The organism is Aggregatibacter valvarum (genome assembly GCF_980468985.1).
Window position 1 is genome coordinate 1,902,041 of record NZ_OZ413141.1, and the last position, 45,460, is coordinate 1,947,500.

The window sequence follows — 45,460 nt, forward strand, 5'->3', positions numbered from 1 at the left end:
GGGTGTGAATGTGACACCGACGATTATTCTTTTGCATCAAGGTAAAATGGACTTAGCCACAACAGGCTGGACAAGCTACTGGGGATTAAAAGTGCGGTTATTTTTAACCACGTTTTTATAGGATAGGCTTAGCTGACTCACGACGTCATTTTACTTAAGCGACTCTGCTGCAAAATTCGCTGGTAATTGCGTCTGCATACTTGCCCAAATCGCTCCGCTGTCCTTGCCATACTGCAATACGCAAGGTGCCACCTCATCGATGGCTTGACGTTGGCAAATGTCCATCAAATTTGCATAAAAACGCTTTGCCAAAAGGCGTGCTTCTGCATTTTGGAAGTAAAACATGCCAATATGGGAATACAAATTCTTGAAACTATTTAAAATTAAACCATACACCGGATTATCAGAAGCAAACGCAAGGTTACGGAAGACGTCATAGTCAAATTTTGTGTAATCTTCCGCAGTATCTTGTAATGTATCTAACGGTTGTAAAATGCGTAAAGATTGTTCCGGTGCCCGTCTAAAGGCTTTGGGAATGTAAATCATAGAAATATCGGTACGTGCCGAACGCATATTTGCAATAAGCGAAGGCTGACGAGTGCCATCCAATTGAATCATGGTTTCTAGAATATTTAAACCGGAGGTTTCCCAAATATCATTAACTTTTGTCGGCTTACCGTGTTGAATATTTAACCAGCCATCTCGCGCTAAGCGTTGTAACACTTCACGTAATGTGGTGCGCGTCACACCAATTTTATCTGCTAATTCCCGCTCTGCCGGTAAATCTGATCCCGGTGGAAAATGATGACTCCAAATACTCTTCACAATATATTCTTCAGCTAAGGCAGCGGGACTTTGTGCCTTCAGGAGAGGAGGGGTATTATTCATAAGATTCTTGTTCAATAAGTAATAACAGCGTCCTTATTATCGTTGAAACTGCTAGACATTACAATGAGATAATTATTTGGTAAATTCATTGACATCATTTAGGATTTTTGACACAGTTAAAATTTAATTTAACTAGAATAGCGTCGTTTAGCGTTATTTGATATTCGATGTAGGGGACATCATTTATGGATGATCGTAGTTATACACAAGCATTTCTTAAAAACTTTTTGGGAACCAGTCCGGATTGGTACAAAATCACCATCATTACCTTTCTTATCCTCAACCCGATTTTATTTTTCATCACGCCCTTTTGGGCCGGTTGGTTATTAGTTGTTGAATTTATTTTTACCTTGGGTATGGCATTAAAATGCTACCCGTTACAACCTGGTGGTTTGCTTGCCATTGAAGCAATCATTATCGGTATGACAAAACCGGAACACATAAAAGCAGAAGTCTTGGCTAATTTTGAAGTAATTTTGTTATTAATGTTTATGGTAGCAGGCATTTACTTCATGAAGCAATTATTGCTCTTTGTCTTCACCAAGTTATTGCTCAATATTCGCTCAAAACTGGTCTTATCATTGGCATTTTGCTTTAGTGCGGCGTTTTTATCTGCCTTTTTAGATGCATTAACCGTCGTTGCGGTAATTATCAGTGTCGCCATGGGATTTTACGGTGTATATCACAAAGTTGCTTCCGGTGGGACATTTTACGATTCTACAGATATCACTAATGACGAAAAAATCGGTAACCATCATGAAACCTTAGAACAATTCCGCGCCTTTTTACGCAGCTTAATGATGCATGCCGGCGTTGGTACAGCATTAGGCGGAGTAATGACCATGGTGGGTGAGCCTCAAAATTTGATTATTGCCGATCAAGCAGGTTGGAACTTTGTTGAATTCTTCTTCCGTATGGCACCGGTGACTGTGCCCGTATTTATTTGCGGTATCTTAACCTGTGTCTTGTTAGAAAAATTTCACTTGTTTGGCTACGGAGCAAAATTACCACAAAAAGTCTGGGAAGTTCTGGCTGATTTTGATCGTGCCAATATGAAAAAACTAACCAAACAAGAACGTTTGAAACTCATTATCCAAGCAATAATTGGGGTTTGGTTAATTGTTGGATTGGCTTTTCACTTGGCTTCAGTGGGTTTAATCGGACTAAGTATTATCATTCTATGCACCTCGTTCTGTGGCATTACCAGCGAACACGCATTGGGTAAAGCATTCCAAGAATCCTTACCGTTTACCGCACTTTTAGTTGTATTCTTCACGATTGTTGCTGTTATTATCGACCAAAAACTTTTCGCACCAATTATTCATTATGTTCTATCGGCAGAAGAAAGTACTCAACTCACCTTATTTTATGCTTTCAATGGTTTACTTTCTGCTATTTCCGATAACGTATTTGTAGCAACGGTGTACATTAACGAAGCGAAAAACGCATTATCTGCGAATATTATCCCACCACATCAATTTGAGTTGTTAGCTGTTGCGATTAATACCGGAACTAACTTGCCTTCAGTTGCAACACCTAACGGACAAGCGGCGTTCTTGTTTCTGTTGACATCATCGCTTGCGCCCCTAATTAACCTATCTTATGGTAGAATGGTTTACATGGCATTGCCTTATACTATTGTGCTGTCTTTAGTAGGTTTATTTGCCGTAGAATATATTTTGCCATCAATGACTATTTGGCTAGCCAATTTAGGTTTAATTATGCCAATTTAATAAATTTGAAGGTTAATTAAAATAGAGAGGAAAAAACGCAATGCTACATTTTTTCAAAACACTTTCCGTCCAACGTTCCGGTTGGTTATTGTTATTGATTTCAGCATTAGCGTTAGAAGGCACCGCACTTTATTTCCAGTATGGCATGGGCTTACAGCCCTGCGTAATGTGTATTTATGAACGTGTGGCATTATTTGGTATCGCCTTTGCCGGCATAATCGGCCTAATTGCCCCACGTTTTTTAATCATGCGCGTATTGGCATTAATCGTTGCTTTTTTAAGTGCGGTAAAAGGATTATTTATTTCGATCAAACACGTCGACTACCAACTTCACCCAGCACCTTGGAATCAATGTTCTTACTTACCTGAATTTCCACAAACCTTACCATTGGATCAATGGTTCCCGGTCTTATTTCATCCCACAGGTTCTTGCAGTGACGAAGTATGGTCTTGGCTAGGGCTTTCTATGGCACAATGGATTGTGGTGATATTTGCAGTGTATTTACTGATATTCCTCTTCATTTTAATCAGTCAATTCAAACGCGTTGAAATCCATCAAAGCAGACGCTTATTTAAATAATCAGTTATAAATAACCTAAATCTCAAGATTTGGGTTATTTTTATATTGGTTAACCTTTATTTGAATTCTTCATAATACGATCTTTCGCAACGCGCCACTCGCGTTCTTTGATATCATCACGCTTATCATGTTGCTTCTTCCCTTTCGCTAAACCAATTTTGATTTTAGCCCAGGCACCTTTCCAATATAAAGAAAGCGCAATCAACGTAAATCCATCTCGGTTTGTTTTCCCAAATAAAGAATCTAACTCACGTTGTTTTAAGAGCAACTTACGTGTACGACTCGGATCACAAACAATATGTGTAGAAGCTACGCTGAGAGGTTGTATCATTGAGCCAAACAAAAAGGCTTCACCATTTTTGAAAATAACATAGCTATCACTAATATTTACCTTACCTGCTCGCATAGACTTTACTTCCCAACCTTGTAGCTCAAGTCCTGCTTCGATTTCATCTTCAATAAAGTAATCATGTCTAGCGCGTTTATTTAAGGCAATTGTATTACTACCAAGTTTTACTTTTTTCTTTGTCATTTTTTGAAATCCAAATTAATTAGTAAAAAAAAGACTGAAGACTATACAGCCTTCAGTCTTTAGTTTTAGTAGAATGAACTTTTATTCCGCCGCTACTTCTTCAGAAGAAACTTCAGGACGATCAACTAATTCAATGTAAGCCATTGGTGCATTATCGCCTGCACGGAAACCACATTTAAGAATGCGGGTGTAACCACCTGCACGTTGTGCAAAACGTGGTCCTAATTCATTAAATAATTTAGCAACAGTTTCAGTGTTGCGTGTACGAGCAAAAGCGAGGCGACGATTTGCCACACTATCTACTTTTGCTAAAGTAATTAACGGTTCAACTACTCGACGTAATTCTTTTGCTTTTGGCAAAGTTGTTTTGATAATCTCATGACCAATCAAAGAACTTGCCATATTACGAAACATCGCTTGGCGATGACTGCTATTACGGTTGAGTTGACGACCACTCTTACGATGGCGCATAACCTTATCCTTCTCAGAAAAATCTTAAACCTACGACCAAACTAGTCTTCAGCAATACTTGCTGGTGGCCAATTTTCAAGGCGCATACCTAGTGATAAGCCTCTTGAAGCGAGCACATCCTTAATTTCAGTAAGTGATTTCTTACCAAGATTAGGTGTTTTTAATAACTCAACTTCTGTACGTTGTACTAAATCACCGATATAGTGAATTGTTTCTGCTTTCAAACAGTTAGCAGAACGAACTGTCAACTCTAAATCATCAACAGGACGAAGCAGAATCGGATCGAATTCTGGTTTTTCTTCCTTAATTTCAGGTTGACGAACATCTCGCAAATCAACGAATGCATCAAGTTGTTCTGCTAAAATTGTTGCTGCACGACGAATCGCATCTTCAGGATCAATAGTTCCGTTTGTTTCTAGCACAATAACCAACTTATCTAAATCGGTACGCTGTTCAACACGTGCAGCTTCAACATTATAAGCAATACGGTCAACCGGGCTATAACAAGCATCTACTAATAAACGACCAATTGGGCGATCTTCATCCTGATTTTGAACACGAGCTGATGCAGGCACATATCCTCTACCACGTTGCACACGAATACGCATATTAATTGATGCATTCTCGTCAGTTAAGTGGCAAATAACATGCTCAGGATTTACAATTTCAACATCACCATCATGGGTAATATCTGCAGCAACAACAGGGCCAATTCCAGATTTAGTAAGGGTTAGAAGAACATCATCTTTATTTTGTACTTTTACAGCTAAACCTTTTAAGTTTAAAAGCACTTCAAGAATATCTTCCTGTACGCCTTCTTTGCTACTATATTCATGCAAAACACCATCAATTTCTACCTCAGTTACAGCACAACCTGGCATTGAAGATAGAAGAATACGGCGTAATGCATTTCCTAGAGTATGACCGAAACCACGCTCTAATGGCTCTAAGATAATCTTCGCCTGTGTTGAACTAACTTGTTCAATATCAACTAGGCGTGGTTTTAAAAATTCTGTAACAGAACCCTGCATTTTATCCTCTCTTTGCTTCTAAGCACTACTACAATTATTTGGAGTAGAGCTCAACGATCAGATGTTCATTAATGTCTGCTGATAAATCAGAACGCTCAGGAACACGTTTAAATACACCTTCCATTTTAGCAGCATCAACATCCAACCAAGTTGGTTTTTCTTTTTGTTCTGCTAACTCTAACGATGCTTTAATGCGTGCTTGTTTTTTAGATTTTTCACGAACAGCAATTACATCATCAACTGAAACTTGGAAAGATGGAATGTTCACAACACGGCCATTCACAACAATTGCCTTATGACTCACTAACTGACGAGCTTCAGCACGAGTTGCGGCAAATCCCATACGATAAACAACATTATCCAAGCGACCTTCTAACAATACCAATAAGTTCTCACCAGTATTGCCTTTTAGACGATTCGCTTCTTTGTAATAGTTACGGAACTGACGTTCTAAGATACCGTACATACGGCGAACTTTTTGTTTCTCACGTAACTGACTACCATAGTCAGACAAACGTGGTTTACGAGCACCATGTTGACCAGGTGCTGTATCAATTTTACATTTCGAATCAATCGCACGAACGCCTGATTTAAGAAATAAATCAGTACCTTCACGACGGCTGAGCTTGAGTTTAGGACCCAAATATCTTGCCATTTTCTTTCTCCAACTATCCTATTACGTCATTAAACACGACGTTTTTTCGGTGGACGACAACCGTTATGAGGAATCGGAGTCACATCAGTAATATTCGTGATACGGAAACCCGCTGCATTCAATGCACGGATTGTTGATTCACGACCCGGACCCGGACCTTTAACCATAACTTCCAAGTTCTTTAAGCCGAACTCTTTAACGATTTCAGCACAACGTTCTGCAGCAACTTGTGCAGCGAACGGGGTAGATTTACGAGAACCACGGAAACCTGAACCACCTGCGGTTGCCCATGCTAGAGCATTTCCTTGACGGTCAGTAATAGTAACGATTGTATTATTGAAAGATGCGTGAATATGTGCAACGCCATCCACAATTTGTTTTTTTACACGTTTACGTGCACGAATTGGTGTTTTAGCCATTCTTTATTTACCCCGACTATTTTTTGATCGGCTTACGTGGACCCTTACGGGTACGCGCATTAGTTTTAGTACGTTGACCACGTACAGGTAAACTACGACGATGACGTAAACCACGATAACAACCCAAGTCTAAAAGACGCTTGATGTTTAGTGTTACTTCACGGCGTAAATCACCTTCAACGGTAAATTTACCAACTTCGTCACGCAGTTTGTCAATCTGCTCTTCAGACAATTCGCTGATCTTAACATCTTCAGCAATACCCGCTGCAGCACAAATGCTTTTTGAACGAGTCTTACCGATACCATAAATTGCAGTTAAAGCGATTACAGTGTGTTTATGATCAGGAATGTTAATGCCTGCAATACGGGCCACTATGCACTCCTATATTAATTAATTTGACACCCTGATCTTGAAAAGCCCGTTTTCAGGATACTCAAACAGAGTGTCAAGGAAATAAATGAGCTGAGTAGTATAATTACTCAACCGGTTCTTTGCAAGAAAAATATCAATTAACCTTGGCGTTGTTTATGTTTGGGATCGTTACAAAGTACACGAACAACTCCCTCACGTTTAACAATTTTACAGTTACGACATAATTTCTTAACGGAAGCACGAACTTTCATTGCTTATCCCTTTTATAACTGGACTATTGTCCAAAACCTTTAAGGTTTGCTTTTTTCAACGCAGACTCATATTTTGTAGACATTAAATGACTTTGAATCTGTACGATGAAATCCATAATAACCACCACAACAATCAGCAAAGATGTACCACCAAAATAGAATTGAACATTCCAAGCAGATGTCATGATATAAGGAACCAAACAAACGAATGTGACATATAATCCCCCAATAAGGGTCAATCTAGTCATGATCTTATCAATATATCGAGATGTTTGTTCCCCTGGTCTAATTCCAGGTATAAATGCACCTGACTTTTTCAAGTTATCTGCTGTATCCCGAGGATTATATTGCATTGCAGTATAGAAAAAGCTAAAGAAAATAATTGCCACGGCATATATAACTAAGTATAACGGCTGTCCAGGATGTAATAACATTGATAAATCAGTTAACCATTCTAAACTTGAGCCTTGTCCAACCCATTGAGTTAATGTTGCTGGAAAGAGTATTATACTTGATGCAAAAATTGCGGGAATCACGCCTGCCATATTCACTTTTAACGGAAGATGTGAAGTGTGTCCACCCAAAATTTGTCTGCCTTGCTGACGCTTAGCATATTCCACTTTGATTCGTCTCTGCCCTCTTTCGACAAAAACGACAAAATAAGTAACTGCAAAAACAATAACAGCTATCAATAAAAGAACAAGAAAATGCATTTGACCAAGGCGAGCTTGCTCAATCGTTTGACCTACAGCAGCAGGTAAACCAGCAACAATACCCGCAAAAATAATCAAAGAAATACCATTACCAATACCACGCTCTGTAATTTGCTCACCTAACCACATTAAAAACATAGTCCCGGTGACCAAACTAATTACCGCGGTAAAATAGAAGCTAAATCCTAAATTAGGAACTAACCCCGGTAACATATTAGGTAAACCTGTTGAGATACCTACCGCTTGTAAAGTAGCAAGAACAACTGTTGAATAACGTGTATACTTACTAATTTTACGGCGACCAGACTCACCTTCTTTTCTTAGTTCTGCCAGTGCTGGATGAACTGAGGCTAATAGTTGGATAATAATTGATGCCGAAATATAAGGCATAATACCCAAAGCAAAAATAGAAGCTCGACTCAGCGCACCACCAGAGAACATGTTAAACATATCAATGATGGTGCCTTTTTGTTGTTCAATTAACTGAGCCAATACGGCAGCATCTATACCAGGAACCGGAATGAACGAACCAATACGGAAAACTATCAGTGCGCCTAAAACAAATAACAATCTATTCTTAAGCTCACTTTTTCCGCCTTGCGTACTTCTTGCTTGATAGCCTGGTTGCTTAGCCATTAATTATTCCTCGATTGAACCGCCTGCAGCTTCAATTGCTGCCTTGGCACCTTTAGTAACACCTAATCCGCGAACTACTACTTTAGACTTAACTTCACCTGCCAAAATTACTTTAGCAAATTGAATATCCTTAGTTAAAACATTAGCTGCTTTTAATGTTTCTAGAGTTACGATGCCACCTTCAATTTTATTTAGGTCATCTAAACGAACTTCTGCTGTTACTGCAGATTTCATTGAGGTAAAACCAAATTTAGGTAAACGACGGTATAAAGGCATTTGTCCACCTTCAAATCCGCGACGAACACCACCGCCGGTACGGGATTTTTGACCTTTATGACCACGTCCACCGGTTTTACCTAAACCAGAACCGATACCACGACCAAGACGTTTAGCACTATGCTTAGCACCTTCAGCCGGAGATAGAGTATTTAAACGCATCTATTACTCCTCCACTTTAACCATATATGAAATTTGGTTAATCATTCCTCGTACTGCCGGAGTATCAATTAACTCAACAGTATGATGCATATGGCGAAGACCAAGACCACGTAGTGTAGCTTTATGCTTCGGTAAACGAGCAATAGAACTACGAACCTGTGTTACTTTAATAGTTTTAGCCATTATCAATTACCCCAAAATTTCATCAACTGATTTACCACGTTTAGCAGCAACCATTTCTGGTGATTTCATATTTGCTAAAGCATCAATAGTTGCGCGAACAACATTGATTGGGTTAGTTGAACCATATGCTTTTGACAATACGTTACGGACTCCAGCAACCTCTAACACGGCACGCATCGCACCGCCGGCAATAATACCGGTACCCTCACTCGCCGGCTGCATAAAAACGCGCGAACCAGTATGAGTACCCTTAATAGGATGTTGTAACGTACCTTCTGTTAAAGCCACATTAACCATGTTACGACGTGCTTTTTCCATTGCTTTTTGAATCGCTGCAGGAACTTCACGTGCTTTACCATATCCAAAACCTACTCGGCCATTACCATCACCTACCACAGTCAATGCGGTAAAGCTCATGATACGACCACCCTTTACAGTTTTAGATACGCGGTTTACCGCAATTAGCTTCTCTTGCAGTTCACCAGCTTGTTTTTCGATGTTTGACATCTCAAATTACCTCAATTAGAACTGTAGACCAGCTTCACGGGCTGCATCCGCTAAAGATTGGATACGGCCATGATATTTAAAACCAGAACGATCAAAAGCTACGCCTTTAATGCCTTTTGCTAATGCTCTTTCTGCAACGGCCTTACCTACAACTGCAGCAGCATCTTTATTTCCGGTATATTTCACTTGCTCTTTAATTGCTTTCTCAACAGTAGAAGCAGCCGCAAGCACTTCCGAACCGTTTGGTGCGATGACTTGGGCGTAAATATGGCGTGGAGTACGGTGAACAACTAAACGAGTTACACCCTGCTCTCTCATCATATGACGCGCACGAGCCGCACGACGGATACGAGCTGATTTCTTATCCATAGTGTTACCTTAATTATTTCTTCTTAGCTTCTTTAATACGCACCACTTCATCAGCGTAGCGTACCCCTTTACCTTTATACGGCTCAGGGCGACGATAAGCACGAATATCTGCAGCAACTTGACCAATTAACTGTTTATCTGAACCTTTCAAAACAATTTCAGTTTGAGAAGGACATTCAGCAGTAATTCCTGCAGGTAAAACATGCTCAACAGGATGAGAAAATCCAAGACTTAAAGCAACAGCGTTTCCTTTAATTTGTGCTCTATAACCTACACCAACTAATTGTAGTTTTCTTGTAAATCCTTCAGTAACGCCAATAACCATAGAATTAACTAGCGCTCTCGCAGTACCAGACTGCGCATTACCGCCCTCAACACCCTCACGTGGTGAAAATGTCAATTCGTTATTTTCATGTTTAACTTCTACTGAATGATGAATAGAGCGAGATAACTCACCATTTTTACCTTTAATTGTTAGCAACTGTCCGTTAAGTTTTACCTCAACGCCGGCAGGAATACTAACAGGTGCTTTTGCAACACGAGACATTTTCCTACCTCTCCATTAAGCTACATAACAAATGATCTCACCGCCTAAACCCGCTTGACGAGCTGCACGGTCAGTCATTACACCTTTAGATGTAGATACAACAACAATACCTAGACCACCCATTACTTTCGGTAATTCGTCTTTACGTTTGTAAATACGAAGACCAGGGCGACTAATACGCTGAATACTCTCTACAACCGGTTTTCCTTGGAAATATTTTAACGTAATTTCCAATTCAGGTTTTACACCTTCAACTACTTTAACGCTTTCGATATAACCTTCGCTAGCTAATACATTGGCAATTGCCACTTTTAGCTTGGATGAAGGCATACTGATCGCAACTTTATTCGCAGCTTGACCGTTACGAATACGAGTCAACATATCTGCGATAGGATCTTGCATACTCATTGTGCTTTTACTCCGATTCCAAATTAAAGTGGTAAATTACCAACTTGCTTTCTTAAGACCCGGGATTTCGCCGCGCATAGCAGCTTCACGAACCTTAATACGACTTAAACCAAACTTACGAAGAACGCCGTGAGGACGTCCAGTTTGACGGCAACGGTTACGTTGACGACTAGGGCTAGAATCACGTGGTAAAGTTTGTAACTTTAACACAGCGTTCCAACGATCTTCGTCAGAGGCATTAACGTCAGAAATAATCTTTTTTAACTCTACACGTTTAGCATAGAATTTTTCAGCCAATTTCACGCGTTTTACATCGCGAGCTTTCATTGATTGTTTAGCCATTTGTAACCTGCCTTACTTACGGAATGGGAAATTAAAGGCAGCCAATAGTGCTCGACCTTCTTCATCACTCTTAGCTGTGGTTGTAATAGTAATATCTAAACCACGTACACGATCTACTTTATCGTAGTCGATTTCAGGGAAGATGATTTGCTCACGCACACCCATACTGTAATTTCCACGACCATCAAAAGATTTCGCGCTCAAACCGCGGAAGTCACGAATACGTGGAACAGCAATTGTAATTAAACGTTCTAAGAACTCCCACATACGTTCACCACGTAGTGTTACTTTACAACCGATTGGATATCCCTGACGGATTTTAAAGCCAGCAACAGATTTACGAGCTTTAGTAACCAAAGGTTTTTGACCGCTAATTGCTGCTAAATCTGCTACTGCATTATCTAGCAATTTTTTATCGGTCAATGCTTCACCCACACCCATATTCAGGGTTATCTTTTCGATTCGTGGGACTTGCATGACAGACGAGTAGTTGAATTTCGTTTTCAATTCATTTACTACTTGCTCTCTGTAGTAATCATGCAGTTTCGCCATCGCATTACTCCAGTTTATTATTAAATAATTTCATTGTTAGATTTGAAGAAACGTACTTTTTTGCCGTCTTCAAATCTAAAACCTACTCGGTCAGCTTTATTTGTTTTCGGGTTAAAAATTGCAACATTTGATACATCAATTGCAGCTTCTTTCTTCACTAAACCACCCTCTTTGCCTAATGCAGGTACTGGTTTTTCATGTTTAGTGATGATATTTACACCTTCAACAATCACTTTACCGTTAGATAACACTTTTGTTACCTTACCGCGCTTACCTTTGCTTTTGCCGGTAAGCACAATTACTTCATCATTTTGACGGATTTTTGCAGCCATTACATTCTCCTTACAGTACTTCTGGAGCTAAAGAAATGATCTTCATGAATTTCTCAGAACGAAGTTCACGAGTCACCGGTCCAAAAATACGAGTACCGATTGGTTGCTCAGTGTTATTATTTAAAATGACACAAGCATTACCATCGAAACGAATAACTGATCCATCTGGGCGACGAACACCCTTCTTGGTGCGCACAACAACCGCTTTTAACACATCACCTTTTTTTACTTTACCGCGCGGAATTGCTTCTTTTACAGTAACTTTGATAATGTCGCCAATAGCAGCATAACGACGGTGCGATCCACCTAGAACCTTGATACACATTACGCTGCGAGCGCCTGAATTGTCAGCAACATCCAGCATAGTCTGTTCTTGGATCATATTAGTGCTCCGTTAAATTAAAAAACCACCCTTGCGGGACGAACCTGTCCGCACAGTCAAAAGAGAACGGCGGGCAGGTTGCGGATTCTATCAAAAGAAAAAGAGAAAGGCAACGATAATTTGCCTTCCTCTTCTTAAGCCGTTTGTTAAAAGTGCGGTTGAAATTTACCGCAGTTTTTAGAATTATAAAAATATCTCCATACATTCAAAATTCATCGAATGAAAAAATAAGGGTTAGAAAAAATGAAGCGAATTATTACATTAGAGAAACTTATCAGTTTTTATATCTTGGGAAAATTTCCTTGCCTAACAACCAGAGATAGCGATCAATCTCTTTTAAGTTAAATCTCTCTAATTTATAATATTTTTGGAAATCCAACAAAATTCCTTTAAATTTTCTGTAATCTTTTAGATCTATTCTTTTAAATGATGAAAATTTATCTATTTTATTAAAATATAAGAGAATTTTCTCCACGTAGCTATCATAAATAGGAAAATCAATTGGATTATGATGGCTACAATATTTAGTTGCAAAAGAATAAAAAGATCTCTTTTTGCCACTAATTTCCACCTTTCCTAATTCATTAACTAAAGAGATATCTCCAGACTTTAAACGTTCATCTAGATCTTTAATATTTAAAATATGTTTTGCCACAGGATAAATAGCAAATATATTTGTACTATAAAAATCATTTAAACATGATGCTTTCAATAAAATATCACTAATTTCACTATTACTTGGCAATAATTTTAAAAATAGTTTTTTTAACGCCTTTTCTTGTAAAGTATAGCCTTCAAGATTTTCCCATCTATTGAGATATTTATTAACTTCTAAGGCACTAGGTTTGGGTGGTAAAGGCTTTTCCATCTTTTCTCCAATACATGAAATTTATCTGAATTTAGTACACAAGAATAAATGAATAATATTTCTTTTCATATACTTTTCACACTGAAATCAAAATAGTAAATACCGTATGTGTTAGTAACGGTATAATCTTCAGCAGATTCAATAATTAAATCTTTATAAATTGCACAACTTCTAATTTGTTTAGACATAACTAGCTCCAGATTACCAAAATTTTAAAACAACTTGACCAAATGCAACTAAGATAGCGTTACCATTTAGTTCATAAGTAGTATCATAGTTAGCTGAAATTTTTGGCTTAATCTTATTCCCTTCTGTCACCCAAATATCACTTTGCTTTGCTCCAACTTTAGGTTTTAACTCACGTCCATCATATACCCAAATATCACTTTGTTTTGCTCCAACTTTAGGTCTTAACTCACGTCCATCATATATCCAAATATCACTTTGATTTGCTCCAACTTTAGGTTTTAGCTCACGCCCATCACAAGACCATTTACTCGATAATGAAATTTTTGGCATAATTTTCTCCAATATCCTTCTTAAAAATATTTTTATCAGTGTTTATTTAGGTGTTATGTCAATAACACCTAAAAGAAGTATACTTCTTTGCGAAATTGACTTACTGAAAGAAAAAGTGCGGTTAAAATCCCTTGAATTTTAACCGCACTTTAAAAACAAAAAAGCCAACAGCTTTACACTATTGGCTTTTATTTTATTACTTTCTGTCGTTAATTAAGCAATCACTGCTTTCTCAACAACACGAACTAAAGTCCATGATTTAGTTTTAGAAATCGGACGACATTCGCGAACTTCTACTAAATCACCTAATTTAGCTTCGTTATTTTCATCGTGCACATGTAGTTTAGTTGTGCGACGGATAAACTTACCATAAAGTGGGTGTTTAACCTTGCGTTCAATAGCAACAACGAAAGATTTCTCCATCTTGTCACTTACTACACGACCTTGCACGCTACGAATTTTATCAGTCATTACTCACCCGCCTTTTCGGTTAGAACAGTTTTAATTTGTGCAATACTACGACGCACTTGTTTTAACTGATGGGTTTGTTGAAGCTGACCGGTGGCTGCTTGCATACGCAACTTGAATTGCTCACCTAACAAGTTAACCAATTCAGCATTCAGCTCTTCAACACTTTTTGTACGTAGTTCTTGAGCTTTCATTACATCACCGTCTTAGTTACGAAAGTGGTCTTAATTGGCAATTTAGCAGCTGCTAATGCAAATGCTTCTCTTGCGATCTCTTCAGACACACCATCCATTTCATAGAGAACTTTACCCGGCTGGATTAAGGCTACCCAGTACTCAACGTTACCTTTACCTTTACCCATACGGACTTCTAGTGGTTTTTCAGTAATTGGTTTATCCGGGAATACACGAATCCAGATTTTACCTTGACGTTTTACTGCACGTGTCATAGCACGACGAGCGGCTTCAATTTGACGTGCAGTTAAACGACCACGACCAACTGCTTTTAAACCGAAAGTACCGAAGCTAACTTCTGTACCGCCCGCGATACCACGGTTACGGCCTTTGTGAACTTTACGGAATTTTGTACGTTTTGGTTGCAACATTTAGCGATTCTCCTTACTTACGACCTTTACCGCGCGGAGCCTTTTTAGGCTTGTCGGCAGGTTGTTGTTCCGGTTGCGCTAGCGCAGCCATTCCACCAAGAATCTCACCTTTGAAGATCCATACTTTAACGCCGATTACGCCGTATGTAGTATGTGCTTCTGCAGTGTTATAGTCGATGTCCGCACGCAATGTATGTAGAGGCACGCGACCTTCACGATACCATTCGGAACGAGCAATTTCAGCACCGCCCAAACGACCGCTAACTTCAACTTTGATACCTTTAGCGCCTAAACGCATTGCATTTTGTACCGCTTTCTTCATAGCACGACGGAACATAACACGACGTTCTAATTGTGAAGCGATGCTGTCTGCAACTAATTTTGCATCTAATTCAGGTTTTTTCACTTCAGCAATGTTGATTTGAGCAGGAACGCCGGCAATTTTTGCCACTGCATTACGCAATTTTTCAACATCTTCGCCTTTTTTACCAATGACGATACCTGGGCGAGCTGTGTGAATAGTAACACGAATACTTTTCGCAGGACGTTCAATAGTGATACGTGAAACGGAAGCATTCGCTAATTCTTTGTTTAAGAATTGACGTACTTTGAAATCGCCTTCAAGATTGTCAGCGAAGTCTTGTGTATTCGCAAACCAAGTAGAGCTCCAAGGTTTTACAATACCTAGGCGAATACCATGTGGATGTACTTTTTGACCCATTGTTATTCCTCTACGATTAACGATCTGACACAACCACAGTAATGTGGCTTGTACGTTTTAAAATACGATCTGCACGACCTTTAGCACGTGGCATAACACGTTTCATGCTTGGACCTTCATCTACGAAAATCTTCGCAACTTTAAGATCATCGATATCTGCACCGTCATTGTGCTCGGCATTAGCAATCGCTGACTCAAGAACTTTCTTCACTAAAGCTGATGCTTTTTTATTTGTGTAAGTAAGAATTTCTAATGCTTGAGCCACTTTCTTGCCACGGATTAAATCCGCAACTAAGCGAGCTTTTTGCGCTGAAGTGCGAGCGTAACGATGTTTTGCAATAGTTTCCATCTTTTACCCCTTACTTCTTAGCTTTCTTGTCCGCAGCGTGACCGCGGTAAGTACGAGTCGGTGCAAATTCGCCTAATTTATGACCGATCATTTCATCAGAAACATAAACAGGAACATGCTGACGACCATTATGGACTGCGATGGTCAATCCAATCATTGATGGAATGATCATTGAACGACGGGACCAAGTTTTAATTGGTTTTTTATCCCCGCTTTCCACCGCCTTCTCTACCTTCTTCAACAAGTGTAGGTCAAGGAAAGGACCTTTCTTGAGAGAACGTGGCATGGCTTATCCTCTTATTTAATTAAAATTATTTACCACGACGACGTACGATATATTTATCAGTACGTTTGTTATGGCGAGTTTTCTTACCTTTAGTTTGAACGCCCCAAGGTGTTACTGGGTGTTTACCAAAGTTACGACCTTCACCACCACCGTGTGGGTGATCTACTGGGTTCATTGCAGTACCACGAACTGTAGGGCGTACACCTCTCCAGCGGTTAGCACCGGCTTTACCCAATACGCGAAGCATATGCTCTGAGTTGCCTACTTCACCAATGGTGGCAGAACATTCAGCTAACACTTTACGCATCTCGCCAGAACGGAGACGTAAAGTCACATAATTACCTTCGCGGGCAATGATCTGTACATAAGCACCAGCAGAACGAGCAATTTGACCGCCTTTACCTGGTTTTAATTCAACATTATGTACGGTAGAACCAACCGGGATATTACGCATTGGTAATGAGTTACCAACTTTAATTGGCGCATGTGCACCCGCTTGGATTTGATCACCTGCAGCCAAACCTTTTGGTGCTAAGATATAACGACGTTCACCATCTTTATAAAGCACTAAAGCAATATTTGCAGAACGATTCGGATCGTATTCTAAACGTTCAACAACACCTGGAATGTCTAATTTATTACGTTTAAAATCAATTAAACGATAGTGTTGTTTATGACCGCCACCGATGTGACGAGTAGTAATACGACCATAGTTGTTACGACCACCGGTTTTAGATTTAGTATCTAAAAGTGCTGCAAAAGGTTTACCTTTATGCAACTCAGGGTTAACAACTTTAACAACATGACGACGACCAGCGGAGGTCGGCTTACATTTAACGATAGCCATTATCTTCTACTCCTCCGTAATTACTCTGCTGCGCCTTCAACGAAGTCCAAAGATTGTCCTTCTTGAAGTGTAACATAAGCTTTTTTCCAGTCACTGCGACGTCCCATCTTAGCACCACGGCGTTTAGTTTTACCTTTCACCACAACGGTACGAACAGAATCCACTTTCACTTCAAAAAGTTGCTCTACTGCATTAGCAATTTCTACTTTATTCGCATCTAAAGCGACCTTGAAAACGATTGTGTTTGACTTCTCAGCGTTATTTGTTGCTTTCTCAGAGACATGTGGTGCTTTAAGCACTTTTAGCAAACGTTCTTGACTCATGCTAACATCTCCTCAATTTGCTTCACAGCATCCACAGTTACAACTACTTTGTCGAAAGCAATTAAACTTACCGGATCAATACCTTGAGCATCACGAACATCTACTTTGTATAAGTTACGTGCTGCCAAGAATAGGTTTTCATCTAAACTTGCTGTGATGATTAACACATCTTCAAGTGCTAATTCTTTTAATTTTTGTACTAATACTTTGGTTTTTGGCGCATCAATTTCAAATTTATCAACAACCACTAAACGATCTTGACGAACAAGCTCGGAAAGAATGCTCTTGATTGCACCACGGTACATTTTCTTGTTCACTTTTTGGCTGTGATCTTGTGGTTTCGCTGCGAAAGTGATACCACCTGAACGCCAGATTGGCGATTTAATATCACCGGAACGAGCGCGACCCGTACCTTTTTGACGCCAAGGTTTTTTACCTGAACCGGACACTTCAGCACGAGTTTTTTGTGCACGAGAACCTTGACGAGCACCTGCTGCGTAAGCAACAACAACTTGGTGAATCAATGCTTCGTTAAACTCACGGCCGAAGGTAGTTTCAGAAACAGTGAGTGCGTTCGCACCAACAACTTGTAATTCCATCTCTATCTCCTAGACCTATGCTTTAACTGCCGGCTTAACGATAACATCACTACCAGTAGCCCCCGGAACGGCGCCTTTAACTAATAGCAATTTACGCTCAGCATCTACACGAACGACTTCAAGGGATTGAACGGTTACACGCTCAGCACCTAAGTGTCCTGCCATTTTTTTACCTTTAAACACACGACCCGGAGTTTGGTTTTGACCAATAGAACCGAGAACACGATGTGATAAAGAGTTACCGTGTGTAGCATCTTGAGTACGGAAGTTCCAACGTTTAACACCACCTTGGAAACCTTTACCTTTAGAAGTACCGGTAACATCAACTTTTTTAACATCTGCAAAGATGTCAACGTTAATTTCTTGACCTAAAGTGAATTCTTCACCTTCAGTACGAAATTCCCATAAACCGCGACCAGCTTCAACGCCAGCTTTCACGAAATGACCAGCTTCAGGCTTCGTTACACGACTTGCTTTTTTAGAACCAGTGGTAACTTGAACTGCAGTATAGCCATCGTTTTCAAGAGTCTTAACTTGAGTTACGCGGTTGGCTTCGATTTCGATAACGGTAACCGGTACAGACACGCCATCTTCATTGAAGATACGGGTCATACCGACTTTACGACCGACTAAACCAATCATTGTAATAACCTCTTAATTAACCTAGGCTGATCTGCACGTCAACGCCGGCAGCCAAGTCTAAACGCATTAAAGCATCAACAGTTTTTTCTGTTGGCTCAACAATATCAACTAAACGTTTGTGAGTACGGATTTCATATTGATCACGCGCATCTTTATTTACGTGTGGAGAAATCAATACTGTGAAACGCTCTTTACGAGTTGGTAAAGGAATCGGACCACGTACTTGCGCACCGGTACGTTTAGCTGTTTCAACGATCTCCGCTGTAGATTGATCGATCAAACGATGATCAAACGCTTTAAGGCGGATACGGATTCTTTGGTTCTGCATGAGACCAGAGCTCCAATAAATTTAGCTAATAAAAAAACTAACACCATCACAATTCTTACATCAAAACAACAAGAAAAGGAGGTGCAAGCTACCTGTTATATAGTCTCCAAATCGGAAACATTGTCAGTATTACCTATTGTAATACTCGTTTAATAAATGATTACATTAAACGGCTTCTATAATTAAAGCCCGTGAATTCTACTAAAAGATAAGACTTTCCGCAAGTATTATCTTCTAAAACACCTCTGATAAATACTGTTTTAGCATCGGTATCGCCATTTTTGCATCCGCCACGCCTAAATCATACATTGCCTGCACTTTGGCGATGTCCTTTTCAATACGGCGAATAGGCAGAGTGACAGAAGGGCGAATGACAAAGATTTCGCCTTGTTCGTTAAGACGAATGACGTCTTCCACTGCACGGTTATAGTCGGCATAGCGATTGGTCAGGCGTTCGACCAGTTTTGGGTAACAGCGATAAAAAACCTTAAAAATCAGCGGATTGGTCGGCGTTTTGCGGTAATCCAATGGGCGGGTGAGAATGACGATGATTTTGTCATAGCCCAACTGTTGACAGAAATGCAACGGAATACTGTCCGCAATGCCGCCGTCTAAATATTTTTTGCCGTTGATTTCCACCATTTTTGACACGAAAGGCATAGCGGAGGTGGCACGCAGGGTTTCCATTTGCTCAAAGGCATCGTGGATTTTCACATATTCCGCTTCACCGCTTTCCACGTTGGTTAACACCGTGTAGAAGTCGATGCCGGAACGGGCGAATGCTGCTTGATCGAACACGTCCAATTCAAAAGGCAATTGATAGAAGGCGAAGTCTTTGTTGACGATATTGCCCGTGGTGAACAGGCTGTGCCATCCCATGTAGCGCTTGTCGTTGAGGTATTTTTTGTTGTAGCGCAGTACACGGCCTTTTTGTTTCGAAGGAAAATTTACACCGAACAATGCCCCGGCGGACACGCTGACAATGCCGTCAATGTGAATTTGTTCATCCAAGAAAACATCTAACACGCCGGCGGTGAACATCCCGCGCATGGCTCCGCCTTCCAATACCAATCCGACTTTCATTAGCTTAACTCATAAGGCAAGGGTTGCATGTCGAGCAAGGTTTGGCAGTTCGGCAAGCGGAATGCCTGACCTTCTTCCAACGGCGTATTAAGCACTGCCTGCAACCATAAAACGCCGTGAAAATTGACCGCACTTGTGATGGTGCCGGTGGCTCGCCAATTATCACCAAGTGCCATTTCCAATGCCGAACCGATGTCCGGTAGACTTTCTGTTTGCGCGGCAAAAATAAAGAGAGCGCGTTTATTGGCGCCACGATATTTCGCGCGCGCCACGGATTCCTGCCCGATGTAACAACCTTTGTGGAAGGAAATCGCCTGTTCGACACTTTGTAGGTTTAACGCTTGCGGAATAAATTCTAGTTGAGTCGCTGCCGCTAAACCAGGCACGCCATCTTGAATATCCAATAAATCCCAAGCCTCTGCTTCAACAGTAGGTTCGAGGGCTAAGCGGGTCGGGTTGAGTAAAATCACGCGCGGTTGTTGTCCATTTACATCAACGCGAATTTGCGCAGAAAATTGACCGCACTTTTCGATGCTTTTTGTGCCGGCTGCACCGAGAAGTTGCCAATCTAACGACGTAAACGTGACTTTGGAAAATACCGCGTATTTTTTCAGTTGATCCAGCGCCGACGGCAATAACGCACTTTTTAACAGCATATAAAAGGTCTGTTCATCTTGACGAATTAAACGGAACAGCGCGCTCATTTTGCCTTTCGGATCGCAATGGGCGGTAAGAGTGGATTCACCGGCTGCCAATTTGGTGACATCGCAAGTGAGTTGTCCTTGCAAATATTTTTCCGCCTCCGTGCCTTTAATTTGAATCAGCGAGTAGTGTGTTAACGGGCAAATAATGTCGTCCTGTTGTGCCGTTAAAAGGGAATAGACCATTGTACTTTCCTTAAAAAATATCAATCAATTACTCAAGATTTTGAATTTGTTCGCGCATTTGCTCAATTAACACTTTCAGCTCAATGGCGGAATTGGTCACATCAACATTGATAGATTTGGATGCCAAGGTGTTGGATTCTCGGTTGAGCTCTTGCATCATGAAATCCAACTTGCGTCCCACTGCGCCGCCTTTGCGCAGAATGTTTTGCGTTTCTTTGACGTGTAATTGCAAACGGTCTAATTCTTCTGCCACATCAATGCGTTGCGCCAACATAATCAGCTCTTGCTCTAAACGTTGTGGATCCGGTTGCAGTTGCACTTCTTCAAAGCGTTGCAATAGGCGCTCGCGTTGCCATTGTAAAATCTCCGGCATTTTGGACCGCACTTTTTGCTGTTCTTCATTGATGGCGTCAAGGCGTTGTGTCAGTAACGTGTGGATTTTTTCCCCTTCGCGTTGACGCATAGCGATAAACTCACTCACGACCTGCTCAAACGCCGCCAATAAATCTTGGCTGATTAAATCTACATCTTGTTCCGGCACTTCCACCACGCCCGGATAACGCAACACGTCGGTTAAATTGAGCTCACCTTCGCCTGCTTGCTGTTTTAGCCATTGCAAAGATTGCAATACTTGCGTGGCGAGTTCTTGATTAATGTGTAATTCGGCGGCAGTTTGTTTTTTATTATCAATACGCAGGGTACATTCGATTTTGCCACGAGTGAGTTTTTGACGCAGGGTTTCGCGTAAGGTGTTTTCTAAACTGCGGAATTGTTCCGGCAGGCGGAAAAAGGTTTCTAAATAACGTTGATTGACCGAACGGATTTCCCAAACTGCGTTTCCCCAGTCTTTTTTGATTTCTAAACTGGCGAATGCCGTCATGCTATAAATCATAATAATTCCTTCATTTTTAGGCGCTAAAATTTGCGTTCTATTGTACTGCCAAATTTCGTTTCTGTCAGTTTGCGTGCTAAAATGGCGCGATTTTTTATTGCTTAACGAGGAATTTTTCATGCGTCCGAATCAACGTGCCAACAACCAACCCCGCCCGATTAAAATCACCCGTCATTACACCAAACATGCGGAAGGTTCCGTGTTGGTGGAGTTTGGCGATACCAAAGTGTTGTGTACTGCCACCGTGGAAGATGGCGTGCCGCGTTTTTTAAAAGGACAGGGACAAGGGTGGGTCACGGCGGAATACGGCATGTTGCCACGTTCTACCCACAGCCGTATGCAACGTGAAGCGGCAAAAGGTAAACAAGGCGGCCGCACCTTAGAAATTCAACGTTTAATCGCCCGTTCTTTGCGCGCTATGGTGGATTTAGAAGTCCTTGGCGAGCGTTGCGTAACATTGGATTGCGATGTAATCCAAGCAGATGGCGGCACTCGCACCGCCTCCATTACCGGCGCTTGTGTGGCGTTATGTGATGCATTAAATGGCTTGGTGGCAAACGGCACATTGAGCAAAAACCCGCTGAAAGGATTGGTGGCGGCGATTTCTGTCGGCATCGTAAACGGCGAAGCGGTATGTGATTTGGAATACGTAGAAGATTCCGCTGCGGAAACGGATATGAACGTGGTCATGATGGAAGACGGCCGCATGATTGAAGTGCAAGGCACTGCGGAAGGCGAACCGTTTAGCCATGAGGAATTATTAACCTTATTAGATCTCGCCAAACAAGGCTGTGAGGTCATTTTCCAAACCCAACGTGCGGCATTGGCAGAATAAGGATAGGAAGATGGAAAACTATAAACAACAGTTTATTGAATTCGCCCTTGCCCGTCAGGTTTTGAAATTTGGTGAGTTCACCTTGAAATCCGGCCGTGTGAGCCCTTATTTCTTTAACGCCGGTTTGTTTAACCAAGGTGCCGATCTTGCCCGTTTAGGAGAATTTTATGCGGCAGCCTTACAAGATGCCGGTTTGCAATACGACATGATTTTTGGCCCGGCGTACAAAGGCATTCCCATTGCCACTGCGGTATCCATTGCGTTATTCAACCGCTTTGACATCAATAAACCGGTGTGCTTTAACCGCAAAGAAACCAAAGATCACGGTGAAGGTGGCAATTTAATCGGTAGTCCGTTGCGCGGCAAGGTGTTGTTGGTGGATGATGTGATCACTGCCGGTACGGCAATTCGTGAATCCATGCAAATTATTCAAGCCAATGAAGCGCAATTAAGTGCGGTATTGATTGCTTTAAACCGTCAAGAGCGTGGCAATGGCGAGCTGTCTGCGATTCAAGAAGTTGAGCGCGATTACCAATGCGACGTGTTATCTATCATTGATTTTGCCGATTTGATGGCGTTCATTGAAACTCAACCGGAATACCAACAATATTTACCGGCAATGCGCGCTTATCGTGAGCAATACGGCATTAAATAAAGCGAAAGTGCGGTTGTTTTTTCACGCGTTTTTCAATTTGCTGAGAAAATCCACCGCACTTTTTTGACCCTAACGGAGCGACAATGAATTTTATTGGAAAAATTTTAGGTGCCTTAATCGGCTTTCGATTGGGCGGTTTCTTTGGCATGTTGGCCGGTGTGTTTCTCGGTCATCTTGCAGACAAAAAACTGTATGAGCTGGGCACAGTCAATTCTTCTTTCTTCAAAACGAAAACCACCCGTCAACTATTGTTTATGCAAACCACCTTTGCGGTGTTGGGGCATTTAAGCAAAGCCAAAGGGCGTGTCACGGAAAATGACATTCTGTTAGCGACCCATTTAATGGATCAAATGCAACTGGACGATGCCGGTCGTCGTTTAGCGCAAGAGGCGTTTAATCGTGGCAAACAAGCGGATTTCCCGATTCGTCAGGTGATTCGTGAATTTCGTCTTGGTTGCGGACAACGTGCGGATTTATTGCGGGCATTTTTATCTGTGCAAATTCAAGCCGCATTTTCTGACGATCATTTACATGACAATGAAAAAGACGTGCTCTTTATTGTTGCCGAAGAACTGGGGTTATCCCGCGTTCAATTTGAGCAAATGTTGGCAATGGAAATGGCGGCGCGTCATTTTGCGCGCGGCGGTTTCTATCAACAAGGCGGTCACTACGAACAACATTCCGGCTACCAAGGCGGTTATCAACAGCAATCTCACTCCTCTTCCGGCCCGACCTTAAACGATGCTTATCAAGTGCTTGGTGTCACCGCGACAGACGATCAGCCCACAGTGAAACGCGCCTATCGTCGTTTAATGAATGAAAATCATCCGGATAAACTCGTCGCAAAAGGGTTGCCACCGGAAATGATGGAAATGGCGAAAGAAAAAACCCAGCAAATTCAAGCCGCATACGATTTGATTTGCAAAGCCAAAGGTTGGAAATAACCTTTGCGCATCATTTTAGCCCCGATGCAGGGCGTGCTTGATCCTCTCGTGCGTCAATTATTAACGGAAGTGAACGATTACGATTTGTGCATTTCCGAATTTGTCCGCGTGGTGGATCAACGCCTCCCACCGAAAGTGTTTTATCGCCTTTGCCCTGAATTGCACCAACAAGGCTGCACGCCAAGCGGTACGCTGGTACGTGTGCAATTGCTCGGACAACATCCGCAATGGCTGGCGGAAAATGCCGAACTCGCCATTCAATTAGGCTCCCACGGCGTTGATTTAAATTGTGGATGTCCGTCGAAAACTGTCAACGGTAGCAACGGTGGCGCGTCTTTGTTAAAACAACCGGAACTTATTTACCAAGCCACCAAAGCCATTCGTCAAGCCGTTCCGCCAGAACAGGCGGTGAGTGTTAAAGTGCGCTTAGGATGGGATTCCACCGACTTTGCTTTTGACATTGCGGATGCGGTGCAACAAGGCGGTGCGACCGAAATTGCCATTCATGGTCGCACCAAAGCGGATGGTTATCGCGCTGATCGGATTAATTGGCAAAAAATTGGTGAAATCCGCCAAAAACTCTATATTCCTGTGATCGCCAATGGTGAAATTTGGCGCTGGGAAGATGGACGACGATGCTTAGAAATGACCGGCTGTGAAGATTTAATGGTTGGTCGTGGTGCGCTTAATATGCCGAATTTAAGCCGTGTGCTAAAACATAATGATGCACCGTTAAGCTGGGCTGAAATCATGCCGATTTTGCGCAAATATGCCACATTAGAAAATTGTCACGACAGTGGTTTTTACCATGTGGCGCGCATTAAACAGTGGTTGCAGTATTTAAAATGTGAATATGAAGAAGCCACCGCGTTGTTCGAGGTGGTGAAACGGTGCCATGATGGGGATGAATTAAGGGCGTTGTTGGAAGCGCATTTGAGATAGCTTGATGTTTGAAAAATCACTGAAAAATGCACCGCACTTTTTAAGTCATGTGCTCATTAATAGCGCTTTTTTACCTACAACGTAAATTGCAATCGCCATAAAGCCAACACTTATTCCCCATAAAACAAGCCCGTGCCATATAAATAAACATCAACCTCATCTCCCACATACAATTCAATGCCATGGTGTTCCTCTAACTCAATGTCGAACCCGTTTATTTCAAGTCGAATAGCCGTAATTTTGCCTTTGAATTCCACGTTTTTTACCACCGCGTTAAAAAGTGCGGTCGGATTTTGAGGTGTTTTTAACAGACTGAATTGTTCCTGACGGAGAAGTAGCGTGCCGCGTTGTTGCCCTTGGCTTTTGTCTATGACGGCAATGTCACCTAATTGGCAATGCGCCGTTGAAGGTGAATTTAAGGTTGCCGGCAACACAATGCTTTCGCCGATAAAGGTGGCGGTGGAAAGGTGTTGTGGTGACCAATAAAGCGTACGCGGATTCGCGATTTGTAAGATTTCTCCATTTTGCAGCACCGCAATTTTATCAGCATAACGCAAGGCTTCGTCGCGATCGTGGGTAACGAAAATAGCGGAAGTACCACTTTGGCGGAGTGCTTGCAACATATCATGACGGATTTGTTGACGCAGATGTTCATCTAAGGCGCTAAAAGGTTCATCCAATAAAATCAGTTCAGGATTTGGTGCAATGGCGCGTGCCAAGGCGACACGTTGTTGTTGCCCGCCGGAAAGTTGGTGTGGAAAACGGTCGGCAAGGGCACAAATGCCGGTAAGCGCCATCACTTCGTCAATGCGTTGTCGTTCTTCCGGGGAGCTGCCTTTGCCATCGCCCAACCCGTAAGCAATATTGCGATACACATTCAAGTGTGGAAATAACACGCCTTCTTGCACCACATAACCTAGCCGTCGCTGTTGTGGCGGAATATTGCAATTTGCGCTAAAAATCAACCGCGCTTTTAGGTAAATTTCACCGTTATCAGGTTGTTCAAAACCGGCAATGGCACGTAGCAAAGTCGTTTTGCCACAACCGGACGCACCAAGCAAAAATAAGATTTCGCCACTGTGCAATTCAAGGGAAATATCACGCAGTACGCGCGTCTGCCCGAAATGTTTATTGAGGTCGTGGATTTGTAACAAAGGGAGCGATTTTGGGGTTGTCTTCATTGGTGAAAATCCATTAAATGGCACTGAAAGTGCGGTAAAAAATCATCGTGTTTTTCCTTATTTTTTCCGTTTGGCTCGCGGATGCGCCGCATCATACACGTCTGCTAAATGTTGAAAATTTAAGTGTGTATAAATTTGCGTTGTCGATAAATGACTGTGTCCGAGCAATTCTTGCACTGCGCGTAAATCTGAACTGGCTTCCAACATATGAGTAGCAAAAGAGTGGCGAAGTTTGTGCGGATTCAAATGGCTATTCAGCCCTTGCCGAATTCCCCAGCGTTCCAAGCGCATTTGAATCGAGCGCGTGGACATGCGATTCCCCAACTGACTGACAAACAACGCATCGTCTTTTGGGTTAAATAACAACCGCACTTTGAGCCATTGTTGAATGGCGTGGGAAGCATAACGTCCCAGTGGCACAATACGCTCTTTGTTCCCTTTACCCATCACCCGCACTTCACGCACGCGAAGATTAATGCTGTTTAAGTTCAATCCTTGCAATTCCGACAAACGCAAACCGGAGCTGTAAAACAATTCAATCATGGCGCGATCGCGGATATCAATGGGCTCTTTGCTGTCGTTGGCAAGTAGCTGTTGCACTTGGTCGGTGTCAATATTTTTCGGCAAGTGCTTGGCTTGTTTAGGCGCAGAAATGCCCACTGCCGGATTTACTTTGAGTTGCCCTTGATACACTAAATAACTCAAAAAACGACGCAATGCGGAAAGGCGTAACGCCAAGCTTTTTTCTTTTAAGCCATCCTGTTTACTACTTTGTGCCAACACATAGCGCACGACACTTGGTGTAACTTGTTGCCACTGTTGAATTCCGGCATCCTGCAAAATGGCAATAATCCGCACCAACTGACGTTGATAGTTGGTCAGCGTATGAGGACTCACTTGACGTTCAATGCGTAAGTAAGTCAGGTATTTTTGCAGTTCGTTTTGCATCGCAGATGATCGACCATTAGAGATAAATCACGCCGTCATAGACGTGGGTGGCGCTACCGGTCATATACAGCGGATGCCCTTCGCCTTGCCATTCAATCAGCAAACTGCCGCCGGGCAAATCCACCTGCACTTCATTATCCAATACGCCTTGCATAATCCCCACAGCGACTGCCGCACAAGCACCGCTACCGCAGGCTTGGGTTTCTCCCGCACCACGCTCATGTACGCGTAATTTAATATGTTTGCGGTTCACCACCTGCATAAAACCGGCATTCACCCGTTCCGGAAAACGCTCATGGTTTTCGAGTAATGGTCCGAGCTGCGCTACATTGGCCGTGTGAATATCATCCACCTGCACCACACAATGGGGATTCCCCATGGATACTGCGCCACAGAGTACCGTTTGAATTTCCGTGCGCAGAATATAATTTTTCTCGAATTTATTGGCGGTAAATGGAATTTTATTCGGCTCCCAAATGGGTTCGCCCATGTTCACACGCACATTGTCGTCTTCTTTGACGGTCAACACCATTTTGCCGTTTTGTGTACTGACGGCGATATCCTTTTTGTTGGTTAAGCCTTTGAGCGTCACAAAACGGGCAAAGCAACGGGCACCATTACCACATTGTGCCACTTCACTGCCGTCCGCATTAAAAATACGATAATGAAAATCCAATTCGGGATCATAAGGCGGTTCCACCACCAACAGCTGATCAAAACCAATGCCACGATGACGATCGGCTAAACGTTTAATGGTGTCGGCAGGAAAATAAACGTTCTGCGTAACCGCATCCACCACCATAAAATCATTGCCGAGTCCGTGCATTTTAGAAAATTGCATATCTATCCTTAAACAAATAAAAAAATAAATATTTGGGGATTATAGCACACACGCGATCACTTTCACGTGGTGCGTGAATATCACGGATCACCTGTCAAAAAGTGCGGTCTGTTTTTTGATGATGTTCAAAAATGAAAAAAATATCGGAAAAAGACTTGCCTTAACGCGCCATCTCTTGCTATTAATTAATTCCTCAAATTTTCTCTAATAAAGGATACATTTATGAAAAACGTGGGTTTTATCGGTTGGCGCGGAATGGTGGGTTCCGTTTTAATGGAACGTATGCAGCAAGAAAATGACTTTGCGAACATCAATCCGGTTTTCTTTACTACTTCTCAAGCCGGCCAAGCGGCACCGACATTTGCCGGCAAAGATGCAGGCACGTTGAAAGATGCGTTTGATATTAACGAATTGAAAAAATTAGACATTATTGTCACTTGCCAAGGTGGTGATTACACCAACGACGTGTATCCAAAATTAAAAGCCACCGGCTGGGATGGCTATTGGGTGGATGCCGCCTCTGCATTGCGTATGGAAAAAGACGCTATCATCGTCTTAGATCCGGTAAACCAACACGTGATTAGCGAAGGCTTGAAAAACGGCATAAAAACCTATGTGGGCGGTAACTGTACGGTGAGCCTGATGTTAATGGCGTTAGGCGGTCTATTTAAACAGGATTTAGTGGAATGGATTTCCGTGGCAACTTACCAAGCCGCCAGTGGTGCAGGCGCTAAAAATATGCGTGAGTTGTTAGTGCAAATGGGCGAACTCAATGGCGAAGTCAAAGCGTTATTGGCACAACCGCATTCTTCTATTTTAGACATTGAACGCGCCGTAACAGCAAAAATGCGCAACAGCGATTTCCCAATTGATAACTTCGGCGCACCATTAGCCGGCAGCTTGATTCCATGGATTGATAAACTTTGGGAAAACGGACAAACCAAAGAAGAATGGAAAGGCTACGCAGAAACCAACAAAATTCTTGGCTTAAGCGACAACCCAATTCCGGTTGACGGCTTATGTGTGCGTATTGGAGCTTTACGTTGCCACAGCCAAGCCTTCACCATTAAATTGAAACGCGATATTCCGTTAGCAGAAATCGAACAAATTTTAGCTTCTCACAATGAATGGGTAAAAGTCATTCCAAATGACAAAGAAACCACATTGCGTGAGTTAACGCCAACCAAAGTGACCGGCACATTAAGCGTTCCGGTCGGACGTTTACGCAAACTCAATATGGGGCCGGAATACCTCGCGGCGTTCAGCGTGGGCGACCAATTATTATGGGGTGCGGCAGAGCCGATTCGTCGTATTTTGGTACAGTTGACAGCCTAAAATAAACAATGAAAAAATCCACCGCACTTCCGATGTAAAATCGATTTAAAGTGCGGTGGATTTTTTATGTCTTTTTTAAGGAAACGCTATGCTGCGTCCCCCTGTTGTTTTTCATATGCGGAAAGGGTGTTTTGCATCAACATCGCCACCGTCATCGGGCCTACGCCCCCCGGCACCGGAGTAATATAGGACGCGCGCTGTGCGGCAATATCAAATTCCACATCGCCCACAAGTTTGCCCTCAAGGCGGTTAATGCCCACATCCACCACTACCGCGCCTTCTTTAATCCATTCGCCTTTAATGAATTTCGGTTTGCCCACCGCCACCACTAAAATATCCGCTTGACGAATATGGCTCGCCAAATCTTCGGTAAAACGGTGTGTTACGGTCACGGTACAACCGGCCAACAGTAACTCGAGCGCCATTGGGCGACCGACAATATTGGAGGCTCCCACGATCACCGCGTGTTTGCCATAGAAAGAAATGCCGGTGGTTTCCAATAATTTCATCACGCCGTAAGGAGTACAAGCGCGCAATGTAGGAATACGTTGGCACAACCGTCCAACATTATAAGGATGAAAACCGTCCACATCTTTTTCCGGGGAAATTTGCTCAATCACTTTGGTGCTATCAATGTGTTTTGGCAACGGCAACTGCACTAAAATACCATCGACTGTATTATCTTGATTCAATTCTTTAATCAGTTCCAACAACGCCTGTTCCGTTGTGGTTTCCGGCAAATCGTAGGATTGTGACGTGATGCCGATTTCAGCACAGCTTTTCCGTTTACTGCCCACATACACTTGTGAGGCAGGATCCGCCCCCACTAAAATCACAGCTAAGCCCGGTGCGCGTTTTCCCTGAGCGACATACTGTGAAATTTGTTGAGCCACATTCGATTTAATTTGACTGGCTAATTGCGTTCCGGAAATAATTTGAGCGGTCATTGGCGTCTCCGATGAAAAAGAAAATACAAACGTTTGCTATTTTGTCAGAAAAGCCCCCTTTATGTAAGCCGAATTGCAATAAATTTAGGCATTCAATGGCAAAATAAAAAAAACTTATTGACTGAATAAGAAAGAAAACTATAATGCTACACATCTTTTCGGCGAGTAGCGCAGTTTGGTAGCGCAACTGGTTTGGGACCAGTGGGTCGTAGGTTCAAATCCTATCTCGCCGACCACTCTCTCTACTTCTTTATGATTCCTTTTACAATGCGCCCTTAGCTCAGCTGGATAGAGCAACGCCCTTCTAAGGCGTGGGTCAAAGGTTCGAATCCTTTAGGGCGTGCCATTTACCCTCAACATCTACCGCACTTTGCTGATAACAAACCCTAATCTGATATTACTGATTTCACTACTGTAATGCTTTTAATGCGTCATGATACTCTTTCGATTGCATTAACAAAATCTTCGCAGCTTCACGCAACTTATCCACATCAGATTCCGGTAAGTAAAAAGACGTTCCGATATTTAACACGTCTTTTTTCAATTGTCCTTCCGGCAAATCTTTCAAACTCACATTCACAAAATAAACCTTAATCTTTGCCTCTCTTTGACGTTTAGCATAAGCGTTCCATTGATTCGCAAATTTTTGTGAATATTGCACGGTCGATTCCGTCGCCTTATCAATCGGCACATTGATCACCGTATCGACCACTTCTCTCACGCCCGGCACATCCGCCGATTTGTCGATATGGCTGGTTCGTTCATTTTGTGCATTCACACTGACCACAACCACATGGCGCAAAGCGGATTTCTTCAATTCGGCATAAAGTTTGCGTACACTGAGCAAATTCGACATATCCAACAAACTGGCCAATCCTAAATTATCCGTTAAACCGCCATCCACTAAATGCAAATAAGGTTGTTCTACACTATCTTGATAACGCGCTAAGCGCTTTTGCATGGCATTAAAATTGTTCAACAACAAGCGATTGCCCGGCTGGGTTTGCATAAGAAACGCTTTTTTGCTTTCTGCGTGGCAAAAACCGGCATGATTATTCAAGGTGATTGGTGAAAAAATCAACGGCACCGCACTGGATGCCGCCACCGCACGCGCAATTTCAATATCATTCAAATCCACGCAAAGCCAATCAAAGAAGTCTTGCGTAAACGACACTTTCTGTCCTGCCGTCATATCTGTGGCGTTAATTACCGCAAACGGTCCTTTACGTTTCCGTGCCAAATCGGCAAACGTCTTTCCGTTATATAACGCCAAATTCAGTTGCTCTTGCAATAAATCGCTACGCCCGAATTGCGGCGACGTCAGCCGAGGCACATTGCTCAAAGAAAACACTTCATTAATGACTTTTTTTTGGAAATCTTTCTTGAGAAAAAACTCCTTAAATTTGGGGATCGTTTCTTGCCCTTCTAACGCCAAATAGGCCGCCAACACCGAACCGCCGGACACGCCATACACCACATCAATATTTTGTAATAACGTATCGCCCCTTTCCGTTGGGCGTACTGTTGCCTGCTGAAACTGTTCTAACACGCCATATCCCAAAGACACCGCCCGTGAGCCACCACCGGAAAAAGTGACAATCACTAAATTTTCTTTTTCCAGCGCTTGTTGCATGGTCTTTTCTAAACGGTACCCCTTTTCCGGGTCAATTTGGCTGAGGGTTTTCGCGGGTTGGTAAAGGATGGAATGGCACGCCGTGAGCAATACCATGCTACTGGCCAGTAAGGTTCTATTCAAAAGAAGCGTCACACGTTTCATAGCCTATCCTCGACGTTGATGGGATAAGATTGATTCTACAACGCTTAAAGATAAAGGGGAAAGTGCAGTCAATTTTTTCGCCGTTTTTATTTGAGAAATGTGATCAACACGGCAAAAGTACGGTCATTTTTTTCAGTATTTTCAAAAAGCACGGAAAATCCACCGCACTTTACTTCATCTCGCGCAACCGTTTTAAGATTCCTTTCATTTTCTCATCCAACTGCGCTGTCAAACGCAACGTTTCACCGCTATGCGGATGTTCAAAACGAATAGAATAAGCATGCAAAAATAAACGATTCAAACCTAATTCGGCCATTTGTTGATCGAATACTTTGTCGCCATATTTGCTATCTAAAGCAATGGGATGTCCGGCATATTGCGTATGCACGCGAATTTGATGGGTTCGCCCCGTGATTGGCGAAGCTTTCACCAAAGTAGCATTTACGTAACGCTCTTCCACAGAAAAACGAGTTTCTGACGGTTTACCTTGTTCACTGACTTTTACAATGCGCTCACCGCTCGACAGCTCATTTTTCAACAGCGGTGCTTGCACCACTTTACAATGTGATTGCCACTGACCGCGCACTAGCGCCAAATAATCCTTTTGGATCGTTTTTTCACGCAACTGTTCATGTAAATGACGCAACGCAGAACGTTTTTTCGCTACCAATAAAATCCCCGAAGTATCGCGATCCAAACGATGAACCAATTCCAAGAAACGCGCCTCCGGACGAAGCGCACGTAATGCCTCAATCACGCCAAAATCAAGCCCACTGCCCCCATGTACGGCAATACCGGAAGGCTTATTAAGCACCAATAAGTAATTGTCTTCAAAAATAATGTGTTGTTCTAGTTGGGCAACTTTGGTGAGTTTATGAGAAACGGCGTCCTGTGCTTTTTCTGCCACACGTACCGGTGGAATTCGCACCACATCCTCGGATTGTAATTTATATTCCGGCTTGCTTCTGCCTTTATTCACCCGCACTTCGCCTTTACGTACAATGCGATAAATCAGGCTTTTAGGCACCCCTTTTAATCGCGCGAGAAGAAAATTATCTAATCTTTGACCTTCTTCATCATCGCTTATGGTGAGAAATTGCACGTTCGGGTTAACTACTTTTTCATTCATTTTGTGTTTATTACGATCTTTTACATAAAAATAAAAATTGGCGCGCATCATAGCATATTGTATGGTGAGTTTGAATGTCGCAAAGAATCTTCCAAGAAGGGTGAAACGCCTTGCTAAAAATCCCTATTCAAGCGATAATAACAAGCCTTTTTTAAGTTAAAAAAGGCTTTAAAATAAACAGTATCATTGTTATCATTGATAAAATACAATGCAGCATTCGGCATAAGACGTTGTTATTGCAATGATTTTAACCATCAACATGAACGACAGCTTGCAAACCATTTTTTAACCGGTTTTGTTTTTATTCACATAAAAAGATGATATGAGTGTGAATAAGGTTGCCAATGCACCCAGCAGATGACAGTCGGGAAGACGGACATTCTGCGACAGACACGAGGTCGGCGACTAAGCAAAGTGCGGTCATTTTTGATGACGTATTTTTAGGGCATAAAACCCTTTCGATAAAAGAGAAAACGAATGAAAAGAATGTTAATCAACGCAACTCAAAAAGAAGAGTTGCGCGTTGCGTTAGTCGATGGACAACGCTTATTCGACCTGGACATTGAAAGTCCTGGTCACGAACAGAAAAAAGCCAATATTTACAAAGGGAAAATCACTCGCGTTGAGCCGAGTTTAGAAGCCGCTTTTGTGGATTATGGCGCAGAACGTCACGGTTTTTTACCGTTAAAAGAAATTGCACGTGAATATTTCCCGGCGGATTATGTCTATCAAGGTCGTCCGAATATTCGCGATATTATCTCGGAAGGACAGGAAGTCATTGTTCAAGTGAACAAAGAAGAGCGCGGCAATAAAGGCGCTGCGCTGACAACCTTTATTTCCCTCGCCGGAAGTTATTTGGTGATCATGCCAAACAATCCCCGCGCCGGTGGTATTTCTCGTCGCATTGAAGGCGATGAGCGTTTGGAATTAAAAGATGCCTTGAGTTCTTTGGATGTGCCTGAAGGTGTCGGCTTAATCGTGCGTACCGCCGGGGTAGGGAAATCGCCGGAAGAATTGCAATGGGACTTAAAAGTACTATTGCACCATTGGGAAGCAATCAAACAAGCCTCAGAAAGTCGCCCTGCACCATTTTTAATTCACCAAGAAAGTGATGTTATCGTGCGTGCGATTCGCGACTATTTGCGTCGCGATATCGGTGAGATTCTGATTGATAGCCCGAAAGTCTATGAAAAAGCGAAAGCACACATCAAACTCGTACGTCCGGATTTCATTAATCGAGTGAAATTATATCAAGGCGAAGTGCCGCTGTTCAGTCATTATCAAATCGAATCCCAAATTGAATCCGCTTTCCAACGTGAAGTGCGTTTACCTTCCGGGGGGTCTATTGTCATTGACGCCACAGAAGCCTTAACCGCCATTGATATTAACTCCGCACGTTCTACCCGTGGCGGCGATATCGAAGAAACCGCATTAAACACTAACCTTGAAGCCGCAGATGAAATTGCGCGTCAATTACGTTTACGCGACTTGGGCGGTTTAATTGTGATCGACTTCATCGACATGACACCGGTTCGCCATCAACGTGAAGTGGAAAACCGCATTCGCGATGCTGTACGTCAAGATCGTGCACGTATTCAAATTAGCCGCATTTCCCGCTTCGGTTTGTTGGAAATGTCACGCCAACGTTTGAGTCCGTCATTAGGTGAATCCTCTCATCACGTCTGCCCGCGTTGCCAAGGCACCGGTAAAATCCGTGATAACGAATCACTTTCACTGTCTATCTTGCGTTTATTGGAAGAAGAAGCGTTAAAAGAAAATACCAAACAGGTTCACACTATCGTTCCGGTACAAATCGCATCTTACTTGTTAAACGAAAAACGTAAAGCCATTCATAGCATCGAAAAACGCCATGATGTCGATATTATCGTGGTACCAAACGAAGCGATGGAAACACCGAACTTCAGTGTGTTCCGTGTTCGTGATGGCGAAGAAGTGAATGAGTTAAGCTACAATTTGGCAAAATTACATCAAGATCAAGACGAAACCTTTGCTGCTGAGGAATCGTTGGTTTCTCGTAATATTGAAGCGACACCGGCTGAAACACCGGCGGTGGAAAGTGCGGCGGTTTCTTTGGCGATTACCATGCCGGCGCCGGCACCGATTGAGCGCAAAGAACCCAAAGCGCCATCGTTGTTAAGCCGTTTATTCGCTGCATTAAAAGGTTTATTTGCGTCTGATCCAAAACCGGAAGAGAAAAACAAAAAAGCTCGTCCAAACAACAGAAACATGAACAACCGTAATCGTCGCAATCAAGATCGTCGTAATAGCCGTCGTGTTCGCAACGAAAACGTGGAAAACGTGATTGAAGAACAAAGTGCGGATAAATCTGAGATTAGAATCCGTAATCAAGAACGCAATAATAAGCGCAGCCGAAAACCTGAGGTCACTGAAGAAATCGTTAAATCTAGCATTTCTGCGCCGGTTAACGAAGAAAAGGCTGAACCAACACAACGCCGTCAACGTCGAGATTTACACAAAAAAGTTCGTGTTTATGACGAAGCCACGGACAATCCAATACCGCAAGCAGAAAATATGGCACTTGCTGAAAATATCAATGAGCCTCGCCATGTAGAAGCGCCTGTGATTTCGACAAATGTAGCTGATGTCTCAAATGAACCTGAACGCAGTCGTGATAATGCTCGTCAACGTCGTTTACCACGTCATTTACGTGTAAATAATCAACGCCGTCGTCGCCCACAAGAAAAATCACCTATGCCGTTATTTGCTGCAGTGGCATCTCCGGAGCTTGCCAGCGGTAAAGTTTGGATCGATATGACGCAAGTCAATCAACCGAAAGAAAAAGAAAATGTGTTCTTATCTGTTGATGAGCTACTTGAGCAACAAAATCAATCAAGTGCAGAAACCGAGAAGAGCCTTACTGTGCCAGCCTTGGATATGATTGTTGAAAAAGCTAAAAATGACGTTCAACCGTTAACTGAATTTATCGCTCAGCCGGCAAATGATTCTGTTGAGAAGAAAATTCAGGCATCTTTAGAACGTTTAAATCATAACGTGACGTCAGAACCTACTGCGGCAGTAGCTGAACAGGTTGAGCCGAAAACAGCACATGAGGTGAAATTCATGGCTGAAACCGACCGCACTTATGTGTTCAACGGACGAATTGGAACATTCTCTGCAGTCGCGCATACCAAAGCAGAGGCGACATTAGCCAAAGCCTCGGATACGCCAATCGTTGCTTATCCAACCACTGAATGGACAAAATCGCGTTATTATTTCTACGGAAAAGGCGCGGCAGGTCATCACATGGCCATCAGCCATGTTTATGCGGAGCCGACGAAGGCAGAAGTAAAATAATACTATCGACTGAAAATAAAGCAGTTAAATGATTTCTTTTATTTAACTGCTTGACTTAAATAGCAAGAGTCCGTATTATTCACGTCACTTCAACACACGGAGGAATGGTCGAGCGGTTGAAGGCACCGGTCTTGAAAACCGGCGAGGGTTTACGCCCTCCCTGGGTTCGAATCCCAGTTCCTCCGCCATATTCAGAAAAAGCGCTAAGTTTTTACTTAGCGCTTTTTTGTTACATAAAAATAATACCTAACAATAGAATCAATACGTCACCTAAATGCGCCATGGTGTAACAAACCAAGAAAAAAGGCCAAACCTCTGTTTAACAAAGGTTTGACCTTAAGAAGTCATATTCGCTAAATAATTATTATCTAACAGCAATCGCTTCGATTTCTAATCCAACATCTTTCGGCAAACGCGCGACTTCGACACAAGAACGTGCCGGAAAACTTGGATGATGATGCGCCTTGAAAAAGGCTTCATACTCTGCGTTAACTGTTGCAAAATCTTTTAAATCTTTCACAAATACCGTGGTTTTCACAATATCTTTCACGCCTAAACCGGCTTGTTCTAAAATCGCTTTAATATTTTCTAAAGACTGTCTCGCTTGTTGAGCAATATCTGTCGGAATTTCGCCAGTTTGCGGGTTCACCGGAATTTGTCCGGAGGTCAACACAAAATTACCCAAATCAACGGCTTGAACATAGGGGCCGATGGCTGCCGGTGCTTTATCGGTATGAATTACATTTGTCATTTTTTACCTCATTTTCTTCTGGTTACGACTTTTCTCACGACAGTTTCTAGAGAGACCAGAAACCATCAGCAGAAAAGTGCGGTCAATTTTTATGATGTTTTTACTGATGATGTGTGCTAAATGTTTAATTCCATGCTCAGATCAATAAAATTTTGGTCCATCTCAAATGCCGGTTTGGCATCTTTGTCTTTGCCTATAATGCGTGCCGGTACGCCGGCGGCGGTGGCATAGTCCGGAACCGGTTGTAGAACCACTGAATTAGCACCGATTTTAGCGTATTTGCCGACTTCGATATTGCCTAAGATCTTCGCACCAGCACCGATCATCACACCTTCATGAATTTTCGGATGGCGATCGCCACATTCTTTACCTGTTCCGCCAAGCGTAACGCCTTGCAAAATAGACACGTTATTTTCAATCACGGAGGTTTCCCCTACCACAATACCGGTGGCATGGTCAAACATGATGCCATGGCCGATTTTTGCTGCCGGGTGAATATCCACATCAAACGCCACAGAAATCTGATTTTGCAGGTAAATCGCAAGTGCTTTGCGATTTTGTTGCCATAAATAGTGTGTAATACGATAACTTTGAATGGCATGAAACCCTTTTAAATAAAGTAATGGTGTTGACCAAAGCTCCACTGCCGGATCACGCTGACGCACCGCTTGAATGTCACAGGCAGCACATTCAATTATGCTTGGTTTTTCCTGATAGGTCTCTTCAATAATCTCACGCAAGGCAATTGCCGGCATAATCGTATTGGCTAATTTGTTCGCTAAAATATAACTTAACGCGCTGCCTAAGTTATGGTGTTTTAAAATGGTGGAATGGAAAAAACTGGCAAGCATAGGTTCATTCTCTACCAACTCTTTCGCTTCCTGACGAATAGATTGCCAAACCGTTGATGACATGAATTATTCCTCTTTACGTTCTCTGCCTAATAAATTTACTGCCGCTTCTTTTGCATTTTTACCACAAAATAGCACTTGATAAATTTGCTCCGTGATAGGCATTTCGATACCGTGCCGTTGCGCAAGCAAATGCGCTTCTTTTGTATTATAAAAGCCCTCCACGACCTGACCGATATTATCCATTGCCGTTTGAGCAGAAAAGCCCTGCCCCAGCATAATACCAAAGCGACGGTTGCGGGATTGATTGTCAGTACAGGTTAAAACAAGATCACCTAACCCCGACATTCCCATAAATGTATTCGGGTTTGCCCCAAGTGCGGTGCCTAAACGGGATATTTCGGCAATGCCACGCGTAATCAGCGCTGTTCTGGCGTTTGCGCCAAATCCCATGCCATCGGAAATGCCTGCACCGATAGCAATCACGTTTTTAATCGCTCCCCCCAACTGCACGCCAAGCATATCGTTGTTAATATACACACGAAAATGTTTACTGCAATGAATACGCGCCTGAAACTGCAACGCAAATTCTTCGTTATTCGACGCTAAAGTAATTGCTGTAGGAAGCCCTGATGCTAGCTCTTTAGCAAAGGTTGGCCCGGAAAGCACGGCTAACGGATAGTGGTTGCCCAATTTTTCCTTAATCACCTCTTCTAACAAACGACCGGTATCCCGCTCCAAACCTTTCGTTGCCCAAATGATACGGCTGTCAGGACGTAAGTGCGGTCGAATTTGTGAGAGAATTTCACCAAAGCAATGACTTGGAACCGCCAACAATAAATCCCGTGAGGCTTGAATCGCTTTCGCTAAATCGGCTTCCAGAGATAATGCCTCAGGGAAAATAATATCCGGCAAAAATTCTGCATTTTGTCGCTCAGCATTCAGTTTCTGCATTTTTTGCGGGTTGTGCCCCCAAAGGTAAGTGGGATGTCCATTACGTGAAAATGCAATGGCTAATGCCGTACCGAAAGAACCGGCGCCTAACACAGTAATTGAAGAATGAGTCAAAGTCGTATTCATCATTAACTCCTTGAATGGCGAAAAAGACGGTAACGAAAAAAATAAACCCGCTTTATCACTTAATGAAGCGGGTTTTGCAGATTAGTTCACGCTTGGTTGTTCTTCGGATTCTTGCTCTTGTTGTTGACGTTGTAAATACTCAACAAATAATGCATCGAAGTTCACCGGAGAAAGGTTTAATGCTGGGAATGTGCCACGATTAACTAAGTTAGAGACTAATTCGCGCGCATATGGGAATAGCATATTTGGGCATTGCGCTGTTAAACAATGCGCCATTTGCATATCATCTAAACCACTAATCGTGAATACACCGGCTTGTTTAACTTCACAAATAAACGCCACATCACCGGAATCTTCCAATGTGGTTTCAACGGAAAGATTTAAACACACTTCATATAAATCATCGCCTAATTTTACGGTTTCGGTAGATAAATCAAACGACAATTTCGGTTTCCATTCTTGATGGAAAATATGTGGAAGATTTGGCGCTTCAAAAGAAATATCTTTGACATAGATACGTTGAATTTGAAGTACGGCTTGAGCCTCTTGCTCTTCGTTCATCACGTCTTTTTTTTCTTCGGTCATATTGGAGTCCTTATTTATTTTCTAACTAAAGGTAAGCTTGCTGCACGCCAGCCTGCTAGGCCATCTTTTAATGTATATACATGATTAAAGCCTTGTTTTGCCAAAATCTCGGCAGAGGTTGCCGAGGTTACCCCATTTGTACACACTAAAATCACCGGTGTGTCTTTGTGTTGTTCAATTTTGCCAATGTTGTGATTTTTAATTTCGGTAGGCAACAGGTTGAGGCTATTGATAATATGTCCATTGGTAAACTCATCAATAGAACGCAAGTCAATAACCACGGCATTTTGATTGTTAATTAAGGCAATTGCTTCGGCGTTATCAATCACCTTTGTTTTACTGGTGGCGGCTTTAATAAAGCTGAAAATCACCATAATAAACACAGCCACCCAAGCAACAACAATGAGTGTATGATTTTTGGCAAACGCCGTTGCCATCGGCATAAATTCTTCCATTTGTTTCTCAATCATTAGGTTTAAAAAGAAAGCTAGAGTATAACTTTACTTTCGCCATTTATCAAAAATTATTGTTTTTATTCCAAGGCAGAACTTGCTCAAATAACAATCATTTATTGATTTAAAATGTGACCTAGATCATAAATCAATCAGAACATCAAATCTCTTACATACTCACTATTACGTAATTCTTATATAATTAAACCGATTTTTGAGTTACGACATCTTGATTTATCTTAAATAAGGTAGGTCTATCAAATATCGCTGAGTATAATTTCTTATACCCCATACAAGTTTTATGTTTTACTTAAAGGAGGCAGTATGTCTGCTATGTTTTTACTTCAGTTCGCCATCGTGTTGCTCTGTATTTTAGTCGGTGCGCGCGTGGGTGGTATCGGTTTGGGTGTCTTTGGCGGCTTGGGGCTGGCTATCTTATCTTTCGGTTTCGGCTTAAAACCGGCGGGTTTGCCAATTGACGTGATGTTTATGATTATGGCAGTAGTTTCTGCGGCAGCAGCAATGCAAGCGTCAGGTGGTTTAGATTACATGATCAAAATTGCGACAAATATTTTACGTCGCAATCCAAAACACATTACATTTATTGCCCCTGCAGTGACTTGGACCTTTACGCTATTAGCCGGTACGGGTCACGTCGCCTATTCTGTACTACCGGTAATTGCCGAAGTGAGTCGTCAAAATGGTGTTCGTCCTGAGCGTCCAATGTCCATGGCGGTTATCGCCTCTCAATTTGCGATTGTTGCCAGCCCGATTGCTGCAGCTGTAGTTGCAGTTGTCGCGTATCTTGAACCGCAAGGCATTCATTTAGGGGATGTGTTAATCGTCACAATTCCTTCTACCATTCTGGGAATTTTCTGCGCTTGTTTATTTGTTAATAAAATGGGTAAAGAATTAAAAGATGATCCGGAATATCAACGTCGTTTACACGATCCAAAATATGCGGAAGCCTTTAATTCAACTGTTGTCGGTAAAGAGCTTGAAATTAGCAAATCCGCCAAAATCTCCGTATCCCTTTTCTTATTTGGCGCATTACTTGTTGTGTTAATGGGAGCAATGCCTTCTCTTCGTCCGGTGTTTGATGGCAAACCAATGGGTATGGCACATACCATTGAGATCATCATGCTATCTATCGGTGCGTTAATTATCTTAACCTGTAAACCGGATAGCACTGAAATTACTAAAGGTTCTGTATTCCACGCCGGTATGCGTGCGGTAATCGCTATTTTCGGTATCGCATGGTTAGGTGATACCTTAATGCAAGCGCATATGGAAGAAGTTAAAGGTTTAGTAAAAGGTTTAGTCGAAACCGCACCTTGGACCTTTGCTTTAGCACTATTCGTTCTTTCTGTGTTAGTCAACAGCCAAGGCGCAACAGTAGCAACATTATTCCCTCTTGGTATCGCACTTGGTATTCCACCGGCTATCTTGATTGGCGTATTTGTGGCAGTAAACGGTTATTTCTTTATTCCGAACTACGGTCCAATCATTGCTTCAATTGACTTTGACACAACTGGTACAACACGAATCGGTAAATATATTTTTAACCACAGTTTCATGCTACCCGGCTTATTAAGCATGGCATTCTGTTTAGGTTTTGGCTTATTATTTGCCAATATCTTGCTATAACAACATTCCTTAATACAACATATAGCGCCTGACATCAGGCGCTATTTTTTTACATTCAATTCGCAAGAAATAACGTCAAAAATGACCGCACTTTATTTCTCATCACAGAATCAGCAAAACGAAACTCTCCTTCCCAACAAGCTAAAGGATAACCAATGAACAGAACACTATTAATTAGTGTAAAGGGAGAATATTATGCCCAAAGCAAAATACACAAAATGCTCTTTAAAAACGAGCATTTTATTGTTGACTAGATGAATTAGATAAAGATTTGAAGGCGTTATAATGTCTAGTGTAAAAAGGTCTATAAACAACCACTATCAATATTCATTGGTCATCAATGTAAAAAAGAGTGTACTACTCGCTCAATCTTTTTATAAAGCACATAAGATATATAGAATGCTCTACATTCTCAAAAACGGGAAACAAGCCGTCAAACTATTTACTGTTTAGTATTTGCCTGAAGAATTACAGTTAAGTTAAAACAAGATATCCACGTAAAATTTAAATAGAATTTATAAAAAGATAGAACATTTTGATAGGATATATAACGAGGGTATAATCAATGGCAGGGGCGGAGAGGCTCGAACTCCCAACACCCGGTTTTGGAGACCGGTGCTCTACCAATTGAACTACGCCCCTATTGGTATGTAACTTTAGATAACTGAAATTGGCGGAATGGACGGGACTCGAACCCGCGACCCCCTGCGTGACAGGCAGGTATTCTAACCAGCTGAACTACCACTCCTAATAGGGATTAGCAGTGACCTACTCTCACATGGGAACATCCCACACTACCATCGGCATAACAGCATTTCACTTCTGAGTTCGGTATGGAATCAGGTGGGCCTACTGCATTATGACTGCTAAAAAATTTATTACTTGAATAAACTAACATTTAATTTACTCAAGTAATAAACTTGGCGGTGACCTACTCTCACATGGGAATCTCCCACACTACCATCGGCATAACAGCGTTTCACTTCTGAGTTCGGTATGGAATCAGGTGGGTCCACCGCATTATCGCCGCCAAAAATCGGTCGATGATATTCTTCTCTTTCTCTCTTATCTCTTTCTTTTTATTTCTCTGTCTTCTTCAAACTAAAACAAGCTGACTCTCCACTTTCTCTTCTTCGTCTACTCTCTTAACTGTTACCCTCTACTTCACTCCATGCTCCAGGTCTCCCCCAAAACACTTGAGCGTTGTATGGCTAAGCCTCTCGGGCAATTAGTATGCGTTAGCTCAATGTATCACTACACTTACACACCGCACCTATCTACGTCTTAGTCTTAAACAACCCTTACACACTTGATGTGTGGGAGAACTCATCTCTTGGCAAGTTTCGTGCTTAGATGCTTTCAGCACTTATCTCTTCCGCATGTAGCTACCCGGCAATGCGTCTGGCGACACAACCGGAACACCAGTGATGCGTCCACTCCGGTCCTCTCGTACTAGGAGCAGCCCCAATCAATTCTCCAACGCCCACGGCAGATAGGGACCGAACTGTCTCACGACGTTCTAAACCCAGCTCGCGTACCACTTTAAATGGCGAACAGCCATACCCTTGGGACCTACTTCAGCCCCAGGATGTGATGAGCCGACATCGAGGTGCCAAACACCGCCGTCGATATGAACTCTTGGGCGGTATCAGCCTGTTATCCCCGGAGTACCTTTTATCCGTTGAGCGATGGCCCTTCCATGCAGAACCACCGGATCACTATGACCTACTTTCGTACCTGCTCGACTTGTCTGTCTCGCAGTTAAGCTTGCTTATACCATTGCACTAACCTCACGATGTCCGACCGTGATTAGCAAACCTTCGTGCTCCTCCGTTACGCTTTGGGAGGAGACCGCCCCAGTCAAACTACCCACCAGACACTGTCCGAGACCGCGTTTCGCAATCTTCGTTAGAACATCAAACGTTAAAGGGTGGTATTTCAAGGACGACTCCATAATCACTGGCGTGACTACTTCAAAGTCTCCCACCTATCCTACACATCAAAATTCAATGTTCAGTGTCAAGCTATAGTAAAGGTTCACGGGGTCTTTCCGTCTAGCCGCGGGTACACCGCATCTTCACGGCGATTTCAATTTCACTGAGTCTCGGGTGGAGACAGCCTGGCCATCATTATGCCATTCGTGCAGGTCGGAACTTACCCGACAAGGAATTTCGCTACCTTAGGACCGTTATAGTTACGGCCGCCGTTTACTGGGGCTTCGATCAGGAGCTTCTCTTTCAATTACACCATCAATTAACCTTCCAGCACCGGGCAGGCATCACACCCTATACGTCCACTTTCGTGTTTGCAGAGTGCTGTGTTTTTAATAAACAGTTGCAGCCAGCTGGTATCTTCGACCGGTTCAACCTTCAGGGGCAAGCCCTTACAATCTACGCCGGCGCACCTTCTCCCGAAGTTACGGTGCTATTTTGCCTAGTTCCTTCACCCGAGTTCTCTCAAGCGCCTGAGTATTCTCTACCTGACCACCTGTGTCGGTTTTCAGTACGGTTTAGTAAAGCCTTTCGCTTAGTGGCTTTTCCTGGAAGTGTGGTATCAGTTACTTCAGCTCCGTAGAGCCTCGTCATCATCTCTCAGTGTTAAGGAAGTCCGGATTTGCCTAAACTTCCCACCTACCAACTTAAACGTACATATCCAACAGTACGCTAACCTAACCTGCTCCGTCCCCACATCGCAGCTTTACCAAGTACGGGAATATTAACCCGTTTCCCATCGACTACGCTTTTCAGCCTCGCCTTAGGGGCCGACTCACCCTGCCCCGATTAACGTTGGACAGGAACCCTTGGTCTTCCGGCGAACGGGTTTTTCACCCGTTTTATCGTTACTTATGTCAGCATTCGCACTTGTGATACGTCCAGCATGCTTCTCAACACACCTTCATCCGCTTACACAACGCTCCCCTACCCAACAGACTTACGTCTGATGCCGCAGCTTCGGTGCTATATTTGAGCCCCGTTACATCTTCCGCGCAGGCCGACTCGACTAGTGAGCTATTACGCTTTCTTTAAATGATGGCTGCTTCTAAGCCAACATCCTAGCTGTCTAAGCCTTCCCACTTCGTTTCCCACTTAATATAGACTTTGGGACCTTAGCTGGCGGTCTGGGTTGTTTCCCTCTCCACGACGGACGTTAGCACCCGCCGTGTGTCTCCTGAGTATCACTCTTCGGTATTCGTAGTTTGCATCGGGTTGGTAATCCGGGATGGACCCCTAGCCGAAACAGTGCTCTACCCCCAAAGGTGTCCGCTCAAGGCTCTACCTAAATAGATTTCGGGGAGAACCAGCTATCTCCCGGTTTGATTGGCCTTTCACCCCCAGCCACAAGTCATCCGCTAATTTTTCAACATTAGTCGGTTCGGTCCTCCAGTTAGTGTTACCCAACCTTCAACCTGCCCATGGCTAGATCACCGGGTTTCGGGTCTATACCTTGCAACTATTCGCCCAGTTAA

56 protein-coding genes, 5 tRNA genes and 3 rRNA genes (2 of these 64 cut by a window edge) are annotated in these 45,460 nt (G+C 42.6%); 13 read left to right on the forward strand and 51 right to left on the reverse strand.

Annotated elements, in window-relative coordinates:
• Positions 1-121, forward strand: partial view of a protein disulfide oxidoreductase gene (locus AC30SF_RS09045; protein ID WP_489608325.1) — the 3' end only. The gene continues 380 nt to the left of window position 1, outside the view; only the last 121 of its 501 coding nucleotides appear in the window; its start codon lies off the left edge, out of view; its stop codon occupies positions 119-121.
• 29 nt (positions 122-150) lie between these two features.
• Here AC30SF_RS09045 and fadR read toward each other — a convergent pair whose 3' ends face one another.
• Positions 151-888 carry a fatty acid metabolism transcriptional regulator FadR gene (fadR, locus tag AC30SF_RS09050; RefSeq protein WP_489608229.1) on the reverse strand — a complete coding sequence of 246 codons (738 nt, stop codon included), beginning with the start codon at positions 886-888 and terminating at the stop codon, positions 151-153.
• A 185-nt stretch (positions 889-1,073) separates the two neighbouring features.
• On the opposite strand from fadR, the gene nhaB reads away from it, so the two are divergent.
• Both nhaB and dsbB read left to right on the forward strand, forming a co-directional pair.
• On the forward strand, positions 1,074-2,621 hold the full coding sequence (gene nhaB, locus AC30SF_RS09055; RefSeq protein ID WP_314401370.1) for a Na(+)/H(+) antiporter NhaB: 1,548 nt from the start codon (positions 1,074-1,076) through the stop codon (positions 2,619-2,621).
• A 40-nt stretch (positions 2,622-2,661) separates the two neighbouring features.
• Complete coding sequence (gene dsbB / locus AC30SF_RS09060) at positions 2,662-3,201, forward strand: disulfide bond formation protein DsbB (RefSeq protein WP_489608230.1); 540 nt, start codon at positions 2,662-2,664, stop codon at positions 3,199-3,201.
• A 49-nt stretch (positions 3,202-3,250) separates the two neighbouring features.
• On the opposite strand, the gene smpB is transcribed toward dsbB, so the two are convergent.
• From smpB to AC30SF_RS09230, 34 genes are all read right to left on the reverse strand, one after another.
• Positions 3,251-3,733, reverse strand: coding sequence for an SsrA-binding protein SmpB (gene smpB, locus AC30SF_RS09065; RefSeq protein ID WP_021615537.1), 483 nt, complete (start codon positions 3,731-3,733; stop codon positions 3,251-3,253).
• An 81-nt stretch (positions 3,734-3,814) separates the two neighbouring features.
• Positions 3,815-4,204 carry a 50S ribosomal protein L17 gene (gene rplQ, locus AC30SF_RS09070; RefSeq protein ID WP_033002422.1) on the reverse strand — a complete coding sequence of 130 codons (390 nt, stop codon included), beginning with the start codon at positions 4,202-4,204 and terminating at the stop codon, positions 3,815-3,817.
• 41 nt (positions 4,205-4,245) lie between these two features.
• Entirely contained in the window at positions 4,246-5,235 is a 990-nt protein-coding gene (locus tag AC30SF_RS09075; protein WP_489608231.1) for a DNA-directed RNA polymerase subunit alpha, read from the reverse strand.
• A gap of 34 nt (positions 5,236-5,269) precedes the next feature.
• Complete coding sequence (gene rpsD / locus AC30SF_RS09080; RefSeq protein WP_021615540.1) at positions 5,270-5,890, reverse strand: 30S ribosomal protein S4; 621 nt, start codon at positions 5,888-5,890, stop codon at positions 5,270-5,272.
• A gap of 29 nt (positions 5,891-5,919) precedes the next feature.
• Positions 5,920-6,309, reverse strand: a complete 390-nt coding sequence (gene rpsK, locus AC30SF_RS09085) for a 30S ribosomal protein S11 (protein WP_021615541.1) — start codon at positions 6,307-6,309, stop codon at positions 5,920-5,922.
• Between the two features lie 16 nt (positions 6,310-6,325).
• On the reverse strand, positions 6,326-6,682 hold the full coding sequence (rpsM, locus tag AC30SF_RS09090) for a 30S ribosomal protein S13 (RefSeq protein ID WP_033002424.1): 357 nt from the start codon (positions 6,680-6,682) through the stop codon (positions 6,326-6,328).
• 137 nt (positions 6,683-6,819) lie between these two features.
• A complete protein-coding gene (rpmJ, locus tag AC30SF_RS09095; protein ID WP_021615542.1) occupies positions 6,820-6,933 on the reverse strand; it encodes a 50S ribosomal protein L36 in 114 nt (37 codons plus the stop codon).
• Positions 6,934-6,956: 23 nt separating this feature from the next.
• Positions 6,957-8,282 carry a preprotein translocase subunit SecY gene (gene secY / locus AC30SF_RS09100; protein WP_021615543.1) on the reverse strand — a complete coding sequence of 442 codons (1,326 nt, stop codon included), beginning with the start codon at positions 8,280-8,282 and terminating at the stop codon, positions 6,957-6,959.
• A gap of 3 nt (positions 8,283-8,285) precedes the next feature.
• Positions 8,286-8,720, reverse strand: coding sequence for a 50S ribosomal protein L15 (gene rplO / locus AC30SF_RS09105; RefSeq protein WP_021615544.1), 435 nt, complete (start codon positions 8,718-8,720; stop codon positions 8,286-8,288).
• A gap of 3 nt (positions 8,721-8,723) precedes the next feature.
• Positions 8,724-8,903: a 50S ribosomal protein L30 gene (gene rpmD / locus AC30SF_RS09110; RefSeq protein WP_005715766.1), complete on the reverse strand. Its 180-nt coding sequence runs from the start codon at positions 8,901-8,903 to the stop codon at positions 8,724-8,726.
• A 6-nt stretch (positions 8,904-8,909) separates the two neighbouring features.
• A complete protein-coding gene (rpsE, locus tag AC30SF_RS09115) occupies positions 8,910-9,410 on the reverse strand; it encodes a 30S ribosomal protein S5 (RefSeq protein WP_021615545.1) in 501 nt (166 codons plus the stop codon).
• A gap of 15 nt (positions 9,411-9,425) precedes the next feature.
• Positions 9,426-9,779 (reverse strand): 50S ribosomal protein L18, encoded by a 354-nt coding sequence (rplR, locus tag AC30SF_RS09120; RefSeq protein WP_021615546.1) that lies wholly within the window; start codon positions 9,777-9,779, stop codon positions 9,426-9,428.
• A 13-nt stretch (positions 9,780-9,792) separates the two neighbouring features.
• Positions 9,793-10,326 carry a 50S ribosomal protein L6 gene (gene rplF, locus AC30SF_RS09125; protein ID WP_005548778.1) on the reverse strand — a complete coding sequence of 178 codons (534 nt, stop codon included), beginning with the start codon at positions 10,324-10,326 and terminating at the stop codon, positions 9,793-9,795.
• Between the two features lie 15 nt (positions 10,327-10,341).
• On the reverse strand, positions 10,342-10,734 hold the full coding sequence (rpsH, locus tag AC30SF_RS09130) for a 30S ribosomal protein S8 (RefSeq protein WP_489608232.1): 393 nt from the start codon (positions 10,732-10,734) through the stop codon (positions 10,342-10,344).
• 36 nt (positions 10,735-10,770) lie between these two features.
• Positions 10,771-11,076 (reverse strand): 30S ribosomal protein S14, encoded by a 306-nt coding sequence (rpsN, locus tag AC30SF_RS09135; RefSeq protein ID WP_005701877.1) that lies wholly within the window; start codon positions 11,074-11,076, stop codon positions 10,771-10,773.
• Positions 11,077-11,088: 12 nt separating this feature from the next.
• Positions 11,089-11,628, reverse strand: a complete 540-nt coding sequence (rplE, locus tag AC30SF_RS09140; protein ID WP_021615548.1) for a 50S ribosomal protein L5 — start codon at positions 11,626-11,628, stop codon at positions 11,089-11,091.
• Positions 11,629-11,648: 20 nt separating this feature from the next.
• On the reverse strand, positions 11,649-11,960 hold the full coding sequence (gene rplX, locus AC30SF_RS09145) for a 50S ribosomal protein L24 (protein ID WP_021615549.1): 312 nt from the start codon (positions 11,958-11,960) through the stop codon (positions 11,649-11,651).
• A 10-nt stretch (positions 11,961-11,970) separates the two neighbouring features.
• Complete coding sequence (gene rplN, locus AC30SF_RS09150; RefSeq protein WP_005619403.1) at positions 11,971-12,342, reverse strand: 50S ribosomal protein L14; 372 nt, start codon at positions 12,340-12,342, stop codon at positions 11,971-11,973.
• Between the two features lie 274 nt (positions 12,343-12,616).
• Entirely contained in the window at positions 12,617-13,210 is a 594-nt protein-coding gene (locus AC30SF_RS09155; protein WP_489608233.1) for a hypothetical protein, read from the reverse strand.
• Between the two features lie 201 nt (positions 13,211-13,411).
• The gene (locus tag AC30SF_RS09160; RefSeq protein WP_489608234.1) at positions 13,412-13,729 is read right to left on the reverse strand and encodes a hypothetical protein; all 318 of its coding nucleotides are present in this window, start codon (positions 13,727-13,729) and stop codon (positions 13,412-13,414) included.
• Positions 13,730-13,942: 213 nt separating this feature from the next.
• Entirely contained in the window at positions 13,943-14,200 is a 258-nt protein-coding gene (rpsQ, locus tag AC30SF_RS09165; protein WP_005539352.1) for a 30S ribosomal protein S17, read from the reverse strand.
• The gene (gene rpmC / locus AC30SF_RS09170) at positions 14,200-14,391 is read right to left on the reverse strand and encodes a 50S ribosomal protein L29 (protein ID WP_005539356.1); all 192 of its coding nucleotides are present in this window, start codon (positions 14,389-14,391) and stop codon (positions 14,200-14,202) included. Before rpmC ends, rpsQ begins: the two co-directional genes overlap by 1 nt.
• On the reverse strand, positions 14,391-14,801 hold the full coding sequence (gene rplP, locus AC30SF_RS09175) for a 50S ribosomal protein L16 (protein WP_005715748.1): 411 nt from the start codon (positions 14,799-14,801) through the stop codon (positions 14,391-14,393). The genes rpmC and rplP overlap by 1 nt, the downstream gene beginning before the upstream one ends.
• A 13-nt stretch (positions 14,802-14,814) precedes the next feature.
• Positions 14,815-15,522, reverse strand: a complete 708-nt coding sequence (gene rpsC / locus AC30SF_RS09180; RefSeq protein ID WP_005715746.1) for a 30S ribosomal protein S3 — start codon at positions 15,520-15,522, stop codon at positions 14,815-14,817.
• 16 nt (positions 15,523-15,538) lie between these two features.
• Positions 15,539-15,871, reverse strand: coding sequence for a 50S ribosomal protein L22 (gene rplV, locus AC30SF_RS09185; protein ID WP_005539363.1), 333 nt, complete (start codon positions 15,869-15,871; stop codon positions 15,539-15,541).
• Between the two features lie 10 nt (positions 15,872-15,881).
• Positions 15,882-16,157, reverse strand: coding sequence for a 30S ribosomal protein S19 (gene rpsS, locus AC30SF_RS09190; RefSeq protein ID WP_005539416.1), 276 nt, complete (start codon positions 16,155-16,157; stop codon positions 15,882-15,884).
• Between the two features lie 25 nt (positions 16,158-16,182).
• On the reverse strand, positions 16,183-17,004 hold the full coding sequence (gene rplB / locus AC30SF_RS09195) for a 50S ribosomal protein L2 (RefSeq protein ID WP_005701883.1): 822 nt from the start codon (positions 17,002-17,004) through the stop codon (positions 16,183-16,185).
• Positions 17,005-17,024: 20 nt separating this feature from the next.
• The gene (rplW, locus tag AC30SF_RS09200) at positions 17,025-17,327 is read right to left on the reverse strand and encodes a 50S ribosomal protein L23 (protein WP_005701885.1); all 303 of its coding nucleotides are present in this window, start codon (positions 17,325-17,327) and stop codon (positions 17,025-17,027) included.
• Positions 17,324-17,926, reverse strand: coding sequence for a 50S ribosomal protein L4 (rplD, locus tag AC30SF_RS09205; RefSeq protein WP_209364037.1), 603 nt, complete (start codon positions 17,924-17,926; stop codon positions 17,324-17,326). Before rplD ends, rplW begins: the two co-directional genes overlap by 4 nt.
• Before the next feature lie 15 nt (positions 17,927-17,941).
• A complete protein-coding gene (rplC, locus tag AC30SF_RS09210; RefSeq protein ID WP_005704440.1) occupies positions 17,942-18,568 on the reverse strand; it encodes a 50S ribosomal protein L3 in 627 nt (208 codons plus the stop codon).
• Positions 18,569-18,584: 16 nt separating this feature from the next.
• Positions 18,585-18,896 (reverse strand): 30S ribosomal protein S10, encoded by a 312-nt coding sequence (gene rpsJ / locus AC30SF_RS09215; RefSeq protein ID WP_001181005.1) that lies wholly within the window; start codon positions 18,894-18,896, stop codon positions 18,585-18,587.
• Positions 18,897-19,130: 234 nt separating this feature from the next.
• The gene (locus AC30SF_RS09220; protein ID WP_489608235.1) at positions 19,131-19,979 is read right to left on the reverse strand and encodes a patatin-like phospholipase family protein; all 849 of its coding nucleotides are present in this window, start codon (positions 19,977-19,979) and stop codon (positions 19,131-19,133) included.
• Entirely contained in the window at positions 19,979-20,866 is an 888-nt protein-coding gene (ygfZ, locus tag AC30SF_RS09225) for a CAF17-like 4Fe-4S cluster assembly/insertion protein YgfZ (protein ID WP_489608236.1), read from the reverse strand. The genes AC30SF_RS09220 and ygfZ overlap by 1 nt, the downstream gene beginning before the upstream one ends.
• Positions 20,867-20,894: 28 nt before the next feature.
• Positions 20,895-21,758, reverse strand: coding sequence for a YicC/YloC family endoribonuclease (locus AC30SF_RS09230; protein ID WP_489607078.1), 864 nt, complete (start codon positions 21,756-21,758; stop codon positions 20,895-20,897).
• A gap of 118 nt (positions 21,759-21,876) precedes the next feature.
• Here AC30SF_RS09230 and rph point away from each other — a divergent pair, with 118 nt between their 5' ends.
• From rph to dusC, 4 genes are all read left to right on the forward strand, one after another.
• A complete protein-coding gene (gene rph, locus AC30SF_RS09235) occupies positions 21,877-22,593 on the forward strand; it encodes a ribonuclease PH (RefSeq protein WP_489608237.1) in 717 nt (238 codons plus the stop codon).
• Positions 22,594-22,603: 10 nt separating this feature from the next.
• Positions 22,604-23,248: an orotate phosphoribosyltransferase gene (gene pyrE, locus AC30SF_RS09240; protein WP_109433038.1), complete on the forward strand. Its 645-nt coding sequence runs from the start codon at positions 22,604-22,606 to the stop codon at positions 23,246-23,248.
• 83 nt (positions 23,249-23,331) lie between these two features.
• A complete protein-coding gene (gene djlA / locus AC30SF_RS09245) occupies positions 23,332-24,192 on the forward strand; it encodes a co-chaperone DjlA (protein WP_489608238.1) in 861 nt (286 codons plus the stop codon).
• Positions 24,193-24,195: 3 nt separating this feature from the next.
• Positions 24,196-25,134 (forward strand): tRNA dihydrouridine(16) synthase DusC, encoded by a 939-nt coding sequence (dusC, locus tag AC30SF_RS09250; protein ID WP_489608239.1) that lies wholly within the window; start codon positions 24,196-24,198, stop codon positions 25,132-25,134.
• 110 nt (positions 25,135-25,244) lie between these two features.
• Here the strand turns inward: dusC and AC30SF_RS09255 are convergent, their stop codons facing one another.
• The 3 genes from AC30SF_RS09255 to dapF are packed head-to-tail and all read right to left on the reverse strand — an operon-like array spanning position 25,245 to position 28,104.
• Positions 25,245-26,315 (reverse strand): ABC transporter ATP-binding protein, encoded by a 1,071-nt coding sequence (locus AC30SF_RS09255; RefSeq protein WP_489608240.1) that lies wholly within the window; start codon positions 26,313-26,315, stop codon positions 25,245-25,247.
• Positions 26,316-26,372: 57 nt separating this feature from the next.
• Entirely contained in the window at positions 26,373-27,263 is an 891-nt protein-coding gene (gene xerC / locus AC30SF_RS09260; protein WP_489608241.1) for a tyrosine recombinase XerC, read from the reverse strand.
• A 16-nt stretch (positions 27,264-27,279) separates the two neighbouring features.
• Positions 27,280-28,104 carry a diaminopimelate epimerase gene (gene dapF / locus AC30SF_RS09265; protein ID WP_005715797.1) on the reverse strand — a complete coding sequence of 275 codons (825 nt, stop codon included), beginning with the start codon at positions 28,102-28,104 and terminating at the stop codon, positions 27,280-27,282.
• A gap of 222 nt (positions 28,105-28,326) precedes the next feature.
• On the opposite strand from dapF, the gene asd reads away from it, so the two are divergent.
• Positions 28,327-29,439, forward strand: coding sequence for an aspartate-semialdehyde dehydrogenase (gene asd, locus AC30SF_RS09270; RefSeq protein WP_209364020.1), 1,113 nt, complete (start codon positions 28,327-28,329; stop codon positions 29,437-29,439).
• Between the two features lie 86 nt (positions 29,440-29,525).
• On the opposite strand, the gene folD is transcribed toward asd, so the two are convergent.
• Positions 29,526-30,386 (reverse strand): bifunctional methylenetetrahydrofolate dehydrogenase/methenyltetrahydrofolate cyclohydrolase FolD, encoded by an 861-nt coding sequence (folD, locus tag AC30SF_RS09275; RefSeq protein ID WP_489608242.1) that lies wholly within the window; start codon positions 30,384-30,386, stop codon positions 29,526-29,528.
• Positions 30,387-30,545: 159 nt separating this feature from the next.
• Here folD and AC30SF_RS09280 point away from each other — a divergent pair.
• Together AC30SF_RS09280 and AC30SF_RS09285 are read left to right on the forward strand one after the other, a co-directional pair.
• A tRNA-Pro gene (locus AC30SF_RS09280) sits at positions 30,546-30,622 on the forward strand.
• 33 nt (positions 30,623-30,655) lie between these two features.
• Positions 30,656-30,732: transfer RNA gene (locus tag AC30SF_RS09285), tRNA-Arg, on the forward strand.
• Between the two features lie 63 nt (positions 30,733-30,795).
• Here AC30SF_RS09285 and AC30SF_RS09290 read toward each other — a convergent pair.
• Positions 30,796-32,163: a patatin-like phospholipase family protein gene (locus tag AC30SF_RS09290; RefSeq protein ID WP_489608243.1), complete on the reverse strand. Its 1,368-nt coding sequence runs from the start codon at positions 32,161-32,163 to the stop codon at positions 30,796-30,798.
• Between the two features lie 169 nt (positions 32,164-32,332).
• On the reverse strand, positions 32,333-33,292 hold the full coding sequence (gene rluC, locus AC30SF_RS09295) for a 23S rRNA pseudouridine(955/2504/2580) synthase RluC (protein ID WP_489608326.1): 960 nt from the start codon (positions 33,290-33,292) through the stop codon (positions 32,333-32,335).
• A gap of 477 nt (positions 33,293-33,769) precedes the next feature.
• Here rluC and rne point away from each other — a divergent pair, with 477 nt between their 5' ends.
• The gene (gene rne, locus AC30SF_RS09300) at positions 33,770-36,628 is read left to right on the forward strand and encodes a ribonuclease E (RefSeq protein ID WP_489608244.1); all 2,859 of its coding nucleotides are present in this window, start codon (positions 33,770-33,772) and stop codon (positions 36,626-36,628) included.
• Positions 36,629-36,726: 98 nt separating this feature from the next.
• Positions 36,727-36,816, forward strand: a tRNA-Ser gene (locus AC30SF_RS09305).
• Between the two features lie 176 nt (positions 36,817-36,992).
• Here the strand turns inward: AC30SF_RS09305 and AC30SF_RS09310 are convergent.
• The 5 genes from AC30SF_RS09310 to AC30SF_RS09330 form a co-directional block, all read right to left on the reverse strand.
• Complete coding sequence (locus tag AC30SF_RS09310) at positions 36,993-37,379, reverse strand: RidA family protein (RefSeq protein WP_489608245.1); 387 nt, start codon at positions 37,377-37,379, stop codon at positions 36,993-36,995.
• A gap of 116 nt (positions 37,380-37,495) precedes the next feature.
• Positions 37,496-38,293 (reverse strand): serine O-acetyltransferase, encoded by a 798-nt coding sequence (cysE, locus tag AC30SF_RS09315; protein WP_297928639.1) that lies wholly within the window; start codon positions 38,291-38,293, stop codon positions 37,496-37,498.
• 3 nt (positions 38,294-38,296) lie between these two features.
• On the reverse strand, positions 38,297-39,310 hold the full coding sequence (gene gpsA, locus AC30SF_RS09320; RefSeq protein ID WP_290521625.1) for an NAD(P)H-dependent glycerol-3-phosphate dehydrogenase: 1,014 nt from the start codon (positions 39,308-39,310) through the stop codon (positions 38,297-38,299).
• An 81-nt stretch (positions 39,311-39,391) separates the two neighbouring features.
• Positions 39,392-39,895, reverse strand: a complete 504-nt coding sequence (gene secB, locus AC30SF_RS09325) for a protein-export chaperone SecB (RefSeq protein ID WP_021615574.1) — start codon at positions 39,893-39,895, stop codon at positions 39,392-39,394.
• A gap of 14 nt (positions 39,896-39,909) precedes the next feature.
• Entirely contained in the window at positions 39,910-40,350 is a 441-nt protein-coding gene (locus tag AC30SF_RS09330) for a rhodanese-like domain-containing protein (RefSeq protein WP_489608327.1), read from the reverse strand.
• Positions 40,351-40,671: 321 nt separating this feature from the next.
• Between AC30SF_RS09330 and AC30SF_RS09335 the strand changes: the two genes are divergently transcribed.
• The gene (locus AC30SF_RS09335) at positions 40,672-41,994 is read left to right on the forward strand and encodes an anaerobic C4-dicarboxylate transporter (RefSeq protein WP_021615576.1); all 1,323 of its coding nucleotides are present in this window, start codon (positions 40,672-40,674) and stop codon (positions 41,992-41,994) included.
• A 566-nt stretch (positions 41,995-42,560) separates the two neighbouring features.
• Here the strand turns inward: AC30SF_RS09335 and AC30SF_RS09340 are convergent.
• From AC30SF_RS09340 to AC30SF_RS09360, 5 genes are all read right to left on the reverse strand, one after another.
• A tRNA-Trp gene (locus tag AC30SF_RS09340) sits at positions 42,561-42,636 on the reverse strand.
• A gap of 29 nt (positions 42,637-42,665) precedes the next feature.
• Positions 42,666-42,742 (reverse strand) — tRNA-Asp (locus AC30SF_RS09345).
• Between the two features lie 7 nt (positions 42,743-42,749).
• Positions 42,750-42,865 (reverse strand): 5S ribosomal RNA (gene rrf / locus AC30SF_RS09350).
• A gap of 47 nt (positions 42,866-42,912) precedes the next feature.
• Positions 42,913-43,028: ribosomal RNA gene (gene rrf, locus AC30SF_RS09355) — 5S ribosomal RNA — on the reverse strand.
• 173 nt (positions 43,029-43,201) lie between these two features.
• Positions 43,202-45,460, reverse strand: a 23S ribosomal RNA gene (locus tag AC30SF_RS09360); it runs 638 nt beyond the window's last position.

Bases quoted from the DNA above. Each gene is read 5' to 3' on its own strand.
- rplR (WP_021615546.1), bottom strand. From the start codon at position 9,779: ATGGATAAGAAATCAGCTCGTATCCGTCGTGCGGCTCGTGCGCGTCAT.
- rpsQ (WP_005539352.1), bottom strand. From the start codon at position 14,200: ATGACTGATAAAATTCGTAGCGTGCAAGGTCGTGTAGTAAGTGACAAG.
- rpsC (WP_005715746.1), bottom strand. From the start codon at position 15,522: ATGGGTCAAAAAGTACATCCACATGGTATTCGCCTAGGTATTGTAAAA.
- rpmC (WP_005539356.1), bottom strand. From the start codon at position 14,391: ATGAAAGCTCAAGAACTACGTACAAAAAGTGTTGAAGAGCTGAATGCT.
- ygfZ (WP_489608236.1), bottom strand. From the start codon at position 20,866: ATGGTCTATTCCCTTTTAACGGCACAACAGGACGACATTATTTGCCCG.
- rpsN (WP_005701877.1), bottom strand. From the start codon at position 11,076: ATGGCTAAACAATCAATGAAAGCTCGCGATGTAAAACGCGTGAAATTG.
- AC30SF_RS09335 (WP_021615576.1), top strand. From the start codon at position 40,672: ATGTCTGCTATGTTTTTACTTCAGTTCGCCATCGTGTTGCTCTGTATT.
- rne (WP_489608244.1), top strand. From the start codon at position 33,770: ATGAAAAGAATGTTAATCAACGCAACTCAAAAAGAAGAGTTGCGCGTT.
- AC30SF_RS09220 (WP_489608235.1), bottom strand. From the start codon at position 19,979: ATGAAAGTCGGATTGGTATTGGAAGGCGGAGCCATGCGCGGGATGTTC.
- rplE (WP_021615548.1), bottom strand. From the start codon at position 11,628: ATGGCGAAACTGCATGATTACTACAGAGAGCAAGTAGTAAATGAATTG.
- AC30SF_RS09290 (WP_489608243.1), bottom strand. From the start codon at position 32,163: ATGAAACGTGTGACGCTTCTTTTGAATAGAACCTTACTGGCCAGTAGC.
- rpsJ (WP_001181005.1), bottom strand. From the start codon at position 18,896: ATGCAGAACCAAAGAATCCGTATCCGCCTTAAAGCGTTTGATCATCGT.
- rluC (WP_489608326.1), bottom strand. From the start codon at position 33,292: ATGAATGAAAAAGTAGTTAACCCGAACGTGCAATTTCTCACCATAAGC.
- secY (WP_021615543.1), bottom strand. From the start codon at position 8,282: ATGGCTAAGCAACCAGGCTATCAAGCAAGAAGTACGCAAGGCGGAAAA.
- rplD (WP_209364037.1), bottom strand. From the start codon at position 17,926: ATGGAATTACAAGTTGTTGGTGCGAACGCACTCACTGTTTCTGAAACT.
- rplX (WP_021615549.1), bottom strand. From the start codon at position 11,960: ATGGCTGCAAAAATCCGTCAAAATGATGAAGTAATTGTGCTTACCGGC.
- nhaB (WP_314401370.1), top strand. From the start codon at position 1,074: ATGGATGATCGTAGTTATACACAAGCATTTCTTAAAAACTTTTTGGGA.
- rplC (WP_005704440.1), bottom strand. From the start codon at position 18,568: ATGATTGGTTTAGTCGGTCGTAAAGTCGGTATGACCCGTATCTTCAAT.
- AC30SF_RS09330 (WP_489608327.1), bottom strand. From the start codon at position 40,350: ATGGAAGAATTTATGCCGATGGCAACGGCGTTTGCCAAAAATCATACA.
- dapF (WP_005715797.1), bottom strand. From the start codon at position 28,104: ATGCAATTTTCTAAAATGCACGGACTCGGCAATGATTTTATGGTGGTG.
- AC30SF_RS09255 (WP_489608240.1), bottom strand. From the start codon at position 26,315: ATGAAGACAACCCCAAAATCGCTCCCTTTGTTACAAATCCACGACCTC.
- rplV (WP_005539363.1), bottom strand. From the start codon at position 15,871: ATGGAAACTATTGCAAAACATCGTTACGCTCGCACTTCAGCGCAAAAA.
- rpsH (WP_489608232.1), bottom strand. From the start codon at position 10,734: ATGAGTATGCAAGATCCTATCGCAGATATGTTGACTCGTATTCGTAAC.
- secB (WP_021615574.1), bottom strand. From the start codon at position 39,895: ATGACCGAAGAAAAAAAAGACGTGATGAACGAAGAGCAAGAGGCTCAA.
- gpsA (WP_290521625.1), bottom strand. From the start codon at position 39,310: ATGAATACGACTTTGACTCATTCTTCAATTACTGTGTTAGGCGCCGGT.
- rplN (WP_005619403.1), bottom strand. From the start codon at position 12,342: ATGATCCAAGAACAGACTATGCTGGATGTTGCTGACAATTCAGGCGCT.
- rplO (WP_021615544.1), bottom strand. From the start codon at position 8,720: ATGCGTTTAAATACTCTATCTCCGGCTGAAGGTGCTAAGCATAGTGCT.
- AC30SF_RS09160 (WP_489608234.1), bottom strand. From the start codon at position 13,729: ATGCCAAAAATTTCATTATCGAGTAAATGGTCTTGTGATGGGCGTGAG.
- rplF (WP_005548778.1), bottom strand. From the start codon at position 10,326: ATGTCTCGTGTTGCAAAAGCACCTGTTAGTATTCCTGCCGGCGTTGAG.
- rpmD (WP_005715766.1), bottom strand. From the start codon at position 8,903: ATGGCTAAAACTATTAAAGTAACACAGGTTCGTAGTTCTATTGCTCGT.
- rplB (WP_005701883.1), bottom strand. From the start codon at position 17,004: ATGGCTATCGTTAAATGTAAGCCGACCTCCGCTGGTCGTCGTCATGTT.
- rpmJ (WP_021615542.1), bottom strand. From the start codon at position 6,933: ATGAAAGTTCGTGCTTCCGTTAAGAAATTATGTCGTAACTGTAAAATT.
- folD (WP_489608242.1), bottom strand. From the start codon at position 30,386: ATGACCGCTCAAATTATTTCCGGAACGCAATTAGCCAGTCAAATTAAA.
- AC30SF_RS09310 (WP_489608245.1), bottom strand. From the start codon at position 37,379: ATGACAAATGTAATTCATACCGATAAAGCACCGGCAGCCATCGGCCCC.
- djlA (WP_489608238.1), top strand. From the start codon at position 23,332: ATGAATTTTATTGGAAAAATTTTAGGTGCCTTAATCGGCTTTCGATTG.
- rph (WP_489608237.1), top strand. From the start codon at position 21,877: ATGCGTCCGAATCAACGTGCCAACAACCAACCCCGCCCGATTAAAATC.
- dsbB (WP_489608230.1), top strand. From the start codon at position 2,662: ATGCTACATTTTTTCAAAACACTTTCCGTCCAACGTTCCGGTTGGTTA.
- fadR (WP_489608229.1), bottom strand. From the start codon at position 888: ATGAATAATACCCCTCCTCTCCTGAAGGCACAAAGTCCCGCTGCCTTA.
- xerC (WP_489608241.1), bottom strand. From the start codon at position 27,263: ATGCAAAACGAACTGCAAAAATACCTGACTTACTTACGCATTGAACGT.
- cysE (WP_297928639.1), bottom strand. From the start codon at position 38,293: ATGTCATCAACGGTTTGGCAATCTATTCGTCAGGAAGCGAAAGAGTTG.
- rpsE (WP_021615545.1), bottom strand. From the start codon at position 9,410: ATGTCAAACATCGAAAAACAAGCTGGTGAACTGCAAGAGAAGCTAATT.
- rplP (WP_005715748.1), bottom strand. From the start codon at position 14,801: ATGTTGCAACCAAAACGTACAAAATTCCGTAAAGTTCACAAAGGCCGT.
- AC30SF_RS09075 (WP_489608231.1), bottom strand. From the start codon at position 5,235: ATGCAGGGTTCTGTTACAGAATTTTTAAAACCACGCCTAGTTGATATT.
- AC30SF_RS09155 (WP_489608233.1), bottom strand. From the start codon at position 13,210: ATGGAAAAGCCTTTACCACCCAAACCTAGTGCCTTAGAAGTTAATAAA.
- rpsK (WP_021615541.1), bottom strand. From the start codon at position 6,309: ATGGCTAAAACACCAATTCGTGCACGTAAACGTGTAAAAAAACAAATT.
- rpsD (WP_021615540.1), bottom strand. From the start codon at position 5,890: ATGGCAAGATATTTGGGTCCTAAACTCAAGCTCAGCCGTCGTGAAGGT.
- rpsS (WP_005539416.1), bottom strand. From the start codon at position 16,157: ATGCCACGTTCTCTCAAGAAAGGTCCTTTCCTTGACCTACACTTGTTG.
- rplQ (WP_033002422.1), bottom strand. From the start codon at position 4,204: ATGCGCCATCGTAAGAGTGGTCGTCAACTCAACCGTAATAGCAGTCAT.
- pyrE (WP_109433038.1), top strand. From the start codon at position 22,604: ATGGAAAACTATAAACAACAGTTTATTGAATTCGCCCTTGCCCGTCAG.
- AC30SF_RS09230 (WP_489607078.1), bottom strand. From the start codon at position 21,758: ATGATTTATAGCATGACGGCATTCGCCAGTTTAGAAATCAAAAAAGAC.
- asd (WP_209364020.1), top strand. From the start codon at position 28,327: ATGAAAAACGTGGGTTTTATCGGTTGGCGCGGAATGGTGGGTTCCGTT.
- rplW (WP_005701885.1), bottom strand. From the start codon at position 17,327: ATGAGTCAAGAACGTTTGCTAAAAGTGCTTAAAGCACCACATGTCTCT.
- smpB (WP_021615537.1), bottom strand. From the start codon at position 3,733: ATGACAAAGAAAAAAGTAAAACTTGGTAGTAATACAATTGCCTTAAAT.